We start from the raw sequence: 55,797 nt of genomic DNA on the forward strand, positions 1-55,797 counted from the left end.
TATAAACTTCTGCTACGAAGTTGGTGTGTGGCTTGATTGAGCCTGGCTTAGCCAGTACTTGACCACGCTCTACGTCATCACGCTTGGTACCACGCAGAAGAACACCTACGTTCTCACCTGCACGGCCTTCGTCAAGCAGCTTACGGAACATTTCAACGCCGGTACAAGTTGTTTTAGTGGTATCTTTGATACCTACGATTTCAACTTCTTCACCAACTTTAACGATACCACGCTCTACACGACCGGTAACTACTGTACCACGGCCAGAGATTGAGAATACGTCTTCGATTGGCAGCAGGAATGGCTTGTCGATTGCACGCTCTGGTTGTGGAATGTAGCTGTCCAGATGCTCTGCCAGTTCAACAATTTTCGCTTCCCACTCTGCGTCGCCTTCCAGTGCTTTCAGCGCTGAACCACGAACAACTGGAGTGTCGTCACCTGGGAAATCGTACTGAGACAGAAGCTCACGCACTTCCATTTCTACCAGTTCCAGCAGCTCTTCATCATCAACCATGTCACACTTGTTCAGGAACACGATGATGTAAGGAACGCCTACTTGACGACCCAGCAGGATGTGCTCACGAGTCTGTGGCATTGGGCCATCAGTTGCAGCAACAACCAGGATCGCGCCGTCCATCTGAGCAGCACCGGTGATCATGTTCTTAACGTAGTCGGCGTGACCTGGGCAGTCAACGTGTGCGTAATGACGGCTTGGAGTGTCATACTCTACGTGAGAAGTGTTGATGGTGATACCACGAGCTTTCTCTTCTGGTGCGTTATCGATTTGATCGAATGCACGAGCTTGGCCACCGTATACTTTTGACAGTACGGTAGTGATTGCTGCGGTCAGGGTAGTTTTACCGTGGTCAACGTGGCCGATAGTACCAACGTTAACGTGCGGTTTAGTACGTTCGAATTTCTCTTTAGACATTGAATAGTCCCTCTAGACGCGGTTATCGGTGGTAATAGTTACCACATCAACCAAGCATGGCTTGTTGAATATAGAACAACGTTAGAATGGGATAGAAAGATTCAGGTGAGATGGTGCTGATACCCAGAGTCGAACTGGGGACCTCACCCTTACCAAGGGTGCGCTCTACCAACTGAGCCATATCAGCACATTGGAGCGGGCAGCGGGAGTCGAACCCGCGTCATCAGCTTGGAAGGCTGAGGTAATAGCCATTATACGATGCCCGCATCCTGAAACTCGGCTACCACATTCTGGTAATTTGGTGGAGGGAGAAGGATTCGAACCTTCGAAGGCTGAGCCGTCAGATTTACAGTCTGATCCCTTTGGCCGCTCGGGAATCCCTCCGGATTCTTTGTTATGGTGCCGACTACCGGAATCGAACTGGTGACCTACTGATTACAAGTCAGTTGCTCTACCTACTGAGCTAAGTCGGCGTACCACAAGTGCTGCGCATTTTATGGGTACTTGAGGGGCGATGCAACTGTTTTATCGAAAAAAAAACATGAAATAGTTCAACTGCGTAGATTTTGTTCAAAGAATGTGCTTATTACGTTCTATACTATCGCCTTTGCCACAGGCACTCACTGTATTGTGCTCTTTTTAGTGGTTAAATAGGTTTGGTTTAACCCCGGATTTGGCTATGACACAACATCAAGATATTGCTACACCTTTTGTTTCTTTTGATAGACAAGCATGGGCAAATCTCCGTGATTCAATCCCGTTGACGTTAACAGAGTCTGATTTATCACGCCTAAAAGGGATTAATGACGAGCTTTCACTTGATGAAATAGTGGATATTTATTTACCGCTATCGCGTTTGCTAAATTTTTATATTCGCTCAAATCTGCGCCGGCAATCGGTTTTAGATCAGTTTTTAGGCCGCGAACGCCAGCGAATACCGTATGTAATAGGCATTGCAGGCAGTGTTGCAGTAGGGAAAAGTACGACTGCACGTATTTTACAAGCCCTGTTAACTCGCTGGCCAGAGCACCGTAATGTTGAGTTGGTAACAACCGATGGTTTTTTGCATCCAAATAAAGTGCTTCACGAGCGCAATATCATGAAGAAAAAAGGGTTTCCTGAATCTTATGATATGAAAAGTTTGGTGCAATTTATCTCTGAAATTAAATCAGGCAAACCCAATGTGGCCGCGCCAGTCTACTCGCATTTAATTTACGATATTATGCCAGAGACCCAAAAAGTGGTTGAGCAACCAGATATATTGCTGCTTGAAGGGCTAAATGTGCTACAAAGTGGCATGGATTATCCGCATGATCCACATCGTGTGTTTGTTTCTGACTTTGTTGATTTCTCTATTTATGTTGATGCAGATACGGCGTTATTAAAAAGCTGGTATATCGATCGCTTTCTAAAATTTCGCCAAGGGGCATTTTCTAATCCTGATTCCTATTTTCACCACTATGCACAACTTCCTGAAACAGAAGCGGTACAGATTGCTAATCAAATTTGGGATGAGATTAACGGATTGAATTTAGAGCAAAATATTTTGCCAACAAAAGAGCGGGCCAGTTTGATTTTGACCAAAGGATCAGCGCACGCTATTGAGCGTGTAGCACTGCGTAAGTAACTCATTGATGGTTAACGTACGCTAAATGACTACCATAAGCGGGATGATCTGTGGGCAGTTAATCAGTATTTGCTTGTAGCCATGGGGCAACAGCAGAGAGAAAATAGCGCCCACAGTGTCGCCCAACCCAGTAATCATGATCGAGTTCATTTTGCTTGCTGCCTAAGGTTTTACTGGCCAAGCTATGTGGTGGATAAATTTCAATAATCCGTAAGTTATCTGGCGGATTGAGTAAAAAGTGCTGTGCTTGCTGATAGCTTTGTGCATGGTGTTTAACCATTTTCGCCATATGGTTAAATTTACTGTGTGATAGCCATTGGCTAAAACGGCTTAACCACTCTGATGTATAGTACGGTTCTGAAGGGACAGTTCGGATCACGACGACGACATCGGCACCACGCCGGTAAGCCTCTTCAACAGGTATTGCTGCGCTAATGCCACCATCCCAATAACGCTCACCTGCCACATCAACACCATTTCGATATAGACCAGGAATAGCAGATGAAGCTTTCATGCTGTCGTGCCAACTGTCTGCATGTGCAGGAAAGTATACGGGTTTAAAGTCATCGTAACGTGAGGCACACATCAAAAACTCACGGTTATGCAGCCGTTTTTCTGCACGCTCTAACGCCAATGGATAGACTTCGGAGACGGAGTCTATCAGCCAATCTAAGTTAAGCATGTGCCCACCAGAGGCAAAACTCATTGGGCTAAAAAAACGTTTTTGGGTAGTAAAACGGGTAATGACATTGCGTGCATAGCCTGTTTGATTCAGTACATAAGCAGATGCATTTTGTGCGCCTGCCGATGTTCCTAAAATGAGGTTAAATGGGTAATAATCATCACCTAAAAACTCATCTAAAACACCTGCAGTAAAGATGCCGCGTTGCCCGCCACCTTCGCAGACCAGTGCTAATTTGTTATAGCAAATGGGGTGGGCAATCGATAATGGCTCAATTTGCCCTAAACTTAATGGCAGACGCTTACCCATATACAGACCTTCACACATCAATCAAACATTTTTATAACGTGTGTGAAGTGTAACCGCGAAATGAGAAATAGACTCATTTTAGTGACATCTAATTGGTAAGAATGGTTTTCCACGGCAGAGTCGGATCACCAATACTGATAAAGTTTGGGTTCTCTAAGGTTTCACGTTGGTTGTAGCTCAATGGCTTTAGATAGGTATCAGATAAATTGCCCCCTGCTTCATGTAAAATACATTGGGTAGCACCGGTATCCCACTCCCCTGTAGGGCCTAAACGCAGGTAAGCATCGGCAATGCCTTCGGCGACCATGCAGCTTTTCAGTGAGCTTGAGCCATGTGGCAGTAAGGTATAGTGCCAGTCTGGGTTGAGTTGTTCCGCCAGCATGGCTTCCGACTGACGGCGACTGACAGCCAGTATGATCTGTTTTGTTTGTTCATCGACTTTACGGGTCTGAAGTGGGGTAATGATCCCGTTGATATCGCGCTTAAATGCACCACCCGCATCGGTTGCATAGTAGCTGACTTTACTAATCGGTGCATATACGACACCTAGCGTCGGTTTATGTTGCTCGATTAAGGCTATTATGGTGGTAAATTCACCGCTTCCGTAGATAAACTCTTGTGTACCATCAAGAGGGTCAACTAACCAGTAACGCGCCCATTGATGACGTGTGCTTAAGGGAATATGACAGTCTTCTTCAGATAAAACTGGAATATCTGGTGTGAGTGTACGCAGGCGTTCAGTGATCAGCGCATGTGCAGCTAAGTCTGCACTGGTAACAGGTGTATGATCTGATTTAATCTGCTGTTTAAAATCACCTTGTTGATAGATATCCGCAATCAATTGGCCTGCCTCTTGTGCTATTGCCAATACAGATGATAACAACGCCTTCGGTGTCATAGGGTGCTCCGTTTAGGGATGAGATGCGGGTGTGACAGGAGATGTAATCGGGTTATTTAACCAATCACGCACCATAAACAGAGCGGTCATGGCACGAGCTTCATTAAATTCTGGCAGTGCAAGTAGTGCATCAATATCACGTAATGGCCAGCGAATCAGTGTCAGTGGCTCTGGTTCATCCCCTTCGAGTTTGCAAGGGTATAGATCACGGGCCAGCAGCAATGTCATCTGGCTTGAGAAGTATGCCGGTGACATCATAACGGATTTTAAAACTGTGAGTTGGTGAGCACCAAAACCGACCTCTTCCATCAGTTCGCGGTTAGCGGCGGCCAGAATGCTCTCTCCGTGATCAACTAATCCTTTTGGAAAGCCAAGTTCATAACTCTCTACGCCAACGGCATATTCGCTAATGAGCAGCAGATCATCGTCGATTATGGGTACAATCATTACAGACTCTCGTTGGCGAGGACGCATTCGTTCATATATGCGCTCAACGCCATTACTGAAACGCAAGTTTACTGATTCAATATGAAACAGACGCGAACGCGCTGCTGTTTTTATTGAGAGTATGGTCGGTTTATGTAATGTTTTATCCATAATACGTTTGCGTTGCCCCTGTCTGATCATGTTGTTGATCTGATGACTACGCTGATAGTACCGCTGAGAATATGATTTGACTATGTGGATAGCTGAATATATCTGTTAAATGTTGCCCCAAAAGGGTGTGTTCATCTTGTTTGTTGAGGTCTGTTTATAGGCCATTGATGTTAATAGCGCGGCTTGATAGTGATCATTGTGATTGCACACTGTGATATTACCAAGCTTGTTTAAGCTGTAAGGGATAACTCCCTTTTGTGTCAGGTGAGCCAAGCAGTGATAGTGTTTGTTTTAGCATCGGTGTGAGGGCTTTAGGCTGTAGCGTGCCGTTAAGATCCCACCCGGTTGATGTTAGGTTGGTTTGGGCATCAACCACAAATTGCGGTGATTGTGCTTTTAAGATAGCGTGCAGAGTGTGTGGCTGTGGGCAAGAGAGCACTGCATTTGCAGGTTTTGCGGTGATTTCATTGCCCATCAAGGTTGCACCTGCTTGATTCCATGTAATCATGGCTTGCAGTTGTTCACACCCTTTAGCGGTCAGTTTTGCAGTAGTAAGCGTAAGGTCAATACGGCCAGCCAGTGTCATCGGGATCGTTGGTGCGGCAGTGTTGATGCTGTTTGCCGGTAAGCTAATCCGCCATTCATGCAGTGTCCAACCAAACCATGTGCGGCGCACTTCACCTTGCCCTGCGACATGTAATGCGCTGTTTTGACCAACGTTAAGTTCAATGGCCAATTGCAATTGCAAGAGTGCAAGCCAGTTCATTTTCCAGCTCACTTCACCTAAATCCCACTGCTGATAGCGTGCTTGAGCGGCATGACCTTGCCACCAATAGCCGCTTAATGTACCTAATTTTAGTTCAGGGTGAACAGCAGAAAGTAGAGGGCGTAATAGGTAGGCTGGCGCATGGGCAGTGATACTCAGTGCTGCAACCCCTGCCAGTAATAGGGTGTTTTTCCATACAGTACGCATTATTATGGTTGCTCCAATTGCAGACGTTCTACTTTCACCATGCCCGGTTGTTCTGTGGGCAGCAGGTCGAGATAAACGACATCTACTCCATACTCAATCCGCAGCTTGAGTAGCCAGCTAAGTAGCTGGTTAAACGGAAGATCTTCTATCCATAACTGTAATGAGCGATCTTGTGGCTGCATTCGGATCACTTTTAGCCCATTTTGGCTGGCACTGAAGCTAACTTGCTGTGATAGGCTTTGGTTGCTGTTATCTGCTGTCGTGGTTTTGCTTTGTTGCTGTTGCCAACGGCGAATGCTTTCCGTAGAGGCGTGTATTTGTGTCAGCAGTTGTTGATTTTGGCGCAAGCGTAGTGCTTGCTGGGCAATATGTTGATTCAACGGTTGCCATATCCCCCAGAAAAACATCCCTAAGAGTAAGCACCCCCCACCCACTTGTAATAGCCGTTTTTCTCGTAAGGAGAGTTGTTTCCACCAAATTGGCATTAGCGTTTCTCCTTGATTGTTAGTGCGCCGATAACTTGCCCAGCTTCACGTGATAACTGACCTTGCTCTACTGAAAACTGGCTGCTAAGAGCAGAGCGTAGTTGTTCTAGTTGAGCAAAGTCAGCCGCTTTTGCCTGAATACGCAGTGTTTGACGATCACGGTCATACTTCATGCCCATAAAACGCACGGTAGGTGTTGCTGTTGTTTGTTGCTCTTCAATAAAGGTTTCTGCCACTTTACGTAGACGCGGTATTAGCCCTTGCATGACCGGTTGACCACGCATTTGGCGTAAAACACTGTTGAGTTGTGCGCGTAAATTTACTAAGCGTTTTTGTTGCGGGAAGAGTGCTCGATAGGCGTTCTCTGCCTGTAATTGAGCTTGATCGGCTTGACGAGTGAGTTGCCACAGTTGTACACCGCGATCAACAAATATCACACTGAGTAATATACTGGCGGCAAGAGCCACCTGTTTCCAGCGTTGCCACTGCTGCTGATAAGCATGTTTAGGTGCAAACGGCCCAGTCAGTAAGTTAATTTTGTGCTTGTTGTCTGTGTTGAGCGCATGTTGTGCTAAAAGTGCAAGTGCGCTGTGCCCGTGTGTAAGGGGGGTATATTCCCAAATAAGCGGCAGTGTTGGCGCAAAAGAGGGATTTGGCAATGGGCTATAACTTTGTACACGGTACTGAGGTTCAACACGCTGATCACAATGTGTTGGGTGATCCGTTATCGTGCTCTCTGTATCCGCATTTTGAGGCGTGTCAGTGCACTCGACTTTACGATACAGTGCCTCAAACAACGAGGGTAAAAGTTCAGACTCAGCTGTAAATCCTTGCCATTCATGTTGCCTAACGAGCCAATCATTTTGCAGTTGCAGTATGCTTATTGTATTGGCAGATAATGGCAATACTAACCAGTCAGGTAATAGCCGCTGGGCGTTTAAATTTGCGGCAGCTAACCATGTTAACCACTGCTCCATTTTTTGCCGTTCCACAACGGCAACCTGTGCCTCATTGCCACTGCGGTGTAATAAAGCAAAATGCAGATCGTCAATATCTGCAGCCAGATCATCTTCAAGCAAGACAGGTAATACACTTTCTGTCTGTTTTGCTGCCCCTTTTGGTAGAGTACATGTGCGTACACTGATCTGGTGGCCTGGCACAAGAACCCAAAGTGGGTGCTGCTGATAATCAGAAAGCTGCGTTAATGCCTCTGTGCTTGGAAGATCCCCTCCCACATGTGGTTTTTGTTGATCTTTTGACCACAGTAACCAACTGACACTGTCTGTCGCCTCTGCGGGCAACCGAATAACGAGGACGCTGTTCACTCAACTTCTCCTAACTGATGCCGCAGAACATAAAATGTGCTCTCTTTTTTATCTTTTGCTAACCCACTGCGCAGTGTTAGTTCAATACGCCCATTTTGTGCATGTGATGTGAGCAAAAAGTAGTGGCTATTAACTGTGAGCATCGGGGTTACTGCTTTTTTCACTTCTGGATCTAACCCTGCAATAATAGGGCTATTGAGAAAGGCTTGTACATCAATCCACCCATCTCGTGGACGATCACCTATCGCGCGTTTCGCTTGTTCTAATGAGAGATGAGGGGTAAACAGTGCTTGCAATAAGAGGGCGCGATCCTCTGTTAATGTATTGATATTAATCTCTAACTTCTTCTCAGGTAAGGCACAGACATAAGGTACGATCGCCTGATAAATCGTGGCATCAACCCCGTTGACGGCCCGTAATTCACTGATATCTGCTAACAGTGTATTCGGTGCAAGATATGGCACCGGCAACCCAAGATAGTGGCTATCTTCCACGCCATATTGCGTATCGACAGTGCTATTTGTGTCAACAAACTCCCACACACTATCGGTAATCACTTCGGCTTGATAATTGTCTAATTGCTTATCATTAATCGAAATACTACTGAGTAACGCTAAGAGCTGTTTTGCGAGCAAGGGCCGTTCGATGCTACCTTCTGGGTGTTTTAGCCCAGCAAAGGCATTGAGATTAAAACACGATTGCATATCAACTAACTCAGTTGTGATGCTGCCTTGATCCAGTGGAAAACGCTGCTTTCCTACGGCCCATGGCTGCCCTAAATGCACACGCTTTTCATCACTTAATGAGGCATTTAATACACTGATTGCCAAGGCTTCGCTGCTCATGGCATACCAATATGCTTGTGTATAAAGCTGCTGATTCTCTGCTCGTCTGATCTGTTGCTGTAAACGTACAGTTAACTGACTAGCCAGTACGGTTAATATTGCCAGTAACATCAATACGACAATCAGCGCCATGCCAGAACGCGGCGCAGTTTGAGGGAGCGTAGTGCGAGAGTAGTTTGTGATCATTCACTTCCCTCAGCACTGTTAGGATTAGCCTGGTTCACTATCCCATTGCCCAGTAACCAAATGCGCTCAATATCACCACGATCAGCCAATGTCAGCGTTAAACGTAGGGCTTGCGGTAGGGTATTAGCGTCATCCCAATTATCTTGCCAACGTTTCCCGTTATAAAATGCTAACTTCATGGTTTGAACATCATGTAAAACGGTGCGTACTGTCGGTTCAGTACGGCTTGGTGCGTCAACAACCGGCCATACAAGGCGTTGAAGTTGCTGATCTTTTATACGATACCCTACCCGTAATAGTTGACTGCGGGGTAATTGCATTTGTGGATTAATTAGCCCACTCCGAACGACCCGAATACCCATACTGTCAGAGCCAAGCAGACCATTACCCACAAGTAATACCGGTTCAGGATCTGCAAAATCACTGCGTACTTTTCTTGCAAGCATCTGCCCTAAATCGCGTTGTAGATATTGCATGCTTTTTTGTAATTCAATTAAACGTGTGCTGTGCTCTTTACTGATCACTTCGGTACGCCGCACGCCGTCTACAACTTGATAAGCACTCATTGTCAAAAAAGCAAAAATGGCAATTGCGATAAGCAATTCCAGTAAGGTAAAACCTGATGATATTGTGCAGCGTGGCATCATGGGTTCTCCGCAGCACGATCATCACGGCTAAAATAGCTGCGCAATACCGCAACGGTGGGCGACATACTCGCTTTTGGGCTAACGCTCAAATCAATAGCCTGCAATAAAGGCGCTTGTGTTTTCACCGGTTTACTGCGCCAATACCATGTGTGGCCACCCAGTGTCGCTTGGCCTTGTTGCTCGCGCACCCGTTCGGCTGCTGGCATTAATGCCAGTAGTGCTTGCTGATTTTCAGCCACCCAGCTTGCCAGTAGTTTCTCTTCTAAAACGCTTAAACTGCGGATATGGCCGCTGGCTGCCTGCACGACAGCTAACGCTGCAACGGCAAAAATAGCCAGTGCAACCAGCACTTCTAACAGTGTAAAGCCGCGTTTCATTGGCTATCCTGCGTTGATGGGGCCACTAACTGTAAATCACCGTTCTCTTCACCTTTAATCGCCCAAGGTGCGTTGTGGTTTGCCATACGCTCTGTTGTTTTAAAACTAAGGGTAAAGGGCAATGAATCCCCGCCGGCATCAAGCCAAATTTGTGGTGGTGGCTGTTTGTTTTTATTTTGCTCATCATTGAGCGTGGTATTTTCATCATGCAAGTTCAGGCGCATGCGGCTTAATTCCAAATCACTCTCTTGTGCATTTTGCCAGCGGTACTGACCAAGCATCAGATCAAGTGTCAGCCCTTGCGGTAGAGTGACGGCCGTGGTGAATTTTTGGTCACGCAGCGGTTGCCACTCTCCTTGCTCACGTTGCATCAGTTGGTAGCGCGTTTTATCAATACGAATACCGTATAAACGACCGCCTAATATGGCCTCTTCTTGCATCAGTTGTGCCAGTGCGAGAAAGCGTTGTGCCTCCTCTTTGGCTTGATCTTGCTTATTATCTGGCAGCATCATCATCACACCACTGCCTGCCAGACCAATAAGAAAGATCACCAACATCATTTCCAGCAGAGTAAAGCCACGGCGTATCACTATTTTTGATACTCGTTGATGTTCCAATTACCAATATCGGCAGCACTCCCTTCTCCGCCTTCTTGCCCATCAGAACCTAGTGAGTAAACATCGGTTGCGCCTTTTTCACCTGGGCTAAGATATTGATACTCATTACCCCAAGGGTCTTGAGGAAGGCGTTTAATATAGCCCCCTTCGCGGTAATTACGCGGCTCAGGTGTGCCTGAGGGTTTGCTAACTAATGACTGTAAACCCTGCTCGGTTGTGGGGTAAGTGCTGTTGTCGAGTTTGTACATATCAAGGCTGTTTTCTAAGGCGATGATATCGCTTACGACTTTTTGTTGATCTGCTTTCTCTTTATTTCCCAACAAATTAGGTACAACTAAGCTGGCTAAAATACCGAGAATCACAATAACCACCATCACTTCAAGCAGGGTAAAACCTTGCTGGGGGGATGCAGACTGACGAGAAGCGGTGAAAGGCTTTTGCATAGTTTTAACTCCTGAAATAAAAAGCCGATCCTCGGCTTACGGTTTACATACCGACCATGTTATTAAGCTGCAACATAGGTTGCAAAATTGAGATAACAATAAACAGCACAATGCCCGCCATACTGACAATCAGTACCGGTTCAAAAACCCCCAATGCGAGGCTCACTAACGATTCAAATTCTCGATCTTGGTTATCAGCCGCACGTGTTAACATCTGTTCGAGCTCACCACTGCGCTCACCAGAAGCAATCATGTGCAGCATCATTGGGGGAAATAATTTACTTTCATCAAGTGCTGCGCGTAGACTTGTGCCTTCACGCACGCGCTCTGATGCTGCCATAACCTGTTGTTCAACATAGCGGTTTGACGCCACACTCGCTGCAATTTGCATTCCTTCAAGTAAGGGCACACTGCTTGATGACAAAATACTGAGTGTACGTGCAAAACGGGCTGTATTGAGCCCACGACTGACTTTACCTACCAACGGAATACGTAAAATACGCTGATCCCAACGCAGGCGAATCATTGGGCGTTGTAGCAAACGTTGCCACACGACTGAGACAGCAAATAATCCGATGACAATCAATAACCCATAGGCTCGAACACCGTCACTGAGCATGATTAAGATCTGGGTTGATGTTGGCAGTGCTTGCCCTAGATGCTCAAACTGTGACACCACTTTAGGCACAACAGAAGCCAGCAAAATCCCGATTACCCCGATTGCAACCACGGTGAGTACCAGTGGATAGAGCATCGCTTGCAGCATTTTGCCTTTCATGTGTTGCCGTTGTTCGGTGTAATCAGCAAGCCGATTTAAGACTGCATCGAGATGCCCTGATTTTTCACCGGCGGCCACCATAGCGCAAAATAGCTCATCAAAGACTTTACTGTGTGTACGTAAGCTGTCGGCCAGTGTGTAACCTTCAAGTACCCGTGAGCGCACAGCAAACATGAGTGTTTTTAGATGTGCTTTTTCACACTGCTCTCCCACTGCCCGTAAACACTCTTCCAGTGGCATCGAGGCTTGTACCAAGGTGGCAAGTTGGCGGGTGATTAGCGCAAGATCTGCGGCACTTGCACCACGTTGCCAACGTGGAATGCCCGTTTTCACGCCCTCAGCACTCACGCTTTGCCGCGCAGTGCTCTCTATCAGTTCGGTGGGTAACAACCCTTTATCTCGCAGCAGTTGACGTGCTTGCCGTGTAGAGTCCGCCTCAATAACCCCTTTTTCTGTTTTACCACTGGCGCTCAGGGCGCGGTATTGATACGCAGCCATTACCCCTCCCTCGTCACTCGCAGTACTTCTTCGAGAGTGGTGATCCCCATTAAGACTTTACTCATGCCATTTTCACGAATATTGGGGCTACGTTGGCGTGTATAACGCTCTATTTCTTGCTCTCCTGCATCACTGTGGATCATTTCACGTACCGTCTCATCTACGACAAGTAATTCATGAATGCCGGTACGCCCGCGATAACCTTTTTGGTTACATTTAGGGCAACCTTCTGCATGATACAAGGTGACAGGATCTGTATGAGTGATACCTAATGTTTTACGCTCTTCGCTTGTAGCTTGTGCAGGGCGGCGGCAATCGGCACACAAGGTGCGAACCAAACGCTGTGCCAAAACACCCAATAGGCTTGATGAAATCAAAAAAGGCTCAATACCCATATCACGCAAACGGGTCACTGCGCCTACAGCGGTATTAGTGTGCAGCGTTGAGAGCACTAAATGGCCTGTTAATGAGGCTTGTACTGCAATTTGTGCGGTTTCCAAATCACGAATTTCACCGATCATCACCACATCAGGGTCTTGACGTAAAATAGCGCGCAATCCACGGGCAAAGGTCATATCCACTTTGCTGTTCACTTGTGTTTGCCCGATGCCTTCAAGGGTGTACTCAATCGGGTCTTCCACTGTCAGAATATTGCGCTCTTGGCTGTTGAGCTCCTGTAAGCCTGCATACAAAGTGGTACTTTTTCCTGAACCTGTTGGGCCAGTGACCAATAAAATGCCATGTGGCTTGAAGATCAGTGAGCGAAAAATGGTGCTCATTTGTGGTTGCATACCCAAATGACTAAGTGTCAGGCGTGCTTGATTTTTATCCAGCAAACGCAGTACTACCCGCTCGCCGTGGTTTGATGGCATTGTCGAAACACGCACATCTACAGCTCGCCCGCCAAGCAATAGCGCAATTCGACCATCTTGTGGAATACGCTTTTCCGCAATATCCAGCCGCGCCATAACTTTGATCCGCGAAACCAGTAAGGTGGCCAGTTTTCGGCTTGGCCGCAGCACTTCGCGCAGTACGCCATCAATCCGAAAACGAATCACCAACACTTTCTCGAACGTTTCAATGTGAATATCGGATGCGCCCTCTTTGATGGCCTCACCGAGCATAGCGTTGATCAATTTGATGATCGGCGCGTCGTCTTCACTTTCGAGCAGATCTTCAGTCTGCGGCAGCTCTTCTGCCAGTGTGTAAAAATCACCGTCAGCACTGATATCTTCCATCAGTTGGCGCGCTTCGCTAGAGTCACGCTGGTAAGACTCGGTCAATCGCTGCTCAAATTCTGCTGGGGCAAGTTGCTGCACGTGAAACGCACTGCCGATGACACGTCGCAGTTCAAGCAATACCTCAAGCGAGAGTGGTTGAACATGGTAAATACACCCACCTAATCCAACATGGTGCGATAATGTGTCCTCAATCTGGGTCGGTTTCTCTACATCGGTTTGGGCCACGGTCTGATAGGCTGATTCCGCATCAAAGATCACCCCAAAACGGCGGGCAAAACTGAACGGTAAACGGCGTGATGGCTGTTCAACGTCCTGCTCACTCATACTTTTAACCCCCGAGCATTTAAAAATGCACGGACTTCAGCAGGTAAATCAACGTCTTTACCGTATTCAGGCAAAATTGGCAGTGACGTGCGCGGCATCAGGCTCATACCTTTATCATTGCGATAGAGCTGTTCGGCACGAATATAATTGTATTTTCGTTGCGAAACGCCATCAGCGGCCATACCATCACGCAGGATAGTCGGGCGGATAAAGATCATTAAATTGCGTTTTTCTTTCTTGTTCGAGGTTGATTTAAACAGGTGGCCTAAAATCGGAATATCGCCCAATAACGGCACTTTTGCGACACTTTCACCGCTTTGATCATCAATCAACCCTCCCAGTACAATCAGATCGCCATCATCGGCCAATACGGTAGTTTTTAATTTACGCTCGGCAAACACCACATCGAGGTTGGTTTGGCCCTCTACTTTTGATACTTCTTGTTCAATGGTCAGTTGAACGGCATTCCCTTCGTTGATTTGCGGGGTAACTTTCAGCATGGTGCCGACTTTTTTACGTTCAACGGTATTAAACGGATTTTTATTATCAGAGCCGGTGGTTGAACCTGTTAGCACGGGCACATCTTGCCCTACCATGAATGAGGCTTCTTGGTTATCCAGTGTGGTAATACTTGGGGTTGAGAGTACGTTGGAGTTTGAATCTGTTTTTACTGCTTGTACCAAGGCAGCCCAATCCCCTTTGACAATACCGACTGCCGCTCCACTGTATGCACTTAAAAGCTGGGTTAATGCAGAGATATCACCAGGTTTATCTGGGTTAATCGTTGTTGAGCCATTATCATTGATGATGGTTGAACCCTGTTCAGGTTTGGCCTGATACAGTGCCCCAGCTAACGGGCCGATTGGGATCTGATTACCATTGGCAAATTGCACTAAACCAGCACTTTTTGACCCCCACTGCACACCAAAGTTGATGTTATTCCCTTCGGCTATTTCAACAATCAGTGCTTCAACATGAACTTGTGCACGGCGTACATCAAGCTGTGTCACCACACTTTGTAAAGATTGCATAATATCTTGTGGTGCTGTGACAACCAGCGCATTGGTATTCTTATTTGCTGCAATCGAGACTAACGCGTTACCACGTGCCCCCCCTGCTGCTTGCCCTTGTTGCGCCTCTTTGCCTGCTTTTAGCGTACCGCTGACTTGGTTGAGGACTTCAACCAGATCTTCTGCTTTACTGTATTTAAGGTAAAAGACTCGGCTGTTGCCGGTATTTTCAATTTCAGAGTCAAGCTGCCGGACTAAGCGTTTTAAGTTTTCACGTACTGCTGGATCACCACTGATCACAATGCTGTTAGTTCGTTCATCGGCAACGACTTGTGATTTTAAGGTAGCAGGTTGATTTTGATCGTTAGCTTTATTGAGGCTATCAATCACTCGCACCATCTCTGAGGCAGAAGCATTATTTAATGCAACCACTTCTGAGGCTTTATTCCCAGTTAAATCAACCCGATGAATCACATCAGCTAAACGGTTAACCACAGATGCGCGGCCTGTCAGCATAATGACATTTGAAGGGTCATAGTTAACCACGTTGCCTGAGCCTGCATTGTCAATAAGCTGACGCAGTAGCGGTGCGAGTTCTCGCACTGACACATTACGTACAGGAACAACGCGGGTGATCATTTCATCACCTTCAAAACCACCACTACCATTACTAACAACCGGTAAAGGTTCTGTTTTTGCATCGCGTGATTTGACCACTTTAAGCACACCGTTATCCATGGGAATCGCTGAATAACCGTTAGCCTGCAATACGTTCAAAAACAACTGATAATATTGGCGTTCCGTGAGCAAATCGGTGCTGCGAATGTTAATGCGCCCCTGTATTGAGGGGTCAGCAATAATGGTTTTATTTAAATTTCGGCCAACCGTATCAATAAAAGTATTGAGGTCGGTATCTTTAAAATTTGCCGAAAACTCATTTGCCCATGCAACCCCATGTAGCATCAACAATGATGCCATCGTCAGGGCTTTTAATGTCGGTTTTACCCGTTTACAGGCAAACCTGAGCTGAGTTAAAGATTCGGATGCAATGTCATTACTCATGGTTTGCCCTTGTATTACGCAAATGTTCATCGAATTTAAGGCGTAACAAGAATGTCATAACGCATTCCTGCACGCTGTACAGTGAGGGTGATACTTGTGAGCGTCGCAAGCTGTTGCATAACCTGCATAGCTTGCTGATCGTCAGTTAAATCCAACCCATTTAATGCCACCGCAATGTCTTGATCTTTTAAGCCAAATGAGTCAAATAAAGCACGGTTAGCCCCTGGTGAAACACGGTATCCCACCAAGGTTTTTTCTTTGCGTATTGGGCTTAATCGAATGTAATTCAGCACTTTTTGCGGATCTTGTGCAATTAAGGCACGCACTGCGGCTAACTCTGTGTTTATGGCAGTGCTTTCGGCAGCAGGCTCATCACTCACTGCTGTTTCTTGAACTGGGGGCGTTTTCGTGGTGATGTGAGTTGATGAACGAGTGTTACTCTCGGCACTTGTAGACTGACGACGCGCGGATAACTCAGTGGCAGCAGGCTCACCGGGCAAACGCAAAACCTCGTGTTGACCGGCGTTATCGAGCAACACTTGCAATGGCTCAACGGCTAACAATGTCACGTTTGATCCCCCCACTTTTTCCCCTAGCATATAGCTCTGCTGTTTACCTTGTGCCTCTATCACGGCAACACTGCGGGCGGCATCTTGACTGGGCGCAACACCACGCAACACAAAATTGAGCTTTGTGGGGACAATCACTTTTTTGGCCGGTTCGTCAACAATTGGGGTTGGCGCTAATGACCCAAACCACTGTTGTTGAAAAACCACACCAAGATCTGATTCAGTTAATAAATGAGTAGGGGTTGTTTGTACCTGCACAGGAGCAGTTGGCGGTAATACCACAGGGTCTGGTTTTGGCCAAATAAACCACACCAACTGGCCTACGCTCCAAATGCAAGCAAACCATAACGCACGCTGCAACCCGCGTGCACAACGGTCTTGCCATTGAGGTTGCGTGCACTGATGCAGTATTGTTGAAAATCGGGCAAACAAAACCACCGCTATTTCCCTATGTTATTAACTCAACAGAGCTCTTGAGTTACCATAATCACGCAACAAGTAATAAACATGACAAATAATGTCCTTCTCATTACTTTTACACACAATACCAAGCTAAACCGCAACAATACCGTCAATTATGGCTTTGCCTGTTTCACACAGAGGGCATTGCACAAGAAAACAACATGACAGATTACTGCAATATTATGCAATAAATCATTACTCACTGAAATGCACAACACATTCTTTTTGGAAAATTTCAGTTTAAATCACGAAAATATCATTTGATTAAACATAAAAAACAAGCTATTAGATTTTGACTTTTATTGCTTGCTTTACACATCCTTTCCACTCTTTTCTCTCTACTCGTTGTATGACCAAACACTACCTGTACTGCGCTTGCAACAGTAGGTTTCTCATCGCAGAAATGAGATAATTTTCTTTTATGTTCTCGCTCATCGCAGCAGAGGGTTGCCAATGTGCGGAAAACGCCATCCAAAAAACGGCGGTGCGCCACAAGATATTGACGCTCTTCCTGCCGTACGCTTAGACAAATGGCTCTGGGCTGCTCGCTTTTATAAAACACGGGCACTTGCACGTGAAATGGTCGACGGCGGCAAAGTGCACTACAACGGTCAACGCAGTAAACCGAGCAAACTGGTCGAATCAGGCGCAACCTTGGCATTACGACAGGGAAACGACACGCGAACGGTAGTTATCTTGCAGGTTGCTGAACAGCGCCGCAGTGCAACTGAAGCACAGTTGATGTATCAAGAAACAGCAGAGAGTATTCAACTGCGCGAACAAGTGAGTCTTGCCCGCAAAATGAATGCATTATCTATGCCACACCCTGACCGACGACCCGATAAAAAAGAGCGGCGAGATCTGATCCGCTTTAAATATCACGACGCTGAATAACAACACAGTGTTATTAATTATTGAGAGAATGTTATGCACAACCATGAACTCACATCTCTAAGCCCCAACACACACGACCAACTGCACCGCTATCTGTTTGATAAAGTCTCTGTACGCGGAGAGATGGTGCGTCTGGCTCAAACTTATCAGCAGATGCTCGATAATCATGACTATCCGCTGCCCGTTCAGCGCCTTCTTGGTGAGATGCTCGTGGCCACAAGCTTGCTGACCGCAACATTAAAATTTGAGGGTACAATTACAGTACAACTGCAGGGTGATGGCCCATTACGTCTGGCGGTCATTAATGGTGATCACCTGCAAAAACTGCGCGGTGTTGCCCGTGTTCAGGGGAATATCACTGATGAGATGACGTTGCGCCAGATGATAGGCCAAGGGCATTTAGTGATCACAATTACCCCAAATCAGGGTGAGCGTTATCAAGGGATTGTGGGTTTAGAAGGTGAGACATTAGCGGAATGCTTAGAGGGCTACTTTGCTCAGTCAGAACAGCTCCCTACCCGCCTATTTTTACTGACTGGCGCACACCAAGGCCAGCCAGTTGCAGGCGGTTTTTTGCTGCAAGTGCTACCTGATGAACATGCCAATGGCGATGAGTTCGAACATTTAAGCCAGTTAACAGTCACCATGACCGCCAATGAAATGTTTGGGTTAGATGCTGAAGAGGTGTTGTATCGCTTGTATCATCAAGAAGAGGTCACTGTCTACCCCGCGCAAGAGGTTTGCTTTAGTTGTACCTGCTCACGTGAACGCTCTGGCGCAGCCATTTTGACGGTAGATCCGCTGGAAATAGAGCAGATTCTGTCAGAAAACGGTGAAATTGATATGCATTGCGACTACTGCCAAGCCCATTATCGATTCGATGCGATAGATATTCAGGCACTTCGAAACGGATCACACATAAATTCATCAAATCAGCTACACTGATCACAAGGCGGGAACATTCCCGCCATTTCTTTGTGTTTCCCTTAAAAATAATAACCAAAGTTTGATGATGCTCGCTGTATCGATTAGGCACATCATTAGTATGGCTATTAGGAACAAGGAATTGTCCAATTACAAAGGAGCTGAAAGATGAGTGTATTAGAGGTAGAAAGCCCAATCGTCTTAGATCTGGCCAGTTATGGCATTAAAGACGTTAACGAAATCATCTACAATCCATCCTACGAACTGCTATTCCAAGAAGAAACCTGCAAAAACCTCTCTGGCTATGAGCGTGGCATTGTCACCAATATAGGTGCAGTGGCTGTTGATACCGGTATTTTTACCGGCCGTTCCCCGAAAGATAAATACATTGTCCGCGATGATACCACCCGTAATACCCTTTGGTGGGCTGATCAGGGAAAAGGCAAAAATGATAATAAAGCAATCACCCCTGATGTGTGGCACGATCTCAAAGCATTGGTGACTAAACAACTATCACACAAGCGTCTTTTTGTTATTGATGCATTTTGTGGCGCAAACCCTGATACTCGCCTTAAAGTGCGTGTCATTACGGAAGTGGCGTGGCAAGCGCATTTTGTCAAAAATATGTTTATCCGCCCAAGCACAGAAGAGTTACAACACTTCACCCCTGATTTTATCGTGATGAATGGCGCAAAATGCACCAATCCACACTGGAAAGAGCAAGGCCTGAACTCGGAAAACTTTGTCGCATTTAATCTCACCGAACGCATTCAACTGATTGGCGGCACATGGTATGGCGGCGAGATGAAAAAAGGGATGTTCTCTGTGATGAACTACCTGCTGCCACTACAAGGTATTGCTTCCATGCACTGCTCGGCTAACGTGGGTGAAAAAGAGGATGTTGCGATCTTCTTTGGTCTGTCAGGCACAGGAAAAACAACCTTATCCACCGATCCTAAACGTCGCCTCATTGGTGATGATGAGCATGGTTGGGATGATGACGGTGTATTCAACTTTGAAGGAGGCTGCTATGCAAAAACCATTAAGCTCTCCGAAGAGGCGGAGCCCGATATTTTCCATGCCATTAAGCGTGATGCGCTGCTGGAAAACGTAACCGTTCGCGCTGATGGTTCTATTGATTTTGATGATGGCGCAAAAACTGAAAATACCCGCGTCTCTTACCCTATCAACCATATTCAAAATATTGTTAAACCTGTATCAAAAGCTGGCCACGCCAATAAAGTGATTTTCCTAACCGCAGATGCATTTGGTGTGTTGCCTCCGGTTTCAAAACTCACTCCTGAGCAGACCAAGTACCACTTCCTGTCTGGCTTTACCGCTAAACTGGCCGGTACAGAGCGTGGGATCACCGAGCCAACCCCGACATTCTCGGCCTGTTTTGGCGCAGCTTTCCTGACGCTGCACCCGACACAGTACGCTGAGGTGCTGGTGAAGCGTATGGAAGCGGCCGGCGCTCAGGCTTATCTGGTCAATACCGGCTGGAACGGTACGGGCAAGCGGATCTCCATCAAAGATACCCGTGCAATTATTGATGCGATTCTCGATGGTTCAATCGAAGAGATGCCGACAGCTACCCTGCCGATTTTCGACCTTGAGATCCCAATGACACTGCCAGGAGCAGATACCGGTATTCTTGACCCACGCCACACCTACAGTGAACTGGCACAGTGGGAAGATAAAGCCAAAGATCTGGCACAACGCTTTATCACTAACTTTGACAAGTACACTGATACGCCAGAAGGTGCAGCACTGGTACAAGCAGGCCCACATCTGTAAACCTCAACCTATACTCTTTGTATAGTATGCGTATTGTAGTATACGTATTGCTATCAACTCACAGCACAGACATCAACTTGTCTGTGCTTTTTTTATGCTATTACTGCCTTAACGTTCATTTTTAATGAACGTAATATTCATTTTATTAAAATATCATGTACCAAAAATTTGCCCTATGGTAGGAATATAAATTATTCAGTCAGGGGTACAATATGCAAGATTTCATTATTGGCGTGATGTTGGCTGTTCCCTGGGCATTACTGTTTATTGTCGCATTCTGGTGCTTTAGCCGGATTGGTCATTGTGATATTAACGATCGATCGTAATAATTACTGATTACTGATTACTGATTACTGATTACTGATTACTGATTACTGATTACTGATTACTGATTACTGATTACTGATTACTGATTACTGATTACTGATTATTGATTATTGATTATTGATATAGTTGGACAATATCCGCTCACACCTTTTGTGTTGAGCGTTTTTTTTATCTTTTGTGTGATACAAAACATACCATAACTGCATATATAAGATAAAAAAAGGGGGCAATTGCCCCCATTATATCGATAGCGATATACGTATAGAGATATCGGTTATTTATTTTTACGCAACGCTGCAGCCAATGCATCACCCATGGCACTGTTTCCTTGGCTATCATTACGGTTTCCCGCTCTATCATTACGGCGATTTTCCCGTTCCCCATGGTTAGCCGTTAATGCCTCTGCACTATGACCATTACGCGGTGTATTTTGTCGGCCTTTGCCCTCTGTACGACTCCGCTCAGCCGTAAGTTGCTCATCAAGGCGCATGCTCAATGCAATTCGCTTACGTGCGATATCCACTTCTAACACTTTCACGTTGACGATATCGCCCGCTTTCACCACTTTATGCGGGTCATCAATAAACTTATCTGACAGTGATGAGATGTGTACCAAGCCATCCTGATGCACACCGATATCAACAAATGCGCCAAAATTGGTCACATTGGTCACGGTGCCCTCTAAAACTAGCCCCGCAGAGAGATCATCAAGAGTTTCGACCCCCTCGGCAAAGGTGGCCGTTTTAAACTCTGGCCGTGGATCGCGGCCGGGTTTTTCCAGCTCTTTTAGGATATCGGTCACCGTCGGTAAACCGAAGCGATCATCGGTAAACTCACTGGCTTTGACACTGCGCAGCAGCTCGCCATTGCCCATGAGATCGCGCACCGTTTTACCGGTGGCAGCCAGAATACGCTCCACCACCGGATAGGTTTCCGGATGTACCGTTGAGGCATCCAGCGGGTTTTTACCCTCATTGATACGTAAAAATCCGGCACATTGCTCAAAGGCTTTCGGGCCTAAACGCCCCACTTTTAGCAACTGCTGGCGACTATCAAAACGGCCATGCTCATCACGGAAAGCCACCACATTCTGAGCCAGTGTTTTTGATAACCCAGCCACACGAGTCAGCAGAGCAACCGAGGCAGTATTGAGATCAACCCCCACCGCGTTCACACAATCTTCCACCACACCATCAAGACGGCGCGCCAGTTGTGATTGAGAAACATCGTGCTGGTATTGCCCTACGCCAATCGATTTTGGCTCAATCTTAACCAGCTCGGCCAAGGGGTCTTGCAGCCGACGGGCAATTGAAACTGCACCGCGCAGCGAGACATCAAGATCAGGGAACTCCAGTGCGGCCAGCTCTGAAGCAGAGTACACAGATGCTCCCGCCTCACTGACTGTCACCTTTTGTGCCTGAATATCAGGATACAGACGAAACATCTCGGCAGTAAAACGATCGGTTTCCCGCGATGCCGTACCGTTACCAATCGCAATCAGCGCAACACGGTGTTTTTGGCACAATTGTGCGACGGTATGCAGTGCTTTATCCATTTGCCCAGTATGCGGATAGACAGTCGCGGTATCGACTAGCTTTCCGGTTGCATCAACTACGGCAACTTTCACACCGGTACGCAAACCAGGATCTAACCCCATCGTAGCTTTTGCGCCCGCAGGGGCTGCCATCAGCAAATCGCTCATGTTACGGGCAAATACGTTAATGGCTTCCGTTTCAGCCTGTTCACGTACCGTGCCCATCAGCTCGGTTTCCATGTGCAGCAAAATTTTGATACGCCATGCCCAGCTAATCACACTTTTCCGCCAACTGTCGGCCGGTGCATGGTTTAGTATCACCTGATAATGCTCGGCAATCAGGGTTTCACAATAGCTGCTGCGAAGACTCTCTTCTTGCTCAGGGTCGGCATTAAGTGAAAGGTTTAACACTCCCTCATTACGACCACGGAACATCGCCAGTGCACGGTGCGAGGGCACTTTTGCAATCGGCTCATGGTAGGCAAAATAATCACGGAACTTCGCCCCCTCTTCCTCTTTACCAACGACAACCGTTGATACTAATTGGGCATATTTCCACAAATAGGTACGGATTTTCTGCAGTAGCAAAGCATCTTCGGCAAAACGCTCCATTAAAATATAGCGCGCACTGTCTAATGCTGCTTTGCTATCTGCCACACCCTGATCAGCATTGATAAACGTTGCTGCCAAGACTTCAGGGTCTTGCTGTGGGTTGTTCCACAAGCTATCGGCCAACGGTGCCAGCCCCGCCTCAATAGCGATTTGGCCACGCGTGCGGCGTTTTGGCCGATACGGTAAATAGAGATCTTCAAGTTCAGTTTTATTGTCAGTGCTCAGTAATGCCTGTTGTAGCGCCTCGGTTAATTTGCCCTGTTCAGTGATGGATTTTAAAATCGTCTGACGGCGGTCTTCTAATTCACGCAGATAAATTAAGCGTGTTTCTAAATTACGCAGTTGCGTATCATCTAATCCACCGGTGGCCTCTTTACGATAACGGGCAATAAAGGGTACGGTGTTGCCTTCGTCAAGCAAATGAATGGCGGCGCTAACCTGATCAGCGCGGGCGGCAATTTCACTGGCAATAATACGGCTAAAATGAGTATTCATAGGCTCAATCAAGATTCATCAAAGAGTGTTGAGTAATAGTCGACTTTTATACGTTTCTGCGTGGCAAAATACCAGTCATCAGAGAGAAGGATATTTGTGAACGTGAAGCATACCCAATCTACTCAGGATAAAATGAGTACAACAAAAGCACACTACATTACGCGCGAAGGCTGGCTTGCGCTGGATAAAGAGCTGAAATATTTGTGGAAAATTGAACGTCCACAGGTCACACAAGCCGTGTCTGAAGCGGCGGCAATGGGTGATCGCTCGGAAAATGCAGAGTACATCTACGGTAAAAAACGGCTACGTGAAATCGACCGGCGCGTGCGTTTTTTAAGCAAACGTTTGGATATTCTTAAAATTATTGACCCTAGCCCACAGCAAGAAGGCAAAGTGTTTTTTGGTGCGTGGGTTACGTTAGAGAACGAGCAAGGTGTCGAGAGCTGCTACCGTATTGTAGGGGCTGATGAGTTTGATCCGGCTAAAAATTGGATCTCAATTAACTCACCGGTTGCTCGGGCCCTAATAGGCAAAAGGGTTGATGATGAAATTGTGGTTGATACCCCTGCTGGCCGTGTCTGCTATGCCGTTTTAGCCATTCGTTATCAAGCCCTTGCCTCTGATACCCAAATATAATGGCCTCCCACAGATGCAAACCGAGGGTGTGAGAGTGTTATGCCTTATTGATGCATTAATCGCGTGATATTACGGACAAAAATCTTATTCTGCACAGGATATCCAACATAATTTGTGCAATATTAGTATTATTGCATAACAATAATAAACATCGTCAGCTCAATGGCGATGTTTACTTAATGATAATAGCACGCAATTTCACGCAGATACGTTACGCCTTGTTACGATGAATCTCTCCTTCTCGTGGGTGTAGATTAACTTTGTAACAATTTCCTGTGCAGTAGCGCGAAAATGTTGCATACAATAGACACAATTACTGATGGCATGTGCACATGTGTCATCCTATTTCGGTGTAATGATTTCGTTTTTGGAGTAATCAACATGCAAGAGAATCACAAAATCCTCGTCGTCGACGATGATATGCGCCTACGCGCACTGCTAGAGCGTTATCTGACAGAACAAGGCTTTGTGGTTCGCAGTGTTGCTAACGCAGAGCAAATGGATCGTCTGCTGGTACGTGAAAGTTTCCATTTGATGGTACTTGATTTGATGTTGCCAGGTGAAGATGGCCTCTCTATTTGTCGCCGCTTACGTAGCCAAGATAACAATATGCCTATCATTATGTTAACGGCAAAAGGCGATGAAATTGATCGTATCGTGGGCTTAGAAGTGGGAGCAGATGACTATTTGCCAAAGCCTTTTAACCCGCGTGAACTGTTAGCACGTCTGCGCGCTATTTTGCGTCGCCATATTACAGAACTGCCAGGTGCACCATCACAAGAAGAAGCGGTGATTGAGTTTGGCCCATTCCGCCTCAATCTGGGTACCCGTGAAATGTTCCGTGGTGATGAAGCTATGTTGCTAACCAGTGGTGAGTTTGCCGTACTAAAAGCATTGATCACCCACCCACGTGAGCCATTATCACGCGATAAGCTGATGAATCTGGCACGTGGCCGTGAGTACAGCGCAATGGAGCGAGCCATCGATGTGCAGATCTCCCGTCTGCGTCGTATGCTAGAAGAAGATCCAGCACGTCCACGTTATATTCAAACCGTTTGGGGTTTGGGTTACGTCTTTGTACCGGATGATCACAAAGCACAATGAGCAGTTGGCTTCCACGCAGTACGTTTGCCCGTACTCTACTCATGATGGTGGTGTTGCTGCTTATTTGCATGCTCACCACCTATATGGCTGTCATGAATTTTGCGATCCGGCCTACCGTATCGCAATTTAATCGTATGATTGCCTATGAGATTAAACTCGCGGCCAAAATAGATAAACAAGCATCACCGAGTGTTCGGCAAATTTTGCGCAACGAGTTGGCTTCTGATCTGGATATTCGCCTTTATAATACACAAGAGGCGCTCTTATTAGGTCTGGCACAAGCTGAACACTATCCCTTTTTGGATCAAGAGTTTACCCGACTATTTGGCACGTATGTGGATGTCAGGTTAGAGACAGGATCAGAGTTTTTTGTTCTCTGGTTGCATGATCCAACAGATAAAGACAGTGACTTATGGTCACGCATTCCCTTAATTGAGTTGCGCCAAGAGGCTTTCGCTCCTCTGTTTCGCTATATCTTTGCTATTTTCATGCTGATTCTGGCCGGTGCATGGATATTTATTCGTCTGCAAAACCGCCCACTGATGGAGCTAGAAAAAGCAGCATTACGGGTTGGCCGCGGCGAATATCCTGATCAATTACCCGAACAGGGTGCCTCAGAAGTTCGCTCTGTTATCCACTCATTTAACGTGATGAGTAAAGGCATTAAAGCTCTGGCACAGGATAGAAACCTGATTTTAGCCGGCATCAGCCATGATTTGCGCACTCCGCTCACACGGATCAGACTCGCGACAGAAATGATGTCGCAAGAGGATGGCTATCTTGCTGAGTCGATCAATAAAGATATCGATGAATCAAATGAGATTATCGGCCAATTTATTGATTTTCTACGTGCACAAAATGGGGATATGCCTACTGAGCGGTATGATCTGAATTTGCTTGTTAGCGAGGTGTCTACCGCAGAGAGCAACGATGATCATATGATTCATGTTGATCTCTATCATGATACGTTAATGTGCAATATCCACCCATTATCCATCAAACGGGCGATTGCGAATATCATCACCAATGCTATCCGCTACGGTAACGGTATGATCAGTGTCAGTAGTGGGATTGATGATAACGGTTATGTCTGGGCACAAGTTGATGATAATGGGCCAGGTATTCCCGAAGATCAGATTGAAAATCTGTTCCAACCGTTTGTGCGTGGTGATGAAGCACGCGGTAGTAGCGAAGGTTCAGGGTTAGGATTAGCCATTTTAAAACGCATTATTGATGCACACCACGGTAAAATTAATCTCAACCGCAGTGCCGCTCTTGGTGGGTTAGCGATGCGCATTTCACTGCCTATCAGCCGTGAAACGGATACTCAAGTAAAATCGGCTTCATAATACTGTCGTTATATTATACTGACGATCTGCTGTGTACTTAATACGGCAGATCGTTTCTTTTACTGCTTTAGCACGCCTTGTGCTGTACTTTCTGGCCTCTCACGTTTTCGTTCGAAAATCTGCTTTTGGGCTTGGGCGCACAGAATACCAATAATGACAGGCAATCACTTTACCATACAGGGCCATACGCTTATTCACTGCCGTTAATGCATTCGGAAATGGGGGATAATAACGTGGACAATCCTCTTTACAGACCCATTCCCCCTCAATCAGCGCATTGGCATCGGCTGGTAATAAGTCAGGATCAGGGGTATCAGGTTCTGCATTGTCCTGCTCTTTTTCCTCCTCTGTTGTCAGTAGATACTGATCTTGCAGACGAGTATCTACCGCACGCTTGGCTGGCGCAGCAATAACGGCTTCCGCTTGCACAATACGCTCACGCGCTTGATTGTCATGCCGTGCCTGCTCTGTTGATGGGTTTACTGAGGTCGGCAGCACAGAGACAGCTTGATTGGTGGGGCTGACATTCATCACATTGGTCTCTTTCCCTCAGCAAATAACAAGATCATCGAATGTACAGCAAAATACCCTACGCAATCGCAGAGTTACACTTACACTCGTTAAGTGATAACGAGAGATACCCCATATCAGTTATATATGCAGATAACGGTGACAAAATATGTCTATCATTTGAGCACAACGTACCGGTTCAGCAATAAAAGGGGCATGTGCGCCTTGCGCTATTATTTCAACCTGTGAGTGTGGCCAATAGGCATTAACCTTGGTAATCACCTGATGTGGAACTAACCCATCTAAACGCCCATAAATGCGTAATACTGGCAGTGTCAGCGCAAAAACATGTGCTCTTAGATCTGTGTCGGCCAATAAATCCAGACCTTTAGCCAGAACGTTGGCCGTTGGTGCAGGAACCGACAGTACAGCCTGCTTTAGGTAGCGCGTATCCTGCCGTGCAGTGGGTGTACCCAGTGTTTGTAGCGCCAAAAAACGCTCAACTGTACGGCTAAAATCATGCTGCAGTTGCAGGCGAAATTGAGCCAATACATCGGGTTTAATTCCTGGCCAGTTCTCTTGCATCATAAAACAGGGGGATGAAGCCAGTGTAATCAGGCCTGCTATTGCTGCAGGTTGCTTTACCGTTTCCTCTGAAGTGTGAGTCATGGCCGCTTGCACTTGCAGTGCCGCTTCGGTTGCCACTAATCCACCCAGTGACCATCCCACCCAAACTGCATGGGGTGGTGCTTGCTGTAATACAATCTCGGCCATCTCTGATAATGACAGTGCACCATAACTGTGGCTACGCCCATAACCGGGTAAATCAACTGTATGAACCCGATAATGCGAGCTCAATTCCGCGACCAACGGTTGCCATACTTCAGCATTCAATCCCCAGCCATGCAGTAGCACAATATCGCGATCACCTTGCCCTTGTTGTTGCCAATATAGTTTGTTCATCCCCTATACTCTTTTGTTGTGATTTTTTTATTATGCGGCTTAAACCGTAGGTTAACCCTTTGCTTGCTCACCTTAGGCTGACGACTAACACTAACCAGAGCCATTTTGATCAGGGATAACACAATGCTATGCCGGCCATTATTGCGCTTATTTGCACAGCGATACACCTTACAAGCTGATACCCGTAGCCCCTGTTTAGTGTGTCAACAACCACTTTACCATCGCCAGCACGGGATTTGCAGTGTCTGTAAAAGCCACTTTCCATTGATCTCTTTCCCATGCCGACGATGCGGTATGGGCCGTTTGCACATCAATAGCCGCTGTATACCTTGCCAGAACGCACCTGTACCGTGGGATAGCCTGATTGCGATTGCTGATTACAGCGAGCCATTTACCTATTTGTTGGCCAAGTTAAAATACCAACAGCAGTTTTGGCTGGCCGAAGCACTGGCCCGCCAGTTATTGCTGACGCTGCTAACTGCACGACGTGAACACCCCGCACCGTGGCCAGATCTGATTTTACCGGTTCCACTGCAACGCCAGCGCCAGTGGTGGCGCGGATTTAACCAGAGTGAGTATCTTGCCAGAGCCTTGTCACACTGGCTGAAGATCCCGCTCGATCCTGACGCACTGATCCGTTATAAACGTCAACGCGCTCAACATACACTGCGTGCCAGTGAAAGGCGGCATAATCAACTCAACACCTATGCAGTGACAAAACCACTGCGCGGTTTACGAGTTGCACTGCTTGATGATGTGGTGACCACGGGTTCAACAGTCAGTGTGATAAGCCATGCGCTGCGCGAGCAAGGCGTGCGCCATATTCAGATTTGGTGTTTGTGTCGTACTCAATAACGTATTCAATGTAAATGCGTGAGCCCTGTACTACTCAGGCCCAATGAAAGGGTGTATGATGTTTAACCAAGTAAATCAGTCAACTATTGAGACGAGCCATGATCCGCATTTCTGATGCTGCACAAGCCCACTTCAGTAAGCTTTTGGCACAACAGGCCGAAGGTACTAACATCCGTGTTTTTGTTGTTAACCCTGGTACGCCTAATGCTGAATGCGGTGTCTCTTATTGCCCTGCCGATGCGGTAGAAGACAAGGATACCGAGCTGAAATTTGCCCATTTTTCTGCTTATGTCGATGTAATGAGTGCGCCTTATCTGGAAGACGCAGACATTGATTTTACTACCGATACACTCGGCTCACAGCTCACGCTCAAAGCGCCTAATGCTAAAATGCGGAAAGTGGCTGACGATGCCCCTTTGACTGAGCGCGTTGAGTATGCGCTGCAATCACAGGTTAACCCACAACTTGCCGCACACGGTGGCCGAGTCTCTCTGATGGAGATCACTGATGATGGCTATGCTATCGTGCAATTTGGGGGAGGATGTAATGGGTGTTCGATGATCGATGTCACCTTAAAAGAGGGCATTGAAAAGGAGCTGCTGGCTCAATTTCCTGAACTTAAAGGGGTGAAGGATATTACTGAGCATCAGCGTGGTGATCACTCGTTTTACTAAGCCCTTTATATTAAGCTCTTAATACCCATGCTTATCTATGCGTGCTGAATATTAGAGCCTAATAATCGCAGTAATAAATAACTGCTATCTTACGGTTAATGCAGTTAATTACGATGCCATAATCTGCAATATGAATACGGCGATTACTGGCGCGCAATTGCGCGCTAGTCTATTTTGATAGCTCACATTTGATGGGTAAAAACAGGGTATTTACTCTTCTCTCTTACCCTTATAGTATGAGCCTATACCAAAAACCGCCAACAAAACTCGTTGAGTTTACCCGTTACACATTAAGCGTGTACGACGGTAATACTCTAACGATACTCCGCGCAGTGCCAAAAAAATCATTAATGCCAGCCACAATAGATGATTTTGCCCATGCCCCAACGCAAACCCTAGCACCACTGTCAGTGCATAGCCGCATCCGGCCAATACCATGCTGTTGCGCATCTCACGGCCACGGGTTGCACCGATAAACAGGCCATCGAGCAGATAACACCACACACCAACCAGCGGCAATGCCACCAGCCACGGTAAATAAATATTGGCCTGCGATTGCAGTGCGGGCAGGTGCGTTAACTGCGCAATAATCTGTTGCCCCCACAGCGCATAAGTCAGTGAAAACAATGCAGCCAAGAGCAGTGATTGCCGACAAGCTGCATGCCATACGGTGCGCAAGGTTCGCTGATCGCGCGCGCCAATTGCATGACCACTCAATGCTTCAATGGCATAGGCAAACCCATCAAGTGCAAAGGCAGTAAAGGTGAGAAAATTCAGTAACAGTGCATTAGTGGCCACGGTATCGCCCCCAATACGGGCACCGAGCACAGTAAACGAGGCAAAGCAGAGCTGTAAAACCAACGAACGCAGAAAAATATCGCGGTTTAATGATAGCAACCGTCTACCGTTTTTTCGCCATGCAGTTCTATCACCCAATAAGAGTGTTGTGATTTTCTGTGGTGCAATGTGTTGATCCGGCACAGTACGCTGATGCGATGCAATGTGTTGGTGTTGTGTTATGTGGTATGTGGTATGTGCTGCGTATCGTACGCCATACTAACCATAACCCCATCAGCAAAGTCATATATTCAGCACAGACACTGGCAACTGCCACACCGCGAACCTGCCAGTCGGCATATAATACCAGCGTCACATCCAACACAATATTGGTAATATTGCCACACACTAACAGCAAAACCGGCGCTTTCATTTTTTGCATGCCCAACAACCAACCCAGTAGCACTAAATTTGCTAGGGTGGCTGGAATCGCCCAAAAGCGGATCTGCAAATAGAGTTCAGCATACTCACGCAACAGACCAGAAACACCGCTGATCGACAGTCCTAACTGAATCAGCGGTTGTTGCAGCAATAACAATAAGAAGCTGAGTAACCCACTGAGCAATAGAGGTTGGCCAAGGGCTTGTAACAGTGCTGCTCGACTCTCGATTTCGTTATCTTGTGCACCTTTTGCTTGTGCAGTGATCCCCGTGGTGCTCATACGCAAAAAGTTGAGCATCATGGTTAAAAAGGCCAACACCATGCCACCCACAGCCACTGCCGACAGATACACTGCGCTGTTTAAGTGGCCGATAACAGCAGTATCAACCAATCCGAGTAATGGAATGGTGATGTTAGAGAAGATCATCGGCAGAGCCAGTTGCCACAAGCGGCGGTCCGTTGGCGACCTATAGCGTTGAAGCAGAGTACATGCCCTCATTTGAGAGGATCTCCTTTTTATCGTTTGCAGGGTGTGAAGATGTTAATTCCTGTATTTATTATGCTGCTATAAGTTTTAACGGCAGCAATAAAAAACCCGCTCATGGCATAACATGGCGGGCTGACAGAGCAACAAATACGGACGCTGGCAGATTATATCCAGTTATTATTGCGGATCACACCCACCGCTAACCCTTCAATCGTGAGTGATTGGCTGCACAGATCAATCACAATTGGCGCAAACTCTTCATTTTCCGCATGCAGGAATACCTGATTACCACGGCGCTCAAGGCGCTTAACAGTGACATCATCATCCACCCGCGCAACCACCACTTGCCCGTTCCGTGCTTCATGGGTTTTATGTACAGCCAGTAGATCACCATCAATAATGCCGATATTTTTCATCGACATGCCATTAACCCGTAGCAAAAAATCAGCACTTGGCTTAAACAAGGTTGGGTCAACCTGATAGTGCCCTTCAACATGCTGCTGCGCTAAAATAGGCTCTCCGGCAGCCACACGGCCAATCAGCGGTAAACCCTCATTTGCGGCATCTTCTTGCTCCACTTCAGCCAACAGACGAATACCACGTGATGCGCCGGCAACAATTTCAATCGCACCTTTACGTGCCAGTGCTTTAAGATGCTCTTCCGCGGCATTTGGCGAGCGAAAACCAAGATCACGGGCAATCTCTGCACGAGTAGGCGGCATGCCAGTGGCCATGATGTGATCACGGATTAGAGTGTAAACCTGTTGCTGTCTTTCGGTCAGTGGCTTCATCGTCTTATCCTGTTTTTTTATACAGCTATACTGGCAGTATATACAGGAGTGCGGGTGTTGAACACCCCGTAATCACTATGGCCACAGAATAATTCCCCAGACCAGTGGTACAAGCGCCAACGCGACAAAAACAGCCGCAGACCCCATATCTTTTGCTCGACCAGCTAACTCATGGTATTCACTGCCAATACGATCAACCACAGCCTCTACTGAGCTGTTTAGCAACTCGGCGATCAAGACTAATCCAATCACCATAATCATCAATACACGCTCTACTGCTGTCACATCAAAATAGAATGCTAATGGCAGCATCACTAAAGCTAATACTATCTCTTGGCGGAAGGCAGCTTCATGCCGGAATGCGTGCTGAAAGCCTTGCCATGAGTAAATTGCGGCTTTATAGACGCGGGTAAATCCGGTGTTCTTTTGCATGTTACTTCCTCATTATTTGCATTATCTATTGAAGCTGTTCGACCAAACGTAACGGTGACGCTCTAGGTGAATCTGATCTTACCAGTTATTTCTGCTATTCTTGCTCGGTTTTGTTGGATGTTGAGGCCCCACCCCATGCTTGGTTGGAAGCGTATTTATCACAAATTTTTAGATCTGCCGCTGGCACTGCTCGTTCGTAGTAAGTTGATCCCCGCAGATCCGATTCATGAATTAAACATTGATCCTACACGCCCGATTTTATATGTGCTGCCTTATCAGTCAGAGACGGATCTTTTAACATTGCGCCGCTACTGTTTAGCGCAACAGTTGCCTGACCCATTGGCAACACTCACTATTCATGGCCGGCAACTGCCTAGCTATGTCTTTATTGATGAGCGCCCAACGGTCTTTAAAGATCGCGTGCCAAAGCCTGAGTCTATCACCCTTTTCCATGACTATCTGGATCTGCACCGTGAAGATCCGACGCTTGATGTGCAGATGCTTCCTGTTACCGTATTGTGGGGGCGCGCACCAGGCCACGAAGGGCAGTTAGTTTTACCTAAATTGCGCCTGCTCAACGGTATTCAAAAGTTCATTGCCGTATTATGGTTGGGCCGTGATAGTTTCGTGCGCTTTTCACATCGTGTTTCCCTTCGCTATATGGCAGATCAACACGGTACAGATCAAATTATTGCGCAAAAATTGGCACGTGTTGCACGAATGCACTTTTCACGCCAACGTTTAGCTGCTGCAGGGCCACGCCTGCCTGATCGTAAGGCGCTGTTTAACCGATTATTACACTCAAAAGCAATTGAAAAAGCCGTGGCAGATGAAGTGGCTGCCACTGGTATTTCACCTGAAAAAGCGCGCCAAAAAGCCATTGGTATGATGGAGGAAATTGCAGCACATTTCTCGTATGAGTTAGTGCGCATTGGCGATCGCTTTTTAGGTTGGCTGTGGAATCGCCTGTATCAGGGGATTAATGTTGGTCATGCTGAACGCGTGCGCCAACTGGCTCAAGATGGCCACGAAATTGTGTATGTGCCCTGCCACCGTAGCCATATGGACTATCTGCTACTTTCGTACGTGCTCTACCATCAGGGATTAGTGCCACCGCATATTGCCGCAGGAATTAATTTAAACTTCTTCCCAGCAGGCCCGATTTTTCGTCGGGGGGGTGCATTTTTTATTCGCCGCAGTTTTAAAGGCGATAAGCTGTACTCAACCGTATTTCGTGAATATATGGCAGAGCTGTTTACCCGCGGTTATTCGGTTGAGTATTTTATCGAAGGTGGGCGCTCACGTACTGGCCGTTTGCTTGATCCCAAAACCGGGACATTAAGTATGACTCTACAAGCTACACTGCGCGGATTACAACGCCCAATCTCTATTGTGCCTGTTTATATCGGTTATGAACATGTGATGGAAGTGGGCACATATGCCAATGAGTTGCGTGGCGCAGCCAAGCAAAAAGAGAGTGCTTGGCAAATTTTGCGTACCGTACGCAAGCTGCGTAATTTAGGTCAAGGGTATGTGAATTTTGGTGAGCCTATTCCGCTTGTACCCTATTTAAACCAACATGTTCCTGATTGGCGCGATGCAATAGACCCCATTGAGCCACAGCGCCCACAATGGTTATCGCCTACTGTCAACGGTATTGCGCAGCAGATTATGGTACATATCAACAATGCTGCTGCAGCTAATGCGTTAAATCTTACGGCAACGGCTCTGCTCGCCTCTCGCCAACGGGCACTGACGCGCGATCAGTTGCTTGAGCAGCTTGAGTGTTACCAGCAATTACTGCAAAACGTGCCCTATTCCGCTGACAGCACTGTGCCAACTGACTCTGCCGCAACGTTACTTGAACATGTGATGACGCTTGATAAGCTGCAAATTGAGAAAGATAGCTTAGGCGACATTATATTATTAGATCGCAAACAAGCGGTGTTGATGACCTATTACCGCAATAATATTCAACATATGTTGGCGCTGCCTTCACTGATTGCCAGTGTGGTTGTTTGTCAGCAGACAATTAGCCTAACACAGCTGCATACAACGCTTGCGGGCCTCTATCCGTTGATGCAAACCGAGCTGTTTATGCGCTATACGCCTGAAATGTTAGCGGATGTCGTTGATCAGCTTGTTGCTGAACTGGCGCGTCAGGGGTTAATTGTGCAGCAAGATAATTTGCTATCGCTCAATAATGATCGTATTCGCCCTCTGCAATTGTTAGCCGCCGGCGTGCGTGAAACACTGCAACGCTACGCTATCACTTTAACGCTGCTCAATACTGATACACCGATTAGCCGTGCCGAGTTGGAAAAAGAGAGCCAGATTATTGCGCAGCGTTTATCTGTATTACATGGCATTAATGCGCCAGAGTTTTTTGATAAGGCCGTGTTTGCCTCGTTAGTCAGTACACTGCAACATATTGGGTGTATTGATGAAAACGATAATGCCGTAACGGAAAAAGTGGTACAACTCAACGCGTTGTTAAGCCCGCAGTTATCACCTGAAATTCGTTTAACAATTTACAGTGCACTGCCTGTTCACCACGCTTCACCATTAGCAGAGTAATCAGACACGAGTGCTACCGATGCTATGCCCTGATAATATATCAGGGCATTTTTTTCGGCCGATACGCAGATAACAAGGCTTTTCATGCCCTTTCTCAATGCAGTAAATAACTTGCAGCAATGCCAACAAACAGCACCATCCCCACATAGTTATTATTCAAAAAGGCTTGAAAATAGGCGCGACGATCACGCGCTTTTAACAGTTGTTGCTGATAAATAAATAATCCAGCACTCAGTAAAATGGCACTGTAATAGAGCATACCCAGTTGACTGACCATACCCACTAACACCAGCAATACGAGCGTGGCAAGTTGCAACAGGCCAATAATCAACGTATCAAAACGGCCAAATAAAATGGCTGTAGATTTCACGCCAATCAGCAGATCATCATCACGGTCAACCATTGCGTATTGAGTATCATAAGCCACAGTCCAGCAGATATTGGCCAATAGCAACAGCCAACAGCTCGGAGGTAGCACATTGATTTGAGCCGCAAATGCCATCGGAATTGACCAGCCAAACGCAACCCCTAACACTACTTGTGGCAGATGGGTAAACCGTTTCATAAACGGGTAGATAAAGGCCAGTACCAGTGCTGCCATTGATAATAAAATGGTCAGTGTATTGAGTGTTAATACCAGCAACAGTGCAACAAAAATCAGCCCGACAAACAGCCAGCGGGCCTCTTTAGGTTTAATCAGGCCACTCGGCAGTGGGCGCGTAGCAGTACGTTTTACATGCCCATCTACCTTACGATCAGCGTAATCGTTGATCACACACCCCGCAGCACGCATGACTATCACCCCAAAGACAAAAACCAGCAAAATCGGTAGTGTGGGTTGTCCGTCGGCTGCTAACCATAACGCCCACAAGGTGGGCCAGAGTAATAACAGCGTACCAATTGGGCGATCCATTCGCATTAGACACCAGTACGCGCTCAACTTCTCCCTAAACATGAGCCAAACTCCCCATTAATATACAGGTGAAAAAGGTAAAAAAACTTCAGTGACCCGCAGTGATTGTGTGGCCGTCACTAATCTTGAGCGACGAGCCAACAGTGGTTTATCGCCAGATAAACACAGTGTGTGTGCCAATGGCAGTGGCAGTGTCATGGCCGCAATCTCTACATCTTGGCGCTGCAAATGAGGATCGGCAAACAGTGTTTGACCAATCGGTTCAGTGCCAATCTCCGGCAAGTGTTGCCACTGCTGCTGCAGCATCTGCTGAGGGATCAAGGTGCGGGCAAAAATCCACGGTACATCATCACAACAGAGCAGTACATCGCGTAGCCAGAGCGTTGCTGCATCATCGACCAGCAGGGCTGGCTCATCTTGCCTGAATTGAGGAGATGAGAACGATGCTGGCAGTAAAGAAAACCACTCACAGGCCGCTAACTGACTGTGGCTAACGAACCCTTCATGGCCAATAACAACGCGCAGCGTACGGCAAGAAGCACGCAGGCGTTTGGTCATTGAGCCGAGATCACAGAGCCATTCTGTCTGTAATGCGGTGAGATTATAGGCCGATGCAGGCTGCCACTGCGCCTCTAACGGCTGGATATTCGGCCATAAAGCAACGTCGGTTTCACACAAACTCATGATGATTTCGTCGGTAGTATTGCCGTATTGCGGGCAGTAATAAGCAATCGTCTGATGATCAGTCAGCCCGTTTCGATGCCGCTTGCTGTAGATCGATATCGTTAAACTGCCCGTTAATTTTGTTCATTCTATCAGTTAACAGGCTCATTTCCGTTAACTGATTTATTCAAACAGGTCACGTTATGCTTAAATCTTTTCGCTCTGTTGCAGCAGTGCTGTGTATTTTCCTGCCACTGTCTACGGTTTTTGCACAGAGTAGCAATGCCAGAATTGGCCTTCAAGCGATGGTATCCCCTTATCAATATTTACTGTTAGGGGATGATATTGTAACCAATTACCAGACTACAGGTCGTCAGTTAGGTTTTTTACGGGTCAGTGTGAGCTTGATGGTGGCAAATACACCACTCAAAGATCAAATCCTGCAACAAACCCCACAATTAAGAGATGCATTGATCTGGATTTTAAGCGCACAAAATGAGCAACAAGTTCGCTCACCACAGCAGCGTGAAGTGCTGCGTCAGCAGTGTTTAGAGGCTGTTAATACCGTGCTGCAAAAAGAGCTAGGGCAAAAACCAGTGATTGATGTGCTGTTTACAACATATATGTATCAGTAAAACGTAAAAGGCTTACTTAACGTGTATGCGTTGTATGTACCCGCCCTATTTCTACCGTTAGTCAGCAAAATAGGGAGAGTAATTAACCTACTCTTATTAGGTTATCATCGGTAATCTCTCATCAGAGAGTGTACCCTTTGGCAGATAGTGTATCCCCACCTGCATTGGGTGAGGGTTTACGGTGTTTTTGCTAAATATGTGGCTAATGCCGCGTACTCGTTATCGGTCAAGTACATACCAAGCTTAGTACGCCGCCACAGAATATCCTCGGCAGTCAGCGCCCATTCGTGGGTTTGCAGATACTTGATTTCAGCCTGATAGCAATCATGACCAAAATGCTGTCCAAGTGCGGCCAGAGAGTCAGCCTGTGCTAAAATCACGCAGCTACGGCTACCGTAGGTGTATGCATAACGGCGTGCCATCGTTTCAGGCAACCACGGATATTGCTGCTGCAAATGCTGCGCATAGCTATCACGATCCATGCCCAAATCACCGCCCGGCAACACACTTTGCGCCGTCCAATCAGTGCCTATATTGGCAAAGTAGGGCTGCAATTTGTGCATCGCGGCCTGACCGAGCTTGCGGTAGGTGGTCAGCTTGCCGCCAAAGATCGACAGCAGTGGCGCACTGCCCTGATCATCAGAGAGCTCCAGCGTGTAATCACGCGTGACCGCCTGCGCTGAATCTGACTCATCATCGCACAGCGGGCGGACACCGGAATAAGTCCAGACCACATCATCGCGCACCAGTTGATGCTTAAAATGCAGATTGTAGACCTTCAGCAGATAGCTGATCTCATCTTCATCAATACTGACATCACGCGGTGAGCCATGATATTCCACATCGGTTGTGCCGATAATCGAGAAATCCTGCATCCACGGGATCACAAACACAATCCGCTGATCTTCGTTTTGCAGGATATATGCCTGCGGCTCGCTATGTACACGCGGCACGACAATATGGCTGCCTTTAATCAGACGAATACCGCGTGGCGAAGCCTCGTGCAAGCTCTCATCAAAAAAGGTTTTCACCCACGGGCCGGCCGCATTGACCAGCGCGCGAGCATAGTGGGTCTGGCGTTCACCGGTGATACTGTGTTCTGTCTCGACCTGCCAAAGCGCGTTTTCGCGCATAGCCTGAATCACTTTGGTACGGGTATGTACTGCGCCGCCCTTTTCCACCACCTGCGCCGCATTCAACACCACCAAACGCGCATCATCAACCCAGCAATCTGAGTACTCAAACCCACGCACCATCTGTGGTTTCAGCACTGAGCTTGCGCCAAAACGTAACCCGCAACTTGCCGGTAATGTGGTGCGTTTTCCTAAGTGATCGTATAAAAATAGCCCAGCACGAATCATCCATGCGGGGCGCAAATGCGGGCGGTGTGGCAGACGAAAGCGCATTGGAAAAGCAATGTGCGGCGCCATTTTCAATAGTACTTCACGCTCGGCCAGTGCTTCGCCAACCAGCCGAAATTCATAATGTTCTAGATAACGCAGGCCGCCATGAATTAGCTTTGAGCTGGCAGAGGAAGTGGCACTGGCCAAGTCATCGGCCTCAAACAAGGTAACTGATAAACCACGCCCTGCCGCATCTGCGGCAATACCTGCGCCATTAATGCCACCGCCTACCACTATCAGATCTTTGATATCCATGCTCGCCCCGAAAATGTTCGTTATCAATCAAAAACGAGTGTAATCGAAAATAAGGTAGCTATCCATCTCTTAACAAAAATAAAACATCCCTATAAATAATAGGGATTTATATACGAAAAAAAAGCGCCTACTATTTAAGCGCCTCTCTCTTTATACATATCTTGATGTTCGCTATGCTCACGAGCTATCAGCACAGCACTAAATTAACCTCACTCGCTTCAATCACTTTCACCAACTGAGGTGGCGGCAGCTGATCGGTAAACAGATAGTCTACTTTATCGATCCCCCCCAAATTCACCATCGCACTGCGGCCAAATTTGGAGTGGTCTGTCGCTAAGATCACACAACGTGAGTTGGCGATAATGGCATTTTTCGTGCGTACTTCGTGATAATCAAACTCCAGCATTGAGCCATCAAGATCAACGCCAGAAATCCCCAAAATGCCAAAATCGAGCCGAAACTGAGAGATAAAATCGAGCGTGGCTTCGCCGACAATACCACCATCGCGGTTACGCACCTCACCACCGGCTAAAATAACGGTGAAATCCTCTTTAGTTGTCAGCAGTGTTGCCACATTTAAGTTGTTGGTCACAATGCGCAAATCACGGTGCGACAGCAGGGCATGTGCCACCGCTTCCGGCGTGGTGCCGATATCAATAAATAGCGTTGCGCCATCGGGGATCAGTTCCGCCACCGACTGCGCAATGCGCGCCTTCTCTGATGAGCACATACCTTTGCGATCATGATAGGCGGTATTGACCGAGCTAGAGGGTAACGCGGCCCCGCCATGATGACGGCGGATCACATTGTCAGCAGCCAGATCGTTCAGATCACGCCGAATCGTCTGCGGGCTGACTGAAAAGTGCGCCACCAGATCTTCGGTACTCACGTAACCTTGTTCACGCACTAGCTCTACAATCGCTTCATGCCTTAATGTCTGTTTCACGCTCTCTCCCGTTCTCTTATTTATCTTACTAACGCTGGTTGTTTTTATTGGCCTTATTCATTTTATTGGGCAATTTGGCTAAAAGAAAAATATGTGCCCTGCTGTTGCCAACCGCACTGCAACAAAAACAGGGCCAAAGTAGTACGATTTTCTTGCATGTAATCAGGATCATCAGTGTGTGGCAGTGTGATAATCCAGCGATGATATTCTGGCATTAACACTGGTAATTGCTGCAACAGGTAACGGCCAACGCCACGCCGACGGGTAGCCGCACGAACACATAAATCATACAACTCAGCCGTTTTTAATACACCAGCAGCCCGTTGGCTGTTAATAGGCGGTGCGCTCACCTTCACCCCCGCCAAAATACGATCATTAAAACGTGCAATAAGTAGCCCGTTATCCAGCTGTATCGCTTGTTGCCACTCTTGCACCTGAGCGTGTGGCCACAGTTTGGCTAAATCAGCTTGATCAGCGAATGTCAGTTCGGTTAACCGCTCAATGGTCAATTTCATGCGATGTTTTCCCTATCCAGATACGCTGTTTTGCTATGGTGTATTGTTGAGTTGCGGTTATTGGTGACAACCCCCATTTACTGAGTTTACCGCAGTTATTGGCCCGCGCATGCAGAATAAATGAGCTTGATTGGCCCACGGCTCACCGTATATCACAGAGTGTGGATTATCATGCGTGCTACAACAATGTTGAACGATACTTCTGTATTCACGCAGTTTTATATGCAATTAAGTTTATGTTGCTGAATTTAACAACAGAAAAAACCCTCTTCCCCATTTTTTTCTTTCCGATAAATATACTGACTATCTGCCCATTTATTGACATTAAACTGCCGTTTAAATGTCATATCTAGCGTAAACATCCAGATTGGTACATTCTGTGTAGATATACTGAAATCTTATGCTGGGTTAACCCCTGTTTTATGGAGGATAAATTCACTTGTTTCTCGATGTAGAGTGATGTTAAAAGGTTGTTTAGATCAAGGTGTCATGAAATTGATGCGCGCCAGTTCGCAATTGTGCATGCGAGCACCACATTGAATAGATGTACAAAGTGTCGCTTAACAATGCGTATGATCTTTTCGCCAACCAAGACAGGGATAATCACAATGGCAATGTTCACTGGGAAAAAAAGCCGTTTGGCAATTGCATTAAGCAGCACACTGATCCTGCTTGGCCACACACAGGCAGCCGAGATAAAAATCGGGGTAGCCGGCCCACTTTCAGGATCAGTGGCCCAGTATGGTGATATGCAATTTACTGGCACGCGCATTGCTATTGAGCAAATCAACCAAGCTGGTGGCATCAACGGCGATAAGCTGGTCGCCATTGAGTACGATGATGCCTGCGATCCGAAACAAGCGGTTGCCGTGGCCAACAAAGTGGTCAATGACGGCGTGAAATATGTGATAGGCCACCTCTGCTCGGCATCAACCCAACCCGCTTCTGATGTGTATCAGGATGAGGGTGTCTTGATGATCACGCCGGCCTCCACCAGCCCAACCATTACCGAGCAGGGCTACAGCTTGGTGATGCGCACCATCGGCTTAGACTCCGATCAAGGTCCAACGGCTGCCAAATACATCATCAACAAAGTCAAACCGCAGCGAGTGGCGGTCATACACGACAAACAGCAGTACGGTGAGGGCATCGCTTCAAGTGTGAAAAAATCACTCGACGCTGCCGGTATCAGCGTAGTCGCCTTTGAAGGCATCACCTCAGGGGATAAAGATTTCTCAGCACTGATCGCCAAACTGAAAAAAGATCAGGTCGATTTTGTCTACTATGGCGGCTATCACCCTGAATTGGGCCTGATCTTGCGTCAAGCCCGCTCAGCAGGCTTAAAAGCCACCTTTATGGGGCCAGAAGGCGTTGGTAACAAAGAGATCTCGTCTATTGCTGGTGCTGCCTCTGAAGGCTTACTGGTCACGCTGCCGAAAAAATATGACCAAGATCCGGCCAACCTACCGGTAGTTAACGCACTGAAAGCGAAAAACCTCGACAGCACCGGTCCGTTTGTCTGGACCAGTTACGCCGCGACCCAAGCCATCGTTGAGGGGATCAAGCGAGCGGGCAGTGATGATCCTGAAGCCATTGCTAAAGCCCTGCGCAGCGCACCGGTCAATACTGTGATGGGCCCACTGCACTGGAATGCTAAAGGGGATCTGGATGGGTTTGAGTTTGGGGTGTTTGAGTGGCACGCCGATGGCTCTTCGAGTGTGAAATAAGTTCTCGGGCGGCAAATATCCTGCCGCCCGCTCTCCCCTATTGCTGGGCCGAATCAGACAAGACAATTTCAGCATAAAAATAGATATCAGCCGGTGACTCACACACCGGCCACCTGCGTACAGCGCAGAGCACATCAAAAGACAGTGACCATTTTGGGGATGAGAAGGAATCTTGTATGCCCGAGCACTTTTTCTACTTTCTGCAACAGTTGCTCAACGGACTGACCATCGGCAGCACCTACGCGCTGATCGCCATCGGCTATACCATGGTGTACGGCATCATCGGCATGATCAACTTCGCCCACGGCGAGGTCTACATGATCGGCAGCTATGTCGCATTTTTAGCCATCGGCCTTTTGATGATGCTAGGTATCGATTCGAGCGTACTGCTCATTGGTGGCGCATTTTTGGTGGCGATTGTGATCACCAGTGCCTATGGCTGGAGCATCGAACGGGTGGCTTACCGTCCGGTTCGCAGTTCAAAGCGGCTGATTGCCCTGATCTCTGCCATCGGGATGTCGATTTTTTTGCAGAACTATGTGCGGCTGGCACAAGGCTCACGCGATCTGGCTATTCCCCATCTGGCTGAGGGAGGCTGGCGTTTTGGACCCGCGGGTGAAACGTCCATCAGCTATATGCAGGTGACTATCTGGGTTGTGACTTTCGTTGCCATGCTGGTGCTAACACTGTTTATCCGCCACTCACGGATGGGCCGCGCCTGCCGCGCTTGCGCAGAAGACATCAAAATGGCCAATCTGCTGGGTATTGATACCCATCAGGTGATCTCACTGACGTTTGTCATTGGCGCAGCAATGGCAGCCGTAGCTGGGGTATTGCTGGGCACTTACTACGGCGTAGTTAACCCGTATGTCGGCTTCATCGCCGGTCTGAAAGCCTTTACTGCTGCGGTACTCGGCGGCATTGGCAGTATTCCTGGTGCCATGCTGGGGGGGCTGTTGCTTGGTGTTGTGGAGGCGTTGACCGCCGGTTATATCAGCTCTGAGTACAAAGACATTATGTCATTTGCGCTGCTGATTGGCGTGCTGCTGTTTATGCCAACGGGGATCTTAGGCCGACCTGAGGTGGAAAAAGTATGAATAAGCAAAGCTTCACCCATGCGCTATTTTGTGCCGGCATGTTAATCGTACTGACCTTTATGCTGATGGGGTTACGCCTGACCTCGGAAGGATCACAACTGGTTGTCAGCGGCGCGTCTGACGGGCATCTGACGCTGATTTTTGGTGGCGCACTGCTGCTGTTTATTGTGCAATTACTGCGCCCTGCGCTCACCCGTGCCGTGCTTGGCATTGCAGCGCGCTTGCCCGCAAGCGGAACATCATCACCCGCACGGTTGGCCTTGCTACAACAGATGCAGACACCGCCTGCTCGTCGGGCAATGGTCACACTGGCTGTGGTTGCCGCGCTGCTGTTTCCGTTCATCGCCTCACGTGGGGCTGTGGATATTGCCACCTTAACCCTGATTTATGTGATGCTTGGGCTGGGGCTGAATGTGGTAGTCGGGCTGGCAGGGCTGCTGGATCTGGGCTATGTCGGGTTTTATGCCGTGGGCGCATACACCTACGCCCTGCTCAACAGCTATTTGGGTTTCAGTTTTTGGCAAGCACTACCACTGGCCGGCATGATGGCCGGTCTGTTTGGTTTTCTGCTCGGCTTTCCGGTACTGCGCCTACGCGGTGACTATTTAGCCATTGTCACCTTAGGTTTTGGCGAAATTATCCGCATTTTGCTGCTCAACCAGACCAACTTAACCGGTGGGCCAAACGGGATCAGCCAGATCCCCAAACCCACTCTGTTTGGTCTTGAGTTCAACCGTACCGTGAAGGAGGGGGGCTGGGATACATTCCACCACTTTTTTGGCCTGCCCTACAGCGGCGATAACAAAGTGATTTTCCTGTATCTGATGGCACTAGCACTGGTTTTTATCACCCTGCTGGTGATCTACCGCCTGCTGCGGATGCCGCTTGGCCGAGCGTGGGAAGCGTTGCGTGAAGATGAAATTGCCTGCCGTTCACTGGGCCTCAACCCCACTATCATCAAACTCACCGCCTTTACCATTGGCGCAACCTTTGCCGGATTTGCTGGCAGCTTTTTCGCCGCACGGCAGGGCTTTATCAGCCCTGAATCGTTCACCTTTATTGAGTCGGCCATTATTCTGGCGATTGTGGTGCTTGGCGGGATGGGATCACAAGTCGGCATTATTTTGGCCGCTATCGTGATGACGGTTCTGCCAGAACTGGCACGTGAATTTAATGAGTACCGGATGCTGCTGTTCGGGTTGATGATGGTATTGATGATGCTGTGGCGGCCACAAGGCCTGCTGCCGATGCAGCGCCCACACCTGACACTGAAAACGTCGGCAGATAAACAGAGTGCCAAGCAGCCCCCTCACAGCGCGCCTTCAACGGCAGCAACGGAGTTGGGGCAATGAATCAACACATACTCAATCGGGCAGCAACAGCACCTACAGAGGCCACCATGTCAGCACTACTACAAGTCAGCAATCTGACGATGCGTTTTGGCGGCTTGCTGGCCGTCAATAAGGTGGCATTAGAGGTCAATACCGGTGAAATTATCTCGGTGATTGGTCCGAACGGTGCAGGGAAAACCACGGTATTCAACTGCCTGACCGGATTTTATCGCCCAAGTGGTGGGCAAATTTTATTTCAGGGAAAACCGACCCAGCATCTGGCCGGCCATCAGATTGCTCGGCTGGGCATCGTCCGGACTTTCCAACATGTGCGGCTGTTTAAAGAGATGACGGCGGTCGAAAATCTGCTGGTTGCCCAGCACCGTCATCTCAATACCAATCTGTTCTCTGGTTTGCTGAAAACCGCTCATTTTCGTCAGGCCGAAGCACAGGCGTTAGAGCAGGCGGCCTACTGGCTAGAAAAAATTGGCTTGTCAGCGCATGCCAACCGTACTGCCGGAAATCTGGCTTACGGGCAACAACGTCTGCTGGAAATTGCCCGTTGCATGGTGACACAACCGAAAATTTTGATGCTCGATGAACCGGCGGCCGGTCTGAACCCGAAAGAGACCGAGGCACTCAACAACCTCATTATGGACTTACGCGCTCATTACGGCGTCTCAATACTGCTGATTGAGCACGATATGAAGCTGGTCATGGGCATCTCTGATCGCATTTACGTGGTCAATCAGGGCACACCCCTGGCCAGTGGTACACCGGAGCAAATTCGCCAACATCCAGATGTTATTCGTGCCTATTTAGGTGAAGCATGAGCGCATTAGCTCAACACGTTTGCTGTAGGCAACCGTCAAAATAAGAATCAAAACAGGGAGGTTGTATGCTTGAGCTGCACAATGTTTGTGCCCACTACGGCAAGATTCAGGCGCTGCACAATATCAATATGCAGATTGGTCAGGGTGAAATTGTCAGCTTAATTGGTGCCAATGGTGCGGGAAAAACCACGTTATTGGGGGCGATTTGTGGTGATCCACAAGCCAGCAGCGGGCAAATTATTCTCAACGGGCACGATATTACCCGCCTGCCAACGGCACAAATTATGCGTAAAGAGGTCGCCATTGTGCCAGAAGGCCGACGCGTTTTTTCACGCCTGACGGTGGAGGAGAACCTTGCGATGGGCGGCTTTTTCACCGAGAAAGCCCAATATCAGCGGATCATGGCGCATGTCTACGACCTGTTTCCGCGCCTATCAGAGCGAAAAACTCAGCGTGCGGGAACGATGTCGGGTGGAGAGCAGCAGATGCTGGCCATTGGCCGCGCACTGATGTCGCGCCCCCGTCTGCTATTTTTAGATGAGCCATCACTCGGCCTTGCTCCGATCATCATCCAGCAAATTTTTAGCATTATTGCCCAGCTACGTGATGAAGGAATGACCATTTTTCTGGTAGAACAAAATGCACATCAAGCGCTTAAGCTATCAGATCGTGGTTATGTTCTGGAAAATGGTCATCTCGTGCTCGCCGGTAGTGGAGCTGAATTGCTGGCAAATCCGGCAGTGTGCGAGGCCTATCTAGGCAGTTAATCTTTAGTTCTTTAATCGCACAATATTCAAGTTTTTTATAACAAAACCTGATGTAATAGTCATATTGTTCGATAGCTTAATTGCAATACAGGCTTTTTCGCATAAGTTAACGCCGCGCTTAACGCGGCATTTTTGGTTAGCGTTTGTAAGGACTCTATTGAATTGATCACTAGGTAAGACTTAGGGAATAAGTGGGAATACTGGGAAGTAAGTGGGATCCAAAGTCAGACTTGGCGCGGCCTGAAGAGCAACTGACATTCTTCAGGCCGTATTCATTTTAGGTGTTTGGAAAAATGATCAATACATCAATGAACAACTAGAAACGGCTAGTGATTTGATCAACAGCATTTTCAGAAACGACACATTTAAAACCGATTTAAATCTGCTTCATTCACTCTCCAACGTCATGCGATATGTGAACCACTTGGCCGATGATCTCAAAGGTGTGCTGCTGGTCTTTAGGCACTTCGATCGGCTGATAGTGTTTGTTGTCGCTGAGCAGTAGCCAGGCGTTCGGCAAGACCTGTAGTCGCTTAACCCATAGTTGGTCAGCATTACGCACAACGTAGATGTGACCGTCCACAGGACGCGTTCTGCCGAGGTGTACAACGAGCGTATCGTTGTTGCTTATGGTCGGCTCCATGCTGTCGCCTTTGCTCCAGACGATGGCTAGTTCTTTTTCATTAAACCCGCGCCACCTAAGCCATTTACGCCTAAACGCCAAATGCCTGCACGGTTCGCAGTCAGTCTGCGTGATTGTGCCGTGTCCTGCTGATACTTGGACGCGGTAACCAGGTATTAAAGCGAACTCTTCTAGAAACTTGTTTTCATAAACGGTTTCCGGTTCATTCAGCGCCTGTGGCTTTTCTAAATCCTCATTGACGCTATACCAGTACTCAATGCCTGGTCCTTTGACTCCTTCCTGTTTTCGCCACTTCCAACCCTCTCTCTTCGCTTTCTTATGTATGCCTTGTGGTGTGCTTGGCATTCCTGGTAACTCGGAGAGCTCCTTGGCCGTCATCCATTCGTTTCTCAAAACACCCTCTTTAGGAAACTGAGTTTCCGAAAAACATTTATAGTTTCTTTCGTTATATATCAATGGCTTATCAATTTCTTGATGGAAACCATTGAGAAACAGCTTGATGTTAACAGGTTTCTGAATAAACTGATTACAGAAACTGATTACAGAAATTGATAACTGATGGTAATTCAGAAGTGAGGTAAACGAAATGGAAACTGAAATCAGAGCTAGCGATTGGCACCGTTCTGATGTGATTTCAGCCCTCAAGAAGCGGGGTACGAATCTATCTAGGTTGTCACGCGAGAACGGCCTTGGCAGTCAAACGCTGTACAACGCGTTGATGCGTCCATGGCCAAAAGGCGAAGGGATTATCTCTGCTGCTATTGGTGTGCCAAAAGAAGAGATCTGGCCATCACGTTATCCGTCACTGAAAGAAGCTGTATGAGGAGCGCCTCCATGGAGTGGTTTTCAGTCACAGACGTTGTTGGTTTGCCAGGTCTTCCAGGTACTCCTCAAGGCGTTAGAAAAATGGCCAAGAGCCAAGGATGGGAATCTCGCCGCAAGGAAGGTGTTCAGGGTAAAGCGTTTGAGTTTTCTGTTTCGTGTTTGCCTACAGCAGCCCAAGCCGCGTTGCTGCGTAAGAGCGGCAAAGTTCAGATTGGTGGCATGACATTGGATCTGCCTAAGCCTAAAGCGCCACGTTATTGCAAAGAGCAGTTGTGGGCGCGTTGGGGTAAGGCAAATGAAAAGGCCCATGAAAAAGCGAAGGCTCGGGTTGCTGCTGTGCAGGCTGTGCATGCGTTAGTTCAGAACGGCAGTTCGTTGATGGATGCGTATAAGCACATTTCTGAAGAGTTCACGATTGCTCTGCCCACTCTGCGCCGTTATTGCGCTGCGGTTAAGGGCTTTGAGTCTAGCGATTGGTTGGCGGTGTTGCTGCCGAAGCATCAGGAATCGGCTACGGCTAATCGTGTTGCGAAGTTGGCTCCGGTCAGTGCTGAGGCGTGGGAGTACTTCAAGGCGGATTACTTGCGTAATGAGCGGCCAAACGCCAGCAGTTGCTATGACCGTTTGTGTTTGGCTGCCCGTGAATACGGTTGGTCTGTGCCGAGTTTAGACAGCTTGATGCGCCGTTTGGGTTTAGAGGTTTCAACCGCTCAACGCGTGATGCTGCGGGACGGTGAACATGCGTTGATGCAGCTCTACCCGCCGCAAGAGCGAACCATTGCTGAGTTGGATGCAATGAGCTGGTTAAACGGCGATGGATACCAACACAACGTGTTTGTGAAGTGGTTCAACGGTGAAATTCTGCGCCCAAAAACATGGGTTTGGCAGGACGTTTACAGCCGGAAGATTGTGGCATGGCGTACTGATGTTAGTGAGAACACCGACAGCATTCGCCTGAGCTTAATGGATGCGTGCAGCAAGTACGGTATTCCGCGCGAAATCACTATCGATAACACGCGTGCTGCGGCCAACAAGTGGATGACCGGCGGTGTGCCAAACCGTTATCGCTTCAAAGTTAAAGAGGATGACCCGCTCGGGATCATTCCGATGCTGGGCATTGAGCTGCACTGGACAAGTGTGCTGCTGGGTAAAGGTCATGGTCAGGCGAAGCCGGTTGAACGTGCGTTCGGCGTGGGTGGCCTTGATGAAATGATCGATAAGCATCCGCTGTTAGCGGGTTGCTACACCGGCCCTAACCCGATGGCGAAGCCGGACAATTATGGTGAACGGGCGGCTGATGCGGCGGAGTTCATGCGGATCATTGCTGAGGGTGTGGCGCTGTACAACAGCAAAGTTGGCCGTGAAACAGAAGCCTGTTGCGGTGTGATGAGCTTTGACCAGGCATTTGAAAACAGCTATCGCCAAGCGTCTATCCGTAAAGCTACTGATGCTCAACTGACGTTGATGCTGCTGCAGGCTGAAGCCACCCGCGTTAGCAAGCACGGCACTATCAAGTTGGAGTCTGGCGGCAGTATTCAGAAGCGCAGTAACCGCTATTACCACCCTGATTTGGCGCAGTATGCCGACCAAAAAGTGGTCGCGCGGTTCGACCCACAGCGACTGCATGAAACGGTACTCGTTACCACATTGAACGGCCTGCATATCTGCGAAGCGGAGTGCATCGAGAAAGTCGCGTTCGGCGATACCCAACAGGCCCGTGAACACAAACGCAAACGTACTCAATTCGTTAAAACCAATAAAGCAGCTGCTCTGGCTAAGAAAGGCATGTCTGCATTGGAGGCTGCGGCACTGTTACCGAGCATCACTGATGAAGAGGTTCCAGAGGCCAAGGTGGTTGAGATGGTACGCCCGATGATGCAAGGCAATGCGGCAGTAGCGCTGCAGCCACGCACTGAACTGAGTACGCAAACCGCTGAGCCAGCGACAGTGATCGACTATGAATCACGCTACCAAGCGAATGTTGCAACGCTCGCTGAGCAGTTAAAGAAAAACAGCCTGTAACTGGCATTTAAACCGTATTGGCCAATTGGCCCGAAAAGGAGTTTTCCATGACTACAACTTCAATGACAAACGTGGTGTCTCTCGTGAATAACACGGCAGCGGAGCCACTGGAACGCGCTAAAGCTTTGCTTGAATCCGGTGCAGTAACGCAGGCGGATATGGCCAAAGAGATCGGCGTTAGCCCTTCTACGATTAACCAGTTGGTTAAAGGGACGTACACGGCTAACCCTGCGGCCATGCTGCAAAAGATTGCTAACTGGTTGAACGCTCGTGACCAGCGTAGCTGCGCCCCGAAAGACCCCGGCTTCGTGCTGACAGAAACGGCACGTCAGATTGCTGCTGATATGACGTATGCACATGTGACCCAAAGTATCGCGGTTATCCACGGTGCGTCTGGTGTTGGTAAGACACAAGCGCTGCTGGAGTACCAACGCAAAAATAACAATGTCTGGTTAATCACGGCTAGCCCGAGCCGCGCCACGATGACCGAGTGTCTGTATGAATTGGCGATGGAGCTGGGTATGGAGAACGCGCCGCGCTTGCGTGGCCCTCTGGCTCGTGCACTGCGTCGCAAGCTGCGTAATACCAATGGCCTGATTGTTGTTGATGAAGCCGACCACCTTGATCGCCCAACACTTGAAGAGCTGCGTATTCTGCAAGAGGAAGTCGGCGTGGGCATGGTGTTGGTGGGTAACTCTCGTGTTTACACCCAGCTGACCGGTGGCCAGCGCAGTGAAGACTTCGCCCGTCTGTATTCCCGTATTGCTAAAAAACGCGCGCTGACCAAGTGCAAAAAAGCCGATGTGATGGCGATTGCTGATGCGTGGTCGGTGACTGGCAGTGATGAGCGTGCACTGCTGCTGAAAATCAGTGAGCGCCCAGGTGGTCTGCGGATGGTGAGCAAGGTGCTGAAACTGGCGGTGATGTACTCCGTGGGTGAGCCACTGAATGAAGGTGATTTGCGCCATGCCTTCAAAGAGCTGGAAGGCGAGTAAAGACAGGCAGTGGGTTGCCTTGACTGGCAACCCTGAACCAATACCGAGAACAGCAAGGAATCCACTATGAACGGAAGTATGAACGGCAATGTGAATCACCAGGCGCTCAAGTCTGCCCTGTTCAGCTCAGTGAAAGAGCTTCGTCGTATGGGCTGCCATGTGTTGAAAGTTACCCGTACTCCGGCGCGTCCGGTCATCGAAATTGAGTTTCCCAGCCAAGTGCTGTGTGACCGTGCCGTTGAGATTGATACCACTATCGAGGGCATCAAGCGCCGTGTAATGGCGACGCGTTTGGATTGCGGTTCGATGGTGTTTTGGGCGGAGCGTTATGCCGTGGCGAACGCTCATGACTATCAGGATGACGGCGCAGAGTTCGCAGCAGCTCTGTACCTCGACTCTAAGCAAGCTCCAGTCTTCGGCATAAGGAAGTGGCTATGAATTATTTATGCAAAACGTGTCAGCGGTATTTGCCTGCTGTGCTGGATATAAAGCCGTTTGCACCAGGCGACAAGGTGACGTTCTCACGCGCTAGCCTGCGTGGCCGTGGTCGGATTCACATTTCAACTTGCAATGGCGTTGTGCTGGAAATTTCAGGGAACAGCGCTGTGGTGAAAGTTAGGGGAAAACCAGAGCCGGTATCACTCAGCCGACTGCAGCATAAAGACATGCCCAGTTCGCTTGGTATCTCATTCACCGGTTTGTGCGAATGCAACATCTCTCAATCTCGTAAGGAACATGACAATGACAAATGAAACCCAAACCACAACAGCACCAGAGCATGAAATGCGCACGAATGCGCTGGGTCATTTGGTGCCTGTGCACCTGATTAAGCCGATTGATCTGCTGCGTGATGAGATGGTGATGGAACTGATTGCAATGGGCCATCAGCAACAAGAGTTGATGCTGGCGTGCAAGCAAGCCATGCAAAAGCGGATTGTCGATTTTCTCGACCTGAGTGCCAGCGAATATGACGTTACGTGGGGCGGCGCTAAGGGGAATGTGACGCTGCTTTCGTTTGACGGCAAGTACAAGATTGAACGCGCCATTGGCGAGCACCGTGTTTTCAACGAACGCATTCAGGCGGCGAAAGCAAAAATTGATGCATGCATCGAACGTTGGTCACCAGGTTCAAGCGCGGAGATTCGTGCGCTGGTTGACCATGCGTTTCGGGTTGGTAAGCAGGGGCGCATTGATGTGAATCAGGTTCTCTCTCTGCGCCAGCTGGCAATTGATGACCCAGAGTGGATGGAGGCGATGCAGGCGTGTGCAGACGCTATCACGGCGGTGAGTAAGACCGAGTATATCCGCCTTTATGAGCGTCTGCCGTCAGGCAAGTACACGGCGATTTCTTTGGACTGGGCAAAGCTGTGAGGTGGTTATGAAAATGACAAGTATGACCCCTGAGTTTTTTCAGCAGCTTATGTTGGCCACCTTGCTAGCAGATCGTTGTGATGAAAACGGGACTGACTATGAAGAATCTCACTACGAGCATGGCGTACGTGATGCTCTGCAATGGGTTGCTGGTTTGGTAAATGCAACACCACATAACCCTGATGAATACAAAGATTTGTCTATGCCACTGGACGATGCCGAGGCGTTTCTTGCAGAGCGCGGAGGAATGGCAATGCGGCGGGTGTGGAATGAGCTTGATGTTAAAAGCGTCTGCAAAACTCTGGGGCCAACGTGCAAAGGGTGTCCTGATTGTGGGCCGGTGATGGGTGATGCCACCTACCAAGAGATGTTCGGTCATCAGCACGATGGAGTTTGAAACGCGCTATGGCCCGCTGTACCTCACCCGTCACGCGATTCAGCGTTGGGTTGAGCGTACCGGTCGCAGCGAATTGGAAATGTTGGGGGCCTTGTCTCGCGCAAGGCGTCCAAGCAAAAGCCAGCTGCGGCGGATTCGGCAGCGTGAAGCGGGATGGAATCCGCGCCGAATCCTCGAATGTGACCTTGCGTATTTCATTCTCAAGAATGGCTCTGTGGTCACCGTTTATGAAAAGAACAATATGGAGTTACATCATGGAAATTGAAGTGCTGAGCACCACGCAATCTGAATACGCATCACTGTCTACTGAGGCTGCTTTGCTGGAGCGTGAAGGCCGCTACTCAATGGCGCAAAACGTGTGGCTGATGGCTAGCAAGGTGGCCAAGAAAGCAGTTAATCACGAGTGGGCTATTCGCCGTGCGGCGCTGTGCCAAACCTGTGTTATTCGCTTTGGCGCTGATGCTGCAGTGGACGGTTGTGCTAACGGTGTTGGTGCCGTTCGTGACGTTGCAGAGGTGGCATGATGACTATCAGCAAAGAGCAATGGAAGGCGATTCAAACTCGGTTAAAAGCATTTATGGTGCATTTGGAGTTTAGCCTGAATGGTCATGCCATTACGATTCAGCGTGTACGCAAGAGCGAAAACACAACCGCGTTGGCGGTATACATTGACCACAAAATCAAAGGTGATTGGGTCGGTAGAATTGATGAAATTTCACCTGACGATGCGTTTATTAACTGTGTGGTGAAGCAAGTTTGGCATCACAGGTTTGTCGCTTCTTATAACAGAAAAGAAATTCAGCAATTGGAGAAAGTAAAAAAACGCATTGGTGTTAAGCGCTTCAAAGAGCTGTATTCCACGACAGACCCTAAAACGCTCGGATTTACATACCTCACGCCCTATTTTGGATCCGCTGCCGTTTTGATGCGGCAGTTTAAAAAGATTGATGGGTTGCAGTTAGTGACTGAGTTGCAGGAGGTGGCCGATGAAACTCAGCCCCTATCGCCGCAACTTAGTTGATTATGTAAAGGCTAATGGCCCACGGGTTTTTGTTAGTGGGTCAAAGAAGCCGGTGATGATGACCGATGAGCAAGCAATGCAATGGCTTGATGACCGTGTTCCAAAGTGGCGAGATGGACGACCACCGGCAGTTAAGCGTATTTGGGTCGAAACACTGAGTGAGGAAGATGATGATGAACATGACGCAAAATAAACCCCAGCGCGCCGATGTGACTCGCCTTCTGAAGTTGGTGCAGGTTGGCCGCCGTGAGTTGGGAATGACGGAGGATGATTACCGGTCATTGCTGGAGCGCGTTACAGGCTCACGTTCTGCGAAAGGGTTAGGTGCAAAAAAGCTGGACGATGTGGTGCAGGAAATGAAGCGTCTTGGCTTTGTGGTCAGAGTATCGAGGTCTCGCCGCCACTCGCCGCCGAGCTCGTCACGCGTTCGCGCCCCAGAGGTACGCAAGATTCGCGCTATCTGGATTTGCATGCACAATGATGGGTTTGTGCGGAACGGTTCAGAGGATGCGTTGAACGGTTACATCAAGCGCATGACGGCTCGCAATAATGGTGGTGCTGGCATCGAGCGTGCTGAGTGGTTGACATCAGAGCAGGCGTATCAGGTTCTGGAAGCTCTGAAAAAATGGCACATTCGGTTGATGTCAGAGGTTATATTGAAACGCGGAGATGTGTTGCCAGAGTCGCGTTCGTATCAGTCTAAAGCGATGCCAGGGTATGATTTGATTCGTCTGGTATATGAGAATCCAGGTTGGCGACCAGGCATGAAGTTGCTTTTAAATGGGGTAATAATTAATCCTGATAAACAACCTGATGCATCTCAATAATAGTGACTTTAAAGGCCCCGTAAGGGGCCTTTTCATTGATAGCGTAGATCTGGTGCTGTATGATCTTTAACACTCAGTCACTGCTGGGTATTTATTTATCTGGCGTCAGGAGGGATGTATGGAGACAGACGAGCAGACCATTGATATGTTCGGTGAGCAGCTCAATAGCAGCATGCTTAGCGATACAATTAATATCATAGAAAATGAAAAGTCAGCCCGTTGGCCTGAGACTATGCGGGAGCTTTATGATCTGTTTTCATGCACCGTAGAAAAGCATGGTGGATCTCCTGAGCTGGCGTTAGTCATGCTATCAGAGCTGTGCCGAGTGTACGGCGGACTGCAGTTTTATTTGCCACGAGGCAAGACGCTGCAAAACACGATTCGTGATTTGCGGGTGTGGCAGGAGTTTAACGGTAACAATTCCTTTGAGCTGGCGCAAAAGTTCGATGTTACGCAGCGGGAAATCTGGCGCATTACCGCGCGTATGCGTTCATTTGAGACCCGTCGCCGCCAGCCTGACATGTTTGGAGATAGCTGATGAAACTTAATCGCATGATTCTTACGGCGTTACTGCTGAGCAGTTCGCTGTCTGCTGCCCCGCTGACGATTGCAAAACACGATGTTGCTAATCAGGCAGTGATTGAACAAGCGTATGCTGAGCTGGTAAAAGCGTGCCCAACTGTGCGTGATGGTTGGGGTGTTGATAAAATCGATGCGGCCTATAACCATGGTTCTATTGATGGTGATCCCGCTACATTGTGGCGTGCGGATAAGTATGGCTGGACTGAAGATGTTTATTTTTCTGTTCACGACAGCAATACTGAAACACATCATTTTTACGTTGCAACAGGTAGTAATCACGGTGTAGTTATTGATGCTAAGCAAGCATCACTGGACTTTTGCGGTATTAACGGCATTATGCAAGATAACTACCTAATTCAGTGAAACTGAAATAATATAAATAACGGCCTCATTATGAGGCCTTTTTTTTGAACGGTTTTTGTCACTGTTCTATTCAATCAAATAAATAGCACACTTAATTAAATTCTTATTAATTAAGGTGTGTCATGTCTTCTCTATTTTCCCTCATTAACTTTGAAGAAGGTTGGCGAGAACGGCCATACCTTTGTAGTGAAGGTTATCCTACCGTTGGCTTTGGTTTTCGTATTGGGCCGAAAGGCGCAGATATCAAACTGTATCAATTCACTCTGCCTCTGAAGGCCGGTGAAGCGTGGCTGGGTGAGTTTATAAATAAACTTGAATCGGATATGCGTAAGTTTCCGAATCTGGCTGCGGCGATGAATGCATGTTCGCAGTATCCCGCACGTTATGCCGTGTTGCAGTCAATGGCGTACCAAATGGGGCCGCAGGGGTTAGCAAACTTTAAGAATACGCTTTCTGCTGTGGCCACCGGTAATTGGAATAAAGCCGCTGCTGGCATGCTGGATAGCCGCTGGGCAAAACAAACACCGAACCGCGCCAAACGCCATGCGCAGCAAATGCGTACCGGCGAGTGGGCAAAAGAGTACGGGGTTTGATATGGGCC

The 55,797-nt window shown here is 48.0% G+C and carries 62 protein-coding genes and 4 tRNA genes (1 of these 66 only partly in view); 32 read left to right on the forward strand and 34 right to left on the reverse strand.

Annotated elements, in window-relative coordinates:
• The 5 genes from tuf to ACRC53_RS08030 all read right to left on the reverse strand — a co-directional run.
• On the reverse strand, positions 1–931 hold a 931-nt coding region (gene tuf, locus ACRC53_RS08010), incomplete at its 3' end, for an elongation factor Tu (protein ID WP_438642952.1).
• Between the two features lie 111 nt (positions 932–1,042).
• Positions 1,043–1,118 (reverse strand) — tRNA-Thr (locus tag ACRC53_RS08015).
• Between the two features lie 4 nt (positions 1,119–1,122).
• Positions 1,123–1,197: transfer RNA gene (locus ACRC53_RS08020), tRNA-Gly, on the reverse strand.
• 33 nt (positions 1,198–1,230) lie between these two features.
• Positions 1,231–1,315 (reverse strand) — tRNA-Tyr (locus tag ACRC53_RS08025).
• A gap of 13 nt (positions 1,316–1,328) precedes the next feature.
• Positions 1,329–1,404, reverse strand: a tRNA-Thr gene (locus ACRC53_RS08030).
• 206 nt (positions 1,405–1,610) lie between these two features.
• Between ACRC53_RS08030 and coaA the strand changes: the two genes are divergently transcribed.
• Entirely contained in the window at positions 1,611–2,558 is a 948-nt protein-coding gene (gene coaA / locus ACRC53_RS08035) for a type I pantothenate kinase (protein ID WP_438642953.1), read from the forward strand.
• A gap of 58 nt (positions 2,559–2,616) precedes the next feature.
• Here the strand turns inward: coaA and ACRC53_RS08040 are convergent, their stop codons facing one another.
• The 15 genes from ACRC53_RS08040 to gspC form a co-directional block, all read right to left on the reverse strand.
• On the reverse strand, positions 2,617–3,567 hold the full coding sequence (locus tag ACRC53_RS08040) for a patatin-like phospholipase family protein (RefSeq protein WP_438642954.1): 951 nt from the start codon (positions 3,565–3,567) through the stop codon (positions 2,617–2,619).
• A 70-nt stretch (positions 3,568–3,637) separates the two neighbouring features.
• Positions 3,638–4,447: a 3'(2'),5'-bisphosphate nucleotidase CysQ gene (cysQ, locus tag ACRC53_RS08045; RefSeq protein ID WP_438642955.1), complete on the reverse strand. Its 810-nt coding sequence runs from the start codon at positions 4,445–4,447 to the stop codon at positions 3,638–3,640.
• A 12-nt stretch (positions 4,448–4,459) separates the two neighbouring features.
• Positions 4,460–5,044, reverse strand: a complete 585-nt coding sequence (nudE, locus tag ACRC53_RS08050; RefSeq protein ID WP_438642956.1) for an ADP compounds hydrolase NudE — start codon at positions 5,042–5,044, stop codon at positions 4,460–4,462.
• Positions 5,045–5,261: 217 nt separating this feature from the next.
• Entirely contained in the window at positions 5,262–6,017 is a 756-nt protein-coding gene (locus tag ACRC53_RS08055; RefSeq protein WP_438642957.1) for a type II secretion system protein N, read from the reverse strand.
• Between the two features lie 2 nt (positions 6,018–6,019).
• Positions 6,020–6,502, reverse strand: a complete 483-nt coding sequence (gene gspM / locus ACRC53_RS08060) for a type II secretion system protein GspM (RefSeq protein ID WP_438642958.1) — start codon at positions 6,500–6,502, stop codon at positions 6,020–6,022.
• Positions 6,502–7,827, reverse strand: a complete 1,326-nt coding sequence (gspL, locus tag ACRC53_RS08065) for a type II secretion system protein GspL (protein ID WP_438642959.1) — start codon at positions 7,825–7,827, stop codon at positions 6,502–6,504. Before gspL ends, gspM begins: the two co-directional genes overlap by 1 nt.
• Positions 7,824–8,858 (reverse strand): type II secretion system minor pseudopilin GspK, encoded by a 1,035-nt coding sequence (gene gspK / locus ACRC53_RS08070; RefSeq protein WP_438642960.1) that lies wholly within the window; start codon positions 8,856–8,858, stop codon positions 7,824–7,826. The genes gspL and gspK overlap by 4 nt, the downstream gene beginning before the upstream one ends.
• The gene (gspJ, locus tag ACRC53_RS08075; RefSeq protein ID WP_438642961.1) at positions 8,855–9,505 is read right to left on the reverse strand and encodes a type II secretion system minor pseudopilin GspJ; all 651 of its coding nucleotides are present in this window, start codon (positions 9,503–9,505) and stop codon (positions 8,855–8,857) included. Before gspJ ends, gspK begins: the two co-directional genes overlap by 4 nt.
• Complete coding sequence (gene gspI, locus ACRC53_RS08080; RefSeq protein WP_438642962.1) at positions 9,502–9,882, reverse strand: type II secretion system minor pseudopilin GspI; 381 nt, start codon at positions 9,880–9,882, stop codon at positions 9,502–9,504. Before gspI ends, gspJ begins: the two co-directional genes overlap by 4 nt.
• Complete coding sequence (gspH, locus tag ACRC53_RS08085; RefSeq protein ID WP_438642963.1) at positions 9,879–10,472, reverse strand: type II secretion system minor pseudopilin GspH; 594 nt, start codon at positions 10,470–10,472, stop codon at positions 9,879–9,881. Before gspH ends, gspI begins: the two co-directional genes overlap by 4 nt.
• Positions 10,472–10,942 (reverse strand): type II secretion system major pseudopilin GspG, encoded by a 471-nt coding sequence (gene gspG, locus ACRC53_RS08090; protein WP_438642964.1) that lies wholly within the window; start codon positions 10,940–10,942, stop codon positions 10,472–10,474. Before gspG ends, gspH begins: the two co-directional genes overlap by 1 nt.
• 43 nt (positions 10,943–10,985) lie before the next feature.
• A complete protein-coding gene (gene gspF / locus ACRC53_RS08095) occupies positions 10,986–12,218 on the reverse strand; it encodes a type II secretion system inner membrane protein GspF (RefSeq protein WP_438642965.1) in 1,233 nt (410 codons plus the stop codon).
• Positions 12,218–13,783 (reverse strand): type II secretion system ATPase GspE, encoded by a 1,566-nt coding sequence (gspE, locus tag ACRC53_RS08100; RefSeq protein ID WP_438642966.1) that lies wholly within the window; start codon positions 13,781–13,783, stop codon positions 12,218–12,220. Before gspE ends, gspF begins: the two co-directional genes overlap by 1 nt.
• Complete coding sequence (gene gspD, locus ACRC53_RS08105) at positions 13,780–15,855, reverse strand: type II secretion system secretin GspD (RefSeq protein WP_438642967.1); 2,076 nt, start codon at positions 15,853–15,855, stop codon at positions 13,780–13,782. Before gspD ends, gspE begins: the two co-directional genes overlap by 4 nt.
• A 35-nt stretch (positions 15,856–15,890) precedes the next feature.
• Complete coding sequence (gene gspC, locus ACRC53_RS08110) at positions 15,891–16,862, reverse strand: type II secretion system protein GspC (RefSeq protein ID WP_438642968.1); 972 nt, start codon at positions 16,860–16,862, stop codon at positions 15,891–15,893.
• Between the two features lie 477 nt (positions 16,863–17,339).
• Here gspC and hslR point away from each other — a divergent pair, with 477 nt between their 5' ends.
• The 3 genes from hslR to pckA all read left to right on the forward strand — a co-directional run bounded on the left by hslR (position 17,340) and on the right by pckA (position 20,501).
• Positions 17,340–17,780: a ribosome-associated heat shock protein Hsp15 gene (hslR, locus tag ACRC53_RS08115; protein WP_438642969.1), complete on the forward strand. Its 441-nt coding sequence runs from the start codon at positions 17,340–17,342 to the stop codon at positions 17,778–17,780.
• Between the two features lie 33 nt (positions 17,781–17,813).
• Positions 17,814–18,725 carry an Hsp33 family molecular chaperone HslO gene (hslO, locus tag ACRC53_RS08120; RefSeq protein ID WP_438642970.1) on the forward strand — a complete coding sequence of 304 codons (912 nt, stop codon included), beginning with the start codon at positions 17,814–17,816 and terminating at the stop codon, positions 18,723–18,725.
• A 147-nt stretch (positions 18,726–18,872) separates the two neighbouring features.
• Positions 18,873–20,501, forward strand: coding sequence for a phosphoenolpyruvate carboxykinase (ATP) (gene pckA, locus ACRC53_RS08125; RefSeq protein WP_438642971.1), 1,629 nt, complete (start codon positions 18,873–18,875; stop codon positions 20,499–20,501).
• Between the two features lie 601 nt (positions 20,502–21,102).
• Here the strand turns inward: pckA and ACRC53_RS08130 are convergent.
• Positions 21,103–23,469, reverse strand: a complete 2,367-nt coding sequence (locus tag ACRC53_RS08130) for a Tex family protein (protein ID WP_438642972.1) — start codon at positions 23,467–23,469, stop codon at positions 21,103–21,105.
• A 132-nt stretch (positions 23,470–23,601) separates the two neighbouring features.
• Between ACRC53_RS08130 and greB the strand changes: the two genes are divergently transcribed.
• The 3 genes from greB (at position 23,602) to envZ (ending at position 26,558) form a co-directional block, all read left to right on the forward strand.
• Positions 23,602–24,105, forward strand: coding sequence for a transcription elongation factor GreB (greB, locus tag ACRC53_RS08135; RefSeq protein ID WP_438643030.1), 504 nt, complete (start codon positions 23,602–23,604; stop codon positions 24,103–24,105).
• A 381-nt stretch (positions 24,106–24,486) separates the two neighbouring features.
• Positions 24,487–25,209 carry an osmolarity response regulator transcription factor OmpR gene (gene ompR, locus ACRC53_RS08140; protein ID WP_438633369.1) on the forward strand — a complete coding sequence of 241 codons (723 nt, stop codon included), beginning with the start codon at positions 24,487–24,489 and terminating at the stop codon, positions 25,207–25,209.
• Positions 25,206–26,558: a two-component system sensor histidine kinase EnvZ gene (envZ, locus tag ACRC53_RS08145; protein ID WP_438642973.1), complete on the forward strand. Its 1,353-nt coding sequence runs from the start codon at positions 25,206–25,208 to the stop codon at positions 26,556–26,558. The genes ompR and envZ overlap by 4 nt, the downstream gene beginning before the upstream one ends.
• Before the next feature lie 99 nt (positions 26,559–26,657).
• On the opposite strand, the gene ACRC53_RS08150 is transcribed toward envZ, so the two are convergent.
• Positions 26,658–27,089, reverse strand: coding sequence for a hypothetical protein (locus ACRC53_RS08150; RefSeq protein ID WP_438642974.1), 432 nt, complete (start codon positions 27,087–27,089; stop codon positions 26,658–26,660).
• Between the two features lie 120 nt (positions 27,090–27,209).
• Positions 27,210–28,031 (reverse strand): pimeloyl-ACP methyl ester esterase BioH, encoded by an 822-nt coding sequence (bioH, locus tag ACRC53_RS08155; protein WP_438642975.1) that lies wholly within the window; start codon positions 28,029–28,031, stop codon positions 27,210–27,212.
• Between the two features lie 123 nt (positions 28,032–28,154).
• Here bioH and ACRC53_RS08160 point away from each other — a divergent pair, with 123 nt between their 5' ends.
• Both ACRC53_RS08160 and nfuA read left to right on the forward strand, forming a co-directional pair.
• On the forward strand, positions 28,155–28,886 hold the full coding sequence (locus ACRC53_RS08160) for a phosphoribosyltransferase family protein (protein ID WP_438642976.1): 732 nt from the start codon (positions 28,155–28,157) through the stop codon (positions 28,884–28,886).
• A gap of 98 nt (positions 28,887–28,984) precedes the next feature.
• The gene (gene nfuA, locus ACRC53_RS08165; protein ID WP_438642977.1) at positions 28,985–29,560 is read left to right on the forward strand and encodes a Fe-S biogenesis protein NfuA; all 576 of its coding nucleotides are present in this window, start codon (positions 28,985–28,987) and stop codon (positions 29,558–29,560) included.
• 276 nt (positions 29,561–29,836) lie between these two features.
• On the opposite strand, the gene ACRC53_RS08170 is transcribed toward nfuA, so the two are convergent.
• The 4 genes from ACRC53_RS08170 to ACRC53_RS08185 all read right to left on the reverse strand — a co-directional run bounded on the left by ACRC53_RS08170 (position 29,837) and on the right by ACRC53_RS08185 (position 32,488).
• Positions 29,837–30,541 (reverse strand): MATE family efflux transporter, encoded by a 705-nt coding sequence (locus ACRC53_RS08170; RefSeq protein ID WP_438642978.1) that lies wholly within the window; start codon positions 30,539–30,541, stop codon positions 29,837–29,839.
• Entirely contained in the window at positions 30,489–31,277 is a 789-nt protein-coding gene (locus ACRC53_RS08175; RefSeq protein WP_438642979.1) for an MATE family efflux transporter, read from the reverse strand. The genes ACRC53_RS08170 and ACRC53_RS08175 overlap by 53 nt, the downstream gene beginning before the upstream one ends.
• Positions 31,278–31,429: 152 nt before the next feature.
• Positions 31,430–32,056: a transcriptional repressor LexA gene (gene lexA / locus ACRC53_RS08180; RefSeq protein WP_438642980.1), complete on the reverse strand. Its 627-nt coding sequence runs from the start codon at positions 32,054–32,056 to the stop codon at positions 31,430–31,432.
• 75 nt (positions 32,057–32,131) lie between these two features.
• Positions 32,132–32,488: a diacylglycerol kinase gene (locus ACRC53_RS08185; protein ID WP_438642981.1), complete on the reverse strand. Its 357-nt coding sequence runs from the start codon at positions 32,486–32,488 to the stop codon at positions 32,132–32,134.
• Between the two features lie 135 nt (positions 32,489–32,623).
• Between ACRC53_RS08185 and plsB the strand changes: the two genes are divergently transcribed.
• Positions 32,624–35,065 carry a glycerol-3-phosphate 1-O-acyltransferase PlsB gene (gene plsB, locus ACRC53_RS08190; RefSeq protein ID WP_438642982.1) on the forward strand — a complete coding sequence of 814 codons (2,442 nt, stop codon included), beginning with the start codon at positions 32,624–32,626 and terminating at the stop codon, positions 35,063–35,065.
• Between the two features lie 94 nt (positions 35,066–35,159).
• Here the strand turns inward: plsB and ubiA are convergent, their stop codons facing one another.
• Together ubiA and ACRC53_RS08200 are read right to left on the reverse strand one after the other, a co-directional pair.
• Positions 35,160–36,020, reverse strand: a complete 861-nt coding sequence (gene ubiA / locus ACRC53_RS08195) for a 4-hydroxybenzoate octaprenyltransferase (protein ID WP_438642983.1) — start codon at positions 36,018–36,020, stop codon at positions 35,160–35,162.
• Between the two features lie 15 nt (positions 36,021–36,035).
• Entirely contained in the window at positions 36,036–36,662 is a 627-nt protein-coding gene (locus ACRC53_RS08200) for a chorismate--pyruvate lyase family protein (protein WP_438642984.1), read from the reverse strand.
• A gap of 182 nt (positions 36,663–36,844) precedes the next feature.
• On the opposite strand from ACRC53_RS08200, the gene ACRC53_RS08205 reads away from it, so the two are divergent.
• Complete coding sequence (locus tag ACRC53_RS08205) at positions 36,845–37,276, forward strand: flagellar basal body-associated FliL family protein (protein WP_438642985.1); 432 nt, start codon at positions 36,845–36,847, stop codon at positions 37,274–37,276.
• A gap of 176 nt (positions 37,277–37,452) precedes the next feature.
• Here ACRC53_RS08205 and glpD read toward each other — a convergent pair whose 3' ends face one another.
• The 4 genes from glpD to ACRC53_RS08225 form a co-directional block, all read right to left on the reverse strand.
• Complete coding sequence (gene glpD, locus ACRC53_RS08210) at positions 37,453–38,934, reverse strand: glycerol-3-phosphate dehydrogenase (protein WP_438642986.1); 1,482 nt, start codon at positions 38,932–38,934, stop codon at positions 37,453–37,455.
• A gap of 187 nt (positions 38,935–39,121) precedes the next feature.
• Positions 39,122–39,880: a DeoR/GlpR family transcriptional regulator gene (locus ACRC53_RS08215; protein ID WP_438642987.1), complete on the reverse strand. Its 759-nt coding sequence runs from the start codon at positions 39,878–39,880 to the stop codon at positions 39,122–39,124.
• 62 nt (positions 39,881–39,942) lie between these two features.
• Positions 39,943–40,395 carry an aspartate 1-decarboxylase autocleavage activator PanM gene (gene panM / locus ACRC53_RS08220; RefSeq protein ID WP_438642988.1) on the reverse strand — a complete coding sequence of 151 codons (453 nt, stop codon included), beginning with the start codon at positions 40,393–40,395 and terminating at the stop codon, positions 39,943–39,945.
• The gene (locus ACRC53_RS08225) at positions 40,379–40,534 is read right to left on the reverse strand and encodes a hypothetical protein (RefSeq protein ID WP_438642989.1); all 156 of its coding nucleotides are present in this window, start codon (positions 40,532–40,534) and stop codon (positions 40,379–40,381) included. The genes panM and ACRC53_RS08225 overlap by 17 nt, the downstream gene beginning before the upstream one ends.
• A 475-nt stretch (positions 40,535–41,009) precedes the next feature.
• On the opposite strand from ACRC53_RS08225, the gene ACRC53_RS08230 reads away from it, so the two are divergent.
• The 5 genes from ACRC53_RS08230 (at position 41,010) to ACRC53_RS08250 (ending at position 46,150) form a co-directional block, all read left to right on the forward strand.
• Positions 41,010–42,122 carry a branched-chain amino acid ABC transporter substrate-binding protein gene (locus ACRC53_RS08230; protein WP_438643031.1) on the forward strand — a complete coding sequence of 371 codons (1,113 nt, stop codon included), beginning with the start codon at positions 41,010–41,012 and terminating at the stop codon, positions 42,120–42,122.
• A gap of 176 nt (positions 42,123–42,298) precedes the next feature.
• Positions 42,299–43,219, forward strand: a complete 921-nt coding sequence (livH, locus tag ACRC53_RS08235; RefSeq protein WP_438623821.1) for a high-affinity branched-chain amino acid ABC transporter permease LivH — start codon at positions 42,299–42,301, stop codon at positions 43,217–43,219.
• On the forward strand, positions 43,216–44,571 hold the full coding sequence (locus ACRC53_RS08240) for a high-affinity branched-chain amino acid ABC transporter permease LivM (RefSeq protein ID WP_438642990.1): 1,356 nt from the start codon (positions 43,216–43,218) through the stop codon (positions 44,569–44,571). Before livH ends, ACRC53_RS08240 begins: the two co-directional genes overlap by 4 nt.
• 47 nt (positions 44,572–44,618) lie before the next feature.
• Positions 44,619–45,383, forward strand: a complete 765-nt coding sequence (gene livG / locus ACRC53_RS08245) for a high-affinity branched-chain amino acid ABC transporter ATP-binding protein LivG (protein ID WP_438643032.1) — start codon at positions 44,619–44,621, stop codon at positions 45,381–45,383.
• A 65-nt stretch (positions 45,384–45,448) separates the two neighbouring features.
• A complete protein-coding gene (locus ACRC53_RS08250) occupies positions 45,449–46,150 on the forward strand; it encodes an ATP-binding cassette domain-containing protein (protein ID WP_438642991.1) in 702 nt (233 codons plus the stop codon).
• A 391-nt stretch (positions 46,151–46,541) separates the two neighbouring features.
• Here the strand turns inward: ACRC53_RS08250 and ACRC53_RS08255 are convergent, their stop codons facing one another.
• Positions 46,542–47,438: a helix-turn-helix domain-containing protein gene (locus tag ACRC53_RS08255; RefSeq protein WP_438642992.1), complete on the reverse strand. Its 897-nt coding sequence runs from the start codon at positions 47,436–47,438 to the stop codon at positions 46,542–46,544.
• A 25-nt stretch (positions 47,439–47,463) separates the two neighbouring features.
• On the opposite strand from ACRC53_RS08255, the gene ACRC53_RS08260 reads away from it, so the two are divergent.
• From ACRC53_RS08260 to ACRC53_RS08335, 16 genes are all read left to right on the forward strand, one after another.
• Positions 47,464–47,616 (forward strand): helix-turn-helix domain-containing protein, encoded by a 153-nt coding sequence (locus ACRC53_RS08260; RefSeq protein ID WP_413465470.1) that lies wholly within the window; start codon positions 47,464–47,466, stop codon positions 47,614–47,616.
• Positions 47,617–47,627: 11 nt separating this feature from the next.
• On the forward strand, positions 47,628–49,640 hold the full coding sequence (locus ACRC53_RS08265; protein ID WP_438642993.1) for a transposase domain-containing protein: 2,013 nt from the start codon (positions 47,628–47,630) through the stop codon (positions 49,638–49,640).
• 47 nt (positions 49,641–49,687) lie between these two features.
• Positions 49,688–50,635, forward strand: a complete 948-nt coding sequence (locus ACRC53_RS08270; RefSeq protein WP_438642994.1) for an AAA family ATPase — start codon at positions 49,688–49,690, stop codon at positions 50,633–50,635.
• 66 nt (positions 50,636–50,701) lie between these two features.
• Positions 50,702–51,073 (forward strand): hypothetical protein, encoded by a 372-nt coding sequence (locus ACRC53_RS08275; protein ID WP_052181485.1) that lies wholly within the window; start codon positions 50,702–50,704, stop codon positions 51,071–51,073.
• Complete coding sequence (locus ACRC53_RS08280; protein WP_106910653.1) at positions 51,070–51,387, forward strand: hypothetical protein; 318 nt, start codon at positions 51,070–51,072, stop codon at positions 51,385–51,387. Before ACRC53_RS08275 ends, ACRC53_RS08280 begins: the two co-directional genes overlap by 4 nt.
• Positions 51,371–52,006 (forward strand): DUF3164 family protein, encoded by a 636-nt coding sequence (locus ACRC53_RS08285; RefSeq protein WP_438642995.1) that lies wholly within the window; start codon positions 51,371–51,373, stop codon positions 52,004–52,006. The genes ACRC53_RS08280 and ACRC53_RS08285 overlap by 17 nt, the downstream gene beginning before the upstream one ends.
• Before the next feature lie 13 nt (positions 52,007–52,019).
• A complete protein-coding gene (locus ACRC53_RS08290; protein WP_438642996.1) occupies positions 52,020–52,403 on the forward strand; it encodes a hypothetical protein in 384 nt (127 codons plus the stop codon).
• Complete coding sequence (locus tag ACRC53_RS08295) at positions 52,393–52,668, forward strand: hypothetical protein (protein ID WP_106910651.1); 276 nt, start codon at positions 52,393–52,395, stop codon at positions 52,666–52,668. The genes ACRC53_RS08290 and ACRC53_RS08295 overlap by 11 nt, the downstream gene beginning before the upstream one ends.
• On the forward strand, positions 52,658–52,927 hold the full coding sequence (locus ACRC53_RS08300; protein ID WP_438642997.1) for an ANR family transcriptional regulator: 270 nt from the start codon (positions 52,658–52,660) through the stop codon (positions 52,925–52,927). The genes ACRC53_RS08295 and ACRC53_RS08300 overlap by 11 nt, the downstream gene beginning before the upstream one ends.
• Positions 52,924–53,424: a hypothetical protein gene (locus tag ACRC53_RS08305; RefSeq protein ID WP_438642998.1), complete on the forward strand. Its 501-nt coding sequence runs from the start codon at positions 52,924–52,926 to the stop codon at positions 53,422–53,424. The genes ACRC53_RS08300 and ACRC53_RS08305 overlap by 4 nt, the downstream gene beginning before the upstream one ends.
• Positions 53,390–53,617, forward strand: a complete 228-nt coding sequence (locus ACRC53_RS08310; RefSeq protein ID WP_438642999.1) for a hypothetical protein — start codon at positions 53,390–53,392, stop codon at positions 53,615–53,617. Before ACRC53_RS08305 ends, ACRC53_RS08310 begins: the two co-directional genes overlap by 35 nt.
• On the forward strand, positions 53,598–54,251 hold the full coding sequence (locus ACRC53_RS08315) for a gp16 family protein (RefSeq protein WP_438643000.1): 654 nt from the start codon (positions 53,598–53,600) through the stop codon (positions 54,249–54,251). The genes ACRC53_RS08310 and ACRC53_RS08315 overlap by 20 nt, the downstream gene beginning before the upstream one ends.
• A gap of 118 nt (positions 54,252–54,369) precedes the next feature.
• On the forward strand, positions 54,370–54,789 hold the full coding sequence (locus ACRC53_RS08320) for a Mor transcription activator family protein (RefSeq protein WP_047709067.1): 420 nt from the start codon (positions 54,370–54,372) through the stop codon (positions 54,787–54,789).
• A complete protein-coding gene (locus ACRC53_RS08325) occupies positions 54,789–55,196 on the forward strand; it encodes a hypothetical protein (RefSeq protein ID WP_438643001.1) in 408 nt (135 codons plus the stop codon). Before ACRC53_RS08320 ends, ACRC53_RS08325 begins: the two co-directional genes overlap by 1 nt.
• 122 nt (positions 55,197–55,318) lie before the next feature.
• Entirely contained in the window at positions 55,319–55,789 is a 471-nt protein-coding gene (locus ACRC53_RS08330) for a glycoside hydrolase family protein (RefSeq protein ID WP_438643002.1), read from the forward strand.
• Positions 55,740–55,797, forward strand: partial view of a hypothetical protein gene (locus tag ACRC53_RS08335; RefSeq protein WP_438643003.1) — the start only. It continues 326 nt past the right edge of the window; 58 of the gene's 384 nt are visible here — the first part of the coding sequence; its start codon is at positions 55,740–55,742; its stop codon lies off the right edge, out of view. The genes ACRC53_RS08330 and ACRC53_RS08335 overlap by 50 nt, the downstream gene beginning before the upstream one ends.

The organism is Plesiomonas sp. (genome assembly GCF_051652165.1).
Taxonomy (GTDB): domain Bacteria; phylum Pseudomonadota; class Gammaproteobacteria; order Enterobacterales; family CAMTGL01; genus Plesiomonas.

Bases quoted from the DNA above. Each gene is read 5' to 3' on its own strand.
- coaA (WP_438642953.1), top strand. From the start codon at position 1,611: ATGACACAACATCAAGATATTGCTACACCTTTTGTTTCTTTTGATAGA.
- ACRC53_RS08040 (WP_438642954.1), bottom strand. From the start codon at position 3,567: ATGTGTGAAGGTCTGTATATGGGTAAGCGTCTGCCATTAAGTTTAGGG.
- cysQ (WP_438642955.1), bottom strand. From the start codon at position 4,447: ATGACACCGAAGGCGTTGTTATCATCTGTATTGGCAATAGCACAAGAG.
- nudE (WP_438642956.1), bottom strand. From the start codon at position 5,044: ATGGATAAAACATTACATAAACCGACCATACTCTCAATAAAAACAGCA.
- ACRC53_RS08055 (WP_438642957.1), bottom strand. From the start codon at position 6,017: ATGCGTACTGTATGGAAAAACACCCTATTACTGGCAGGGGTTGCAGCA.
- gspM (WP_438642958.1), bottom strand. From the start codon at position 6,502: ATGCCAATTTGGTGGAAACAACTCTCCTTACGAGAAAAACGGCTATTA.
- gspK (WP_438642960.1), bottom strand. From the start codon at position 8,858: ATGATCACAAACTACTCTCGCACTACGCTCCCTCAAACTGCGCCGCGT.
- gspJ (WP_438642961.1), bottom strand. From the start codon at position 9,505: ATGATGCCACGCTGCACAATATCATCAGGTTTTACCTTACTGGAATTG.
- gspI (WP_438642962.1), bottom strand. From the start codon at position 9,882: ATGAAACGCGGCTTTACACTGTTAGAAGTGCTGGTTGCACTGGCTATT.
- gspG (WP_438642964.1), bottom strand. From the start codon at position 10,942: ATGCAAAAGCCTTTCACCGCTTCTCGTCAGTCTGCATCCCCCCAGCAA.
- gspF (WP_438642965.1), bottom strand. From the start codon at position 12,218: ATGGCTGCGTATCAATACCGCGCCCTGAGCGCCAGTGGTAAAACAGAA.
- gspE (WP_438642966.1), bottom strand. From the start codon at position 13,783: ATGAGTGAGCAGGACGTTGAACAGCCATCACGCCGTTTACCGTTCAGT.
- gspD (WP_438642967.1), bottom strand. From the start codon at position 15,855: ATGAGTAATGACATTGCATCCGAATCTTTAACTCAGCTCAGGTTTGCC.
- hslR (WP_438642969.1), top strand. From the start codon at position 17,340: ATGTGCGGAAAACGCCATCCAAAAAACGGCGGTGCGCCACAAGATATT.
- hslO (WP_438642970.1), top strand. From the start codon at position 17,814: ATGCACAACCATGAACTCACATCTCTAAGCCCCAACACACACGACCAA.
- pckA (WP_438642971.1), top strand. From the start codon at position 18,873: ATGAGTGTATTAGAGGTAGAAAGCCCAATCGTCTTAGATCTGGCCAGT.
- ACRC53_RS08130 (WP_438642972.1), bottom strand. From the start codon at position 23,469: ATGAATACTCATTTTAGCCGTATTATTGCCAGTGAAATTGCCGCCCGC.
- greB (WP_438643030.1), top strand. From the start codon at position 23,602: ATGAGTACAACAAAAGCACACTACATTACGCGCGAAGGCTGGCTTGCG.
- ompR (WP_438633369.1), top strand. From the start codon at position 24,487: ATGCAAGAGAATCACAAAATCCTCGTCGTCGACGATGATATGCGCCTA.
- envZ (WP_438642973.1), top strand. From the start codon at position 25,206: ATGAGCAGTTGGCTTCCACGCAGTACGTTTGCCCGTACTCTACTCATG.
- ACRC53_RS08150 (WP_438642974.1), bottom strand. From the start codon at position 27,089: ATGAATGTCAGCCCCACCAATCAAGCTGTCTCTGTGCTGCCGACCTCA.
- bioH (WP_438642975.1), bottom strand. From the start codon at position 28,031: ATGAACAAACTATATTGGCAACAACAAGGGCAAGGTGATCGCGATATT.
- ACRC53_RS08160 (WP_438642976.1), top strand. From the start codon at position 28,155: ATGCTATGCCGGCCATTATTGCGCTTATTTGCACAGCGATACACCTTA.
- nfuA (WP_438642977.1), top strand. From the start codon at position 28,985: ATGATCCGCATTTCTGATGCTGCACAAGCCCACTTCAGTAAGCTTTTG.
- ACRC53_RS08175 (WP_438642979.1), bottom strand. From the start codon at position 31,277: ATGAGGGCATGTACTCTGCTTCAACGCTATAGGTCGCCAACGGACCGC.
- lexA (WP_438642980.1), bottom strand. From the start codon at position 32,056: ATGAAGCCACTGACCGAAAGACAGCAACAGGTTTACACTCTAATCCGT.
- ACRC53_RS08185 (WP_438642981.1), bottom strand. From the start codon at position 32,488: ATGCAAAAGAACACCGGATTTACCCGCGTCTATAAAGCCGCAATTTAC.
- plsB (WP_438642982.1), top strand. From the start codon at position 32,624: ATGCTTGGTTGGAAGCGTATTTATCACAAATTTTTAGATCTGCCGCTG.
- ubiA (WP_438642983.1), bottom strand. From the start codon at position 36,020: ATGTTTAGGGAGAAGTTGAGCGCGTACTGGTGTCTAATGCGAATGGAT.
- ACRC53_RS08200 (WP_438642984.1), bottom strand. From the start codon at position 36,662: ATGAGTTTGTGTGAAACCGACGTTGCTTTATGGCCGAATATCCAGCCG.
- ACRC53_RS08205 (WP_438642985.1), top strand. From the start codon at position 36,845: ATGCTTAAATCTTTTCGCTCTGTTGCAGCAGTGCTGTGTATTTTCCTG.
- glpD (WP_438642986.1), bottom strand. From the start codon at position 38,934: ATGGATATCAAAGATCTGATAGTGGTAGGCGGTGGCATTAATGGCGCA.
- panM (WP_438642988.1), bottom strand. From the start codon at position 40,395: ATGAAATTGACCATTGAGCGGTTAACCGAACTGACATTCGCTGATCAA.
- ACRC53_RS08230 (WP_438643031.1), top strand. From the start codon at position 41,010: ATGTTCACTGGGAAAAAAAGCCGTTTGGCAATTGCATTAAGCAGCACA.
- livH (WP_438623821.1), top strand. From the start codon at position 42,299: ATGCCCGAGCACTTTTTCTACTTTCTGCAACAGTTGCTCAACGGACTG.
- ACRC53_RS08240 (WP_438642990.1), top strand. From the start codon at position 43,216: ATGAATAAGCAAAGCTTCACCCATGCGCTATTTTGTGCCGGCATGTTA.
- livG (WP_438643032.1), top strand. From the start codon at position 44,619: ATGTCAGCACTACTACAAGTCAGCAATCTGACGATGCGTTTTGGCGGC.
- ACRC53_RS08250 (WP_438642991.1), top strand. From the start codon at position 45,449: ATGCTTGAGCTGCACAATGTTTGTGCCCACTACGGCAAGATTCAGGCG.
- ACRC53_RS08265 (WP_438642993.1), top strand. From the start codon at position 47,628: ATGGAGTGGTTTTCAGTCACAGACGTTGTTGGTTTGCCAGGTCTTCCA.
- ACRC53_RS08270 (WP_438642994.1), top strand. From the start codon at position 49,688: ATGACTACAACTTCAATGACAAACGTGGTGTCTCTCGTGAATAACACG.
- ACRC53_RS08275 (WP_052181485.1), top strand. From the start codon at position 50,702: ATGAACGGAAGTATGAACGGCAATGTGAATCACCAGGCGCTCAAGTCT.
- ACRC53_RS08280 (WP_106910653.1), top strand. From the start codon at position 51,070: ATGAATTATTTATGCAAAACGTGTCAGCGGTATTTGCCTGCTGTGCTG.
- ACRC53_RS08285 (WP_438642995.1), top strand. From the start codon at position 51,371: ATGACAATGACAAATGAAACCCAAACCACAACAGCACCAGAGCATGAA.
- ACRC53_RS08290 (WP_438642996.1), top strand. From the start codon at position 52,020: ATGACAAGTATGACCCCTGAGTTTTTTCAGCAGCTTATGTTGGCCACC.
- ACRC53_RS08295 (WP_106910651.1), top strand. From the start codon at position 52,393: ATGGAGTTTGAAACGCGCTATGGCCCGCTGTACCTCACCCGTCACGCG.
- ACRC53_RS08300 (WP_438642997.1), top strand. From the start codon at position 52,658: ATGGAAATTGAAGTGCTGAGCACCACGCAATCTGAATACGCATCACTG.
- ACRC53_RS08305 (WP_438642998.1), top strand. From the start codon at position 52,924: ATGATGACTATCAGCAAAGAGCAATGGAAGGCGATTCAAACTCGGTTA.
- ACRC53_RS08310 (WP_438642999.1), top strand. From the start codon at position 53,390: ATGAAACTCAGCCCCTATCGCCGCAACTTAGTTGATTATGTAAAGGCT.
- ACRC53_RS08315 (WP_438643000.1), top strand. From the start codon at position 53,598: ATGAACATGACGCAAAATAAACCCCAGCGCGCCGATGTGACTCGCCTT.
- ACRC53_RS08320 (WP_047709067.1), top strand. From the start codon at position 54,370: ATGGAGACAGACGAGCAGACCATTGATATGTTCGGTGAGCAGCTCAAT.
- ACRC53_RS08325 (WP_438643001.1), top strand. From the start codon at position 54,789: ATGAAACTTAATCGCATGATTCTTACGGCGTTACTGCTGAGCAGTTCG.
- ACRC53_RS08330 (WP_438643002.1), top strand. From the start codon at position 55,319: ATGTCTTCTCTATTTTCCCTCATTAACTTTGAAGAAGGTTGGCGAGAA.